The 57,671-nt window shown below is 62.0% G+C and carries 54 protein-coding genes (2 of these 54 only partly in view); 36 read left to right on the top strand and 18 right to left on the bottom strand.

Annotated elements, in window-relative coordinates:
* The 3 genes in view from mscK to ATI14_RS09370 are tightly spaced (at most 48 nt apart) and all read left to right on the top strand, a layout consistent with a single transcriptional unit that may run on beyond the window.
* Positions 1–36 carry the end of a mechanosensitive channel MscK gene (gene mscK, locus ATI14_RS09380; RefSeq protein ID WP_016972678.1) on the top strand. It extends 3,303 nt beyond the left edge of the window, so only the last 36 of its 3,339 coding nucleotides appear in the window; its start codon lies beyond the left edge, outside the window; the stop codon is at positions 34–36.
* 48 nt (positions 37–84) lie between these two features.
* Positions 85–1,548, top strand: a complete 1,464-nt coding sequence (gene selO, locus ATI14_RS09375; RefSeq protein ID WP_016972679.1) for a protein adenylyltransferase SelO — start codon at positions 85–87, stop codon at positions 1,546–1,548.
* Between the two features lie 12 nt (positions 1,549–1,560).
* Positions 1,561–1,833, top strand: a complete 273-nt coding sequence (locus tag ATI14_RS09370) for a GNAT family N-acetyltransferase (RefSeq protein ID WP_016972680.1) — start codon at positions 1,561–1,563, stop codon at positions 1,831–1,833.
* Here the strand turns inward: ATI14_RS09370 and ATI14_RS09365 are convergent.
* On the bottom strand, positions 1,813–2,214 hold the full coding sequence (locus tag ATI14_RS09365) for a helix-turn-helix domain-containing protein (RefSeq protein ID WP_016972681.1): 402 nt from the start codon (positions 2,212–2,214) through the stop codon (positions 1,813–1,815). The genes ATI14_RS09370 and ATI14_RS09365 overlap by 21 nt on opposite strands.
* Entirely contained in the window at positions 2,211–2,507 is a 297-nt protein-coding gene (locus ATI14_RS09360) for a type II toxin-antitoxin system HigB family toxin (RefSeq protein WP_016972682.1), read from the bottom strand. Before ATI14_RS09360 ends, ATI14_RS09365 begins: the two co-directional genes overlap by 4 nt.
* Positions 2,508–2,732: 225 nt before the next feature.
* Here ATI14_RS09360 and trxC point away from each other — a divergent pair, with 225 nt between their 5' ends.
* On the top strand, positions 2,733–3,167 hold the full coding sequence (gene trxC / locus ATI14_RS09355; RefSeq protein WP_016972683.1) for a thioredoxin TrxC: 435 nt from the start codon (positions 2,733–2,735) through the stop codon (positions 3,165–3,167).
* Between the two features lie 114 nt (positions 3,168–3,281).
* On the opposite strand, the gene ATI14_RS09350 is transcribed toward trxC, so the two are convergent.
* Both ATI14_RS09350 and ATI14_RS09345 read right to left on the bottom strand, forming a co-directional pair.
* Complete coding sequence (locus tag ATI14_RS09350) at positions 3,282–3,506, bottom strand: DUF6124 family protein (RefSeq protein ID WP_016972684.1); 225 nt, start codon at positions 3,504–3,506, stop codon at positions 3,282–3,284.
* A gap of 457 nt (positions 3,507–3,963) precedes the next feature.
* On the bottom strand, positions 3,964–4,734 hold the full coding sequence (locus ATI14_RS09345) for a ParA family protein (protein ID WP_016972685.1): 771 nt from the start codon (positions 4,732–4,734) through the stop codon (positions 3,964–3,966).
* Between the two features lie 348 nt (positions 4,735–5,082).
* Here ATI14_RS09345 and ATI14_RS09340 point away from each other — a divergent pair, with 348 nt between their 5' ends.
* From ATI14_RS09340 to ATI14_RS09245, 20 genes are all read left to right on the top strand, one after another.
* Positions 5,083–5,802 (top strand): beta-ketoacyl synthase chain length factor, encoded by a 720-nt coding sequence (locus tag ATI14_RS09340; RefSeq protein WP_016972686.1) that lies wholly within the window; start codon positions 5,083–5,085, stop codon positions 5,800–5,802.
* Positions 5,778–6,590 carry a lysophospholipid acyltransferase family protein gene (locus ATI14_RS09335; RefSeq protein WP_016972687.1) on the top strand — a complete coding sequence of 271 codons (813 nt, stop codon included), beginning with the start codon at positions 5,778–5,780 and terminating at the stop codon, positions 6,588–6,590. The genes ATI14_RS09340 and ATI14_RS09335 overlap by 25 nt, the downstream gene beginning before the upstream one ends.
* Entirely contained in the window at positions 6,568–6,837 is a 270-nt protein-coding gene (locus ATI14_RS09330) for a phosphopantetheine-binding protein (protein ID WP_016972688.1), read from the top strand. The genes ATI14_RS09335 and ATI14_RS09330 overlap by 23 nt, the downstream gene beginning before the upstream one ends.
* 9 nt (positions 6,838–6,846) lie before the next feature.
* On the top strand, positions 6,847–7,101 hold the full coding sequence (locus ATI14_RS09325; RefSeq protein WP_003187949.1) for an acyl carrier protein: 255 nt from the start codon (positions 6,847–6,849) through the stop codon (positions 7,099–7,101).
* Positions 7,098–7,643 carry a COG4648 family protein gene (locus ATI14_RS09320; protein WP_016972689.1) on the top strand — a complete coding sequence of 182 codons (546 nt, stop codon included), beginning with the start codon at positions 7,098–7,100 and terminating at the stop codon, positions 7,641–7,643. Before ATI14_RS09325 ends, ATI14_RS09320 begins: the two co-directional genes overlap by 4 nt.
* On the top strand, positions 7,640–9,310 hold the full coding sequence (locus ATI14_RS09315; RefSeq protein ID WP_016972690.1) for an acyl-CoA synthetase family protein: 1,671 nt from the start codon (positions 7,640–7,642) through the stop codon (positions 9,308–9,310). Before ATI14_RS09320 ends, ATI14_RS09315 begins: the two co-directional genes overlap by 4 nt.
* A 128-nt stretch (positions 9,311–9,438) precedes the next feature.
* Positions 9,439–10,173, top strand: coding sequence for a glycosyltransferase family 2 protein (locus tag ATI14_RS09310; RefSeq protein ID WP_016972691.1), 735 nt, complete (start codon positions 9,439–9,441; stop codon positions 10,171–10,173).
* Complete coding sequence (locus tag ATI14_RS09305; RefSeq protein ID WP_016972692.1) at positions 10,170–11,105, top strand: LpxL/LpxP family acyltransferase; 936 nt, start codon at positions 10,170–10,172, stop codon at positions 11,103–11,105. The genes ATI14_RS09310 and ATI14_RS09305 overlap by 4 nt, the downstream gene beginning before the upstream one ends.
* Positions 11,089–12,630: an HAL/PAL/TAL family ammonia-lyase gene (locus ATI14_RS09300; protein ID WP_016972693.1), complete on the top strand. Its 1,542-nt coding sequence runs from the start codon at positions 11,089–11,091 to the stop codon at positions 12,628–12,630. Before ATI14_RS09305 ends, ATI14_RS09300 begins: the two co-directional genes overlap by 17 nt.
* Positions 12,623–13,051: an acyl-CoA thioesterase gene (locus tag ATI14_RS09295; protein WP_016972694.1), complete on the top strand. Its 429-nt coding sequence runs from the start codon at positions 12,623–12,625 to the stop codon at positions 13,049–13,051. The genes ATI14_RS09300 and ATI14_RS09295 overlap by 8 nt, the downstream gene beginning before the upstream one ends.
* A 26-nt stretch (positions 13,052–13,077) precedes the next feature.
* Positions 13,078–13,728: an outer membrane lipoprotein carrier protein LolA gene (locus ATI14_RS09290; protein WP_016972695.1), complete on the top strand. Its 651-nt coding sequence runs from the start codon at positions 13,078–13,080 to the stop codon at positions 13,726–13,728.
* Positions 13,718–16,030 (top strand): MMPL family transporter, encoded by a 2,313-nt coding sequence (locus ATI14_RS09285; RefSeq protein WP_026083025.1) that lies wholly within the window; start codon positions 13,718–13,720, stop codon positions 16,028–16,030. Before ATI14_RS09290 ends, ATI14_RS09285 begins: the two co-directional genes overlap by 11 nt.
* Before the next feature lie 33 nt (positions 16,031–16,063).
* On the top strand, positions 16,064–17,311 hold the full coding sequence (locus ATI14_RS09280; RefSeq protein ID WP_031320128.1) for an NAD(P)/FAD-dependent oxidoreductase: 1,248 nt from the start codon (positions 16,064–16,066) through the stop codon (positions 17,309–17,311).
* Positions 17,308–18,042, top strand: a complete 735-nt coding sequence (locus ATI14_RS09275; RefSeq protein ID WP_016972698.1) for a class I SAM-dependent methyltransferase — start codon at positions 17,308–17,310, stop codon at positions 18,040–18,042. The genes ATI14_RS09280 and ATI14_RS09275 overlap by 4 nt, the downstream gene beginning before the upstream one ends.
* Complete coding sequence (locus ATI14_RS09270) at positions 18,039–18,521, top strand: hypothetical protein (protein WP_016972699.1); 483 nt, start codon at positions 18,039–18,041, stop codon at positions 18,519–18,521. The genes ATI14_RS09275 and ATI14_RS09270 overlap by 4 nt, the downstream gene beginning before the upstream one ends.
* Entirely contained in the window at positions 18,518–19,684 is a 1,167-nt protein-coding gene (locus ATI14_RS09265; RefSeq protein ID WP_016972700.1) for a beta-ketoacyl-[acyl-carrier-protein] synthase family protein, read from the top strand. The genes ATI14_RS09270 and ATI14_RS09265 overlap by 4 nt, the downstream gene beginning before the upstream one ends.
* Positions 19,681–20,142, top strand: coding sequence for a hotdog family protein (locus ATI14_RS09260; protein WP_016972701.1), 462 nt, complete (start codon positions 19,681–19,683; stop codon positions 20,140–20,142). Before ATI14_RS09265 ends, ATI14_RS09260 begins: the two co-directional genes overlap by 4 nt.
* Positions 20,139–20,867 (top strand): 3-oxoacyl-ACP reductase FabG, encoded by a 729-nt coding sequence (gene fabG / locus ATI14_RS09255; protein WP_016972702.1) that lies wholly within the window; start codon positions 20,139–20,141, stop codon positions 20,865–20,867. The genes ATI14_RS09260 and fabG overlap by 4 nt, the downstream gene beginning before the upstream one ends.
* Entirely contained in the window at positions 20,867–22,093 is a 1,227-nt protein-coding gene (locus tag ATI14_RS09250; RefSeq protein ID WP_016972703.1) for a beta-ketoacyl-ACP synthase, read from the top strand. Before fabG ends, ATI14_RS09250 begins: the two co-directional genes overlap by 1 nt.
* Positions 22,094–22,119: 26 nt before the next feature.
* Positions 22,120–22,515, top strand: coding sequence for a hypothetical protein (locus tag ATI14_RS09245; protein ID WP_016972704.1), 396 nt, complete (start codon positions 22,120–22,122; stop codon positions 22,513–22,515).
* A gap of 49 nt (positions 22,516–22,564) precedes the next feature.
* Here ATI14_RS09245 and ATI14_RS09240 read toward each other — a convergent pair whose 3' ends face one another.
* Entirely contained in the window at positions 22,565–23,494 is a 930-nt protein-coding gene (locus ATI14_RS09240; protein ID WP_016972705.1) for a LysR family transcriptional regulator, read from the bottom strand.
* Between the two features lie 123 nt (positions 23,495–23,617).
* Between ATI14_RS09240 and ATI14_RS09235 the strand changes: the two genes are divergently transcribed.
* Positions 23,618–24,892: an MFS transporter gene (locus ATI14_RS09235; protein WP_100831486.1), complete on the top strand. Its 1,275-nt coding sequence runs from the start codon at positions 23,618–23,620 to the stop codon at positions 24,890–24,892.
* Positions 24,893–24,992: 100 nt separating this feature from the next.
* On the opposite strand, the gene hemE is transcribed toward ATI14_RS09235, so the two are convergent.
* The 10 genes from hemE to pilM form a co-directional block, all read right to left on the bottom strand.
* A complete protein-coding gene (gene hemE / locus ATI14_RS09230) occupies positions 24,993–26,060 on the bottom strand; it encodes a uroporphyrinogen decarboxylase (RefSeq protein ID WP_016972707.1) in 1,068 nt (355 codons plus the stop codon).
* Between the two features lie 242 nt (positions 26,061–26,302).
* Positions 26,303–27,721 carry an FAD-dependent oxidoreductase gene (locus ATI14_RS09225; protein WP_016972708.1) on the bottom strand — a complete coding sequence of 473 codons (1,419 nt, stop codon included), beginning with the start codon at positions 27,719–27,721 and terminating at the stop codon, positions 26,303–26,305.
* A gap of 32 nt (positions 27,722–27,753) precedes the next feature.
* Entirely contained in the window at positions 27,754–32,199 is a 4,446-nt protein-coding gene (gene gltB / locus ATI14_RS09220; RefSeq protein ID WP_016972709.1) for a glutamate synthase large subunit, read from the bottom strand.
* Between the two features lie 353 nt (positions 32,200–32,552).
* Positions 32,553–34,118 carry an SPOR domain-containing protein gene (locus ATI14_RS09210; protein ID WP_016972710.1) on the bottom strand — a complete coding sequence of 522 codons (1,566 nt, stop codon included), beginning with the start codon at positions 34,116–34,118 and terminating at the stop codon, positions 32,553–32,555.
* A gap of 10 nt (positions 34,119–34,128) precedes the next feature.
* The gene (aroB, locus tag ATI14_RS09205; RefSeq protein ID WP_016972711.1) at positions 34,129–35,229 is read right to left on the bottom strand and encodes a 3-dehydroquinate synthase; all 1,101 of its coding nucleotides are present in this window, start codon (positions 35,227–35,229) and stop codon (positions 34,129–34,131) included.
* A gap of 122 nt (positions 35,230–35,351) precedes the next feature.
* On the bottom strand, positions 35,352–35,870 hold the full coding sequence (aroK, locus tag ATI14_RS09200; protein ID WP_016972712.1) for a shikimate kinase AroK: 519 nt from the start codon (positions 35,868–35,870) through the stop codon (positions 35,352–35,354).
* A gap of 4 nt (positions 35,871–35,874) precedes the next feature.
* Entirely contained in the window at positions 35,875–37,200 is a 1,326-nt protein-coding gene (locus tag ATI14_RS09195; RefSeq protein WP_016972713.1) for a type IV pilus secretin PilQ, read from the bottom strand.
* Positions 37,201–37,270: 70 nt separating this feature from the next.
* Positions 37,271–38,233 carry a pilus assembly protein PilP gene (locus ATI14_RS09190; protein WP_016972714.1) on the bottom strand — a complete coding sequence of 321 codons (963 nt, stop codon included), beginning with the start codon at positions 38,231–38,233 and terminating at the stop codon, positions 37,271–37,273.
* Positions 38,230–38,781 (bottom strand): PilN domain-containing protein, encoded by a 552-nt coding sequence (locus ATI14_RS09185; protein ID WP_016972715.1) that lies wholly within the window; start codon positions 38,779–38,781, stop codon positions 38,230–38,232. The genes ATI14_RS09190 and ATI14_RS09185 overlap by 4 nt, the downstream gene beginning before the upstream one ends.
* Positions 38,778–39,434 (bottom strand): type IV pilus biogenesis protein PilM, encoded by a 657-nt coding sequence (gene pilM / locus ATI14_RS09180; RefSeq protein ID WP_031320129.1) that lies wholly within the window; start codon positions 39,432–39,434, stop codon positions 38,778–38,780. Before pilM ends, ATI14_RS09185 begins: the two co-directional genes overlap by 4 nt.
* A gap of 220 nt (positions 39,435–39,654) precedes the next feature.
* On the opposite strand from pilM, the gene ATI14_RS09175 reads away from it, so the two are divergent.
* Positions 39,655–42,117 (top strand): penicillin-binding protein 1A, encoded by a 2,463-nt coding sequence (locus ATI14_RS09175; RefSeq protein ID WP_370590129.1) that lies wholly within the window; start codon positions 39,655–39,657, stop codon positions 42,115–42,117.
* Between the two features lie 195 nt (positions 42,118–42,312).
* On the opposite strand, the gene ATI14_RS09170 is transcribed toward ATI14_RS09175, so the two are convergent.
* Positions 42,313–43,581: a malic enzyme-like NAD(P)-binding protein gene (locus ATI14_RS09170; RefSeq protein WP_016972718.1), complete on the bottom strand. Its 1,269-nt coding sequence runs from the start codon at positions 43,579–43,581 to the stop codon at positions 42,313–42,315.
* Between the two features lie 293 nt (positions 43,582–43,874).
* Positions 43,875–44,093: a 50S ribosomal protein L31 gene (rpmE, locus tag ATI14_RS09165; RefSeq protein ID WP_010213765.1), complete on the bottom strand. Its 219-nt coding sequence runs from the start codon at positions 44,091–44,093 to the stop codon at positions 43,875–43,877.
* Between the two features lie 271 nt (positions 44,094–44,364).
* On the opposite strand from rpmE, the gene ATI14_RS09160 reads away from it, so the two are divergent.
* The 10 genes from ATI14_RS09160 to ATI14_RS09115 all read left to right on the top strand — a co-directional run bounded on the left by ATI14_RS09160 (position 44,365) and on the right by ATI14_RS09115 (position 57,337).
* Positions 44,365–46,584 (top strand): primosomal protein N', encoded by a 2,220-nt coding sequence (locus ATI14_RS09160; protein WP_016972719.1) that lies wholly within the window; start codon positions 44,365–44,367, stop codon positions 46,582–46,584.
* Between the two features lie 204 nt (positions 46,585–46,788).
* The gene (gene argS, locus ATI14_RS09155) at positions 46,789–48,525 is read left to right on the top strand and encodes an arginine--tRNA ligase (protein ID WP_016972720.1); all 1,737 of its coding nucleotides are present in this window, start codon (positions 46,789–46,791) and stop codon (positions 48,523–48,525) included.
* A gap of 1 nt (position 48,526) precedes the next feature.
* On the top strand, positions 48,527–49,228 hold the full coding sequence (locus tag ATI14_RS09150; protein ID WP_016972721.1) for an SPOR domain-containing protein: 702 nt from the start codon (positions 48,527–48,529) through the stop codon (positions 49,226–49,228).
* 296 nt (positions 49,229–49,524) lie between these two features.
* Entirely contained in the window at positions 49,525–50,055 is a 531-nt protein-coding gene (hslV, locus tag ATI14_RS09145; RefSeq protein ID WP_016972722.1) for an ATP-dependent protease subunit HslV, read from the top strand.
* Between the two features lie 36 nt (positions 50,056–50,091).
* Positions 50,092–51,429 carry an ATP-dependent protease ATPase subunit HslU gene (hslU, locus tag ATI14_RS09140; RefSeq protein ID WP_016972723.1) on the top strand — a complete coding sequence of 446 codons (1,338 nt, stop codon included), beginning with the start codon at positions 50,092–50,094 and terminating at the stop codon, positions 51,427–51,429.
* 161 nt (positions 51,430–51,590) lie between these two features.
* A complete protein-coding gene (locus ATI14_RS09135; RefSeq protein ID WP_016972724.1) occupies positions 51,591–51,968 on the top strand; it encodes a gamma-butyrobetaine hydroxylase family protein in 378 nt (125 codons plus the stop codon).
* 248 nt (positions 51,969–52,216) lie between these two features.
* The gene (gene phaC, locus ATI14_RS09130) at positions 52,217–53,896 is read left to right on the top strand and encodes a class II poly(R)-hydroxyalkanoic acid synthase (RefSeq protein WP_016972725.1); all 1,680 of its coding nucleotides are present in this window, start codon (positions 52,217–52,219) and stop codon (positions 53,894–53,896) included.
* 165 nt (positions 53,897–54,061) lie between these two features.
* Positions 54,062–54,907 (top strand): poly(3-hydroxyalkanoate) depolymerase, encoded by an 846-nt coding sequence (gene phaZ, locus ATI14_RS09125; protein ID WP_016972726.1) that lies wholly within the window; start codon positions 54,062–54,064, stop codon positions 54,905–54,907.
* Between the two features lie 100 nt (positions 54,908–55,007).
* Positions 55,008–56,690, top strand: coding sequence for a class II poly(R)-hydroxyalkanoic acid synthase (phaC, locus tag ATI14_RS09120; protein WP_031320131.1), 1,683 nt, complete (start codon positions 55,008–55,010; stop codon positions 56,688–56,690).
* A 26-nt stretch (positions 56,691–56,716) separates the two neighbouring features.
* The gene (locus ATI14_RS09115; protein ID WP_016972728.1) at positions 56,717–57,337 is read left to right on the top strand and encodes a TetR/AcrR family transcriptional regulator; all 621 of its coding nucleotides are present in this window, start codon (positions 56,717–56,719) and stop codon (positions 57,335–57,337) included.
* Between the two features lie 143 nt (positions 57,338–57,480).
* On the opposite strand, the gene ATI14_RS09105 is transcribed toward ATI14_RS09115, so the two are convergent.
* Positions 57,481–57,671 carry the 3' portion of a phasin family protein gene (locus tag ATI14_RS09105; RefSeq protein ID WP_016972729.1) on the bottom strand. 820 nt of this gene lie beyond the right edge of the window, so the window shows 191 of its 1,011 coding nt (coding positions 821–1,011); its start codon lies off the right edge, out of view; its stop codon occupies positions 57,481–57,483.

The raw sequence follows: 57,671 nt of genomic DNA, 5'->3' as shown, positions 1-57,671 counted from the left end.
GGTGTGCAGGAACCGCCACCCGGCAAACTCGACTAACGCGCCTATCCCCAGCAGAATGCTCGGACATTCTGCTGGAGATGGCCGGTGAAAGCCCTCGACGAACTGACCTTCGACAACCGCTTCGCACGCCTGGGCGACGCATTCTCGACCCACGTGTTGCCCGAGCCCCTCGACGCGCCGCGCCTGGTGGTGGCAAGCGATGCCGCCATGGCGCTGCTCGACCTCGACCCGGCAGTGGCCGAAACGCCGGTATTTGCCGAACTGTTCGGCGGGCACAAACTGTGGGCCGAAGCAGAGCCGCGGGCGATGGTTTATTCAGGCCATCAGTTCGGCGGCTATACCCCGCAACTGGGTGATGGCCGGGGTTTGTTGCTCGGCGAGGTGTACAACGCGGCCGGCGAGCACTGGGACCTGCACCTCAAAGGCGCCGGGATGACGCCTTACTCGCGCATGGGTGATGGCCGCGCGGTGCTGCGTTCTTCCATCCGTGAGTTTCTGGCTTCCGAAGCCTTGCACGCGCTGGGCATTCCCAGCAGCCGCGCGCTGTGCGTGATCGGCTCCGACACCCCCGTGTGGCGCGAGAAGCAGGAGCGCGGCGCGATGATCCTGCGCCTGGCGCCCAGCCACATCCGCTTCGGCCATTTCGAGTACTTCTACTACACCAAAAAACCCGAGCAGCAGGCGCTTTTGGCCGAGCATGTATTGAACCTGCACTACCCAGAGTGCCGCGAACAGCCCGAGCCTTACCTGGCGATGTTCCGCGAAATCGTCGAGCGCAATGCCGAGATGATCGCCAAATGGCAGGCGTACGGTTTTTGCCACGGTGTGATGAACACCGACAACATGTCGATCCTCGGCATCACGTTCGACTTCGGGCCGTTTGCGTTTCTCGATGACTTTGACGCGCACTTCATCTGCAACCACTCCGATCATGAAGGGCGTTACTCCTTCAGCAATCAGGTGCCTATTGGGCAGTGGAACCTCAGCGCGCTGGCGCAGGCGTTGACGCCGTTTATCAGCGTGGATGCGTTGAAAGAAGCGCTGGGGCTGTATCTGCCGCTGTATCAGGCGCATTACCTGGACCTGATGCGCCGCCGGTTGGGATTAACCACGGCTGAAGACGAGGACCAGAAACTGGTCGAGCGGCTGCTCAAACTGATGCAGAACAGCAGCGTGGATTACACCCTGTTCTTCCGGCGCCTGGGGGATGAATCGGCAGCGCTGGCGGTGGCGCGACTGCGTGATGATTTTGTCGACCTGGCCGGGTTTGATGCCTGGGCCGAACTGTACAAGGCCCGCGTTTCACGGGATGGCGACGACAACGAAGAACAGCGCCGCACGCGCATGCACGCGGTGAACCCGCTGTACATCCTGCGCAACTACTTGGCGCAGAACGCCATCGCCGCCGCCGAATCCGGGGATTACAGCGAAGTGCGGCGGCTGCATGAAGTGCTGTCCAAACCGTTTGCAGAGCAACCGGGGATGGAGCAATACGCACAGCGGCCGCCGGATTGGGGCAAGCATTTGGAGATCAGCTGTTCGTCGTAAGGAGACGCACCCATGAGGCTTTCTGACATCCCGGCCGGGCTATTACGCAGCTCCCGCCTGGAAAACGCCCGCACCAACATGCAAACGGCGCTGGATGACTTCAACGCCAAGCACATCGAACTCACCACCGCCAGGCGCAACACACGCAGCATCAAAGTGGCCGAACGCTGCGGTTTCATCCGCGAGGCCGTGCTTTCCAATACCCGGATCGATAAGGCCGGGGTGGTGGATGACACGGCGTGTATGTGTTCACAGGCACCGTACTTAGATAAAGGTTTCCACTGAAACCCCAAAACGCTCCGCCAGCCAACGAATTTGCCGTACGTTGAGGTGGCGCTTGCCGCTCAATATCTCAGAGACGACCGATTGAGCGCCAACGCCGGGCAGGTCGCTCTGGGTGAGGTTGTGTTCGCGCATCATATAGCGCAGCACGTCGACACCGCTGGCGACGGGCATGGGGCGATGCTCATGATCGTAAGCTTCGATCCTGTCACTGAGAATATCCACCAGGCTCATCAGCGGGCTGTCTTCATTTTCGCCGATCAGGCTCAACAACTCGTCCAGACCGCACACCAGCGCGTCGTAATCCGCCTCGTTTTCCGGCTTGCGCATGACTGGCGAAACGAATTGCCAGTGCTCAGCCGCTACTCGCATAAGCGCGCTCATCTGATTTTTTCCTTCCATTTGTCTTTCTCATAATCGCGGTGGTCAAGCAGGTGCTTGATGTAAACGCGCTGCGCTCGATACTCCACGCCCGCAATCAACCTCAGCTTGTTGCCGCCAATATCGAATACATGAAACACCCCAACTTTATCGGTGGCGGGAAACATGGTTTTCATCGCCGCGAAGTCCTTGGGATCATTTCGCTTCATGATCCGATACCACTGATCCAACGCTGAGGCTGAACGTGGCCACTTTTGCTTGGCTTCCCAGATTCTTTTTTCACTGATCACTCGCATGCAACGTCCTTATCGCATCTTGCTATGGAGGTTAGACCCGAATTCTGAATATCGCAATTTGCTATAACCGCAAACAGACCAATGGCTCAAAACAGAGCAGGCTTAGACAGCCTAGATACGCGACCCCAGATCAGCACGAGCGAAACTGTGAACGGATGAGTCGCCTTGATAAACCCTGAGTTCGGCTCCAAATAGAGTCCATTGGCCCTATCAGAGAAGCCCACCATGTCCGAACCACTCGTAATCCCCTGCCCCCACTGCAACGGCCTCAACCGCATCCCCGGCGAACGCCTGGGCGATGCGCCGAAATGCGGGCGCTGCAAGCAGCCAGTTTTGCTGAATAAGCCGTTTGAGCTTAAGCAAGGCGACTACGCCAGCCAGATCAAGGGCGATTTACCATTGCTGGTGGATGTGTGGGCGGACTGGTGCGGGCCGTGCAAGTCGTTTGCGCCGGTGTTTGAACAGGCCGCCGGGCAATTGGAGGGCAAGTGCAGGTTGGCGAAGCTGGACAGCGAGGCGAATCAGCAGTTGTCGGCGCAGTTGGGGATTCGCTCGATTCCCAGTCTGATTCTGTTCAGGAACGGCCGTGAAGTGGCGCGCCAGAGCGGGGCGTTTCCGTTGCCGCAGTTGATGAGCTGGTTGCGAAGCCAAGGCGTTTAACACGGTCAAATGTGGGAGCTGGCTTGCCTGCGATGGCATCACCTCGGTGTAACTGGCAGACCGAGTTGCTTGCATCGCAGGCAAGCCAGCTCCCACCCTGACCGCGTTTAAACCTCAGGCTAGTGGGGCTTCGCGGTCCATCATTTGGCCGACCAGCATTACGCCGAGTTCGCTGAGTTGATGGATGGCGAGGGCTACGTCACGGTGTTCACCGGAGAGGTCGTTGGACAGGTTGAGCAGCAAGGTGCGGACGGAGGAGAAGGTTTCGAAGCTGTTGAGTACGAGGGTTTCGGTGGGGAGGTTGGGTGATACGCAGAACAGTTTGGTAGCGTTTGGCATAATCGACTTTTCCCGAATTTGGCCGCCATCACACCGCTACTAAACGGAGGGGTGGCAGCTGTACGCAGGTTAGTAGACCGGTGGAAAGCCGAAGACCGGCGCACCCGAGGGTGCCCTACGCACAGCCACCATCATGCTCAGACCCGAAGGTCCGATAGGCGACGCTTGTACGTTCGGCGATCACACTCGGGCTACTAAACCCGACCACTGAGAATTCAGCGGCCCGAGAACCTTAGAGACGCCCACCCAGACGCACAAGCCGGGCGATTCTGGCTTACCTGTAGGCAACCATACAAGGCAAAACCCCGCTTGCCAGATCGTTCCTACGCTCTGCGTGGGAATGCATACCGTGACGCTCCGCGTCACCCATGCACAAATCTCAACATGTGCGGTATCCAGCGGGACGCGGAGCGTCCCAGGCGGCTTTCCCACGCAGAGCGTGGGAACGATCAGTGCCTCAGGCGTTTTCCAGCAAGTTATGCAACTCCACAAACTGCTGCGTCAGCTTGTGCCGTGGGTCGAGGTGGATCAGCGGCTTGCTCTCCTGGTGCGACTCACGCATGCGCACGGAGCTGGCCAAGTACACCGGCAGCACCGGCAACCCCTCGGCAATCAACTCATCGAGCATCTGCTGCGGCAAGCTCGCGCGAGCCTGGAACTGGTTGACCACGATGCCTTCCACTTCCAGGCCTTCGTTATGGTCTTCCTTCAACTCTTCGATTTCCGCCAGCAAGCCATACAGCGCCTGGCGCGAGAAGCTGTCGCAGTCAAACGGGATCAACACGCGATCGGCCGCAATCAGCGCCGAAACCGCGTAGAAATTCAAGGCTGGCGGCGTATCCAGGTAAATCCGGTCGTAATCTTCGCTCAGCTCATCCAGCAGCTTTCGCAGCTTGTTGATCTTGTGCTTGGCCTCGAGCTTGGGCTGCAGGTCGGCCAATTCAGGGGTGGCCGTGATGACATGCAGGTTGTCGAACGGCGTTTCATAGATATCCACCTTGTTCTTCTTCGAAAACGGACCGGAAGACAAGGTTTGTTTGAAAAAATCCGCGATCCCCATAGGGATATCGTCGCCGGTCAGCCCCGTGAGGTACTGGGTTGAGTTGGCCTGTGCATCGAGGTCCACCAACAGGGTTCGATAGCCTTCGCTGGCGCTGACCGCCGCCAGGTTGCAGGCGATGCTGGACTTGCCAACGCCGCCTTTCTGATTGAACACCACACGCCGCATGGAAAAACCTCCGTGTATCAATGAATGCCCGAGTGTAGAGGGCAAAAGCGCCTGTTAGCTACCTCGTTTATCCATGCTCGGCTGCATCGCAAGCCTTCTGTCCGCTGTCTGTCATCCGTTCCCCACGCAAGAACAGGACAAGGCCGACAATTCAATCAGCCCCTTGGTAAAGGACAATCTGTAAATCTTTCCAACCAAATTGTAATCAGCCGTGAACAATTCTTTACCAAAGTTTGCTAGAACCCCGCAGCACCGGGATAATGCGCGCCACTCGGCGATTGCTCCCTGTCCCGGTATTCGGGGCCAATGGCCGCACATGGAAGCCCGCAGGGGCGGGATAACTTCTCAGTGATCACTTTCAACATCGCCCAATGGCGCGCCTGGGCTCCCGGCCTGGAGAGCGCGGACGACTGGCACGCCTGGTGCCAGGCACCGGTGTTGCTGCCAGCCAGCGATGCATCCCCCGACGTGTCATTTCTGCCGGCCATGCAACGCCGGCGCCTCAGCCGCTTGGCGCGCATGGCCTTCAGCGTCGGCTGGCCACTGGCAGAAAGCCTTCAGGATCTGCGGCTGGTGTTTATTTCACGCCACGGCGAAACCCCGCGCACCCTCGACATCCTCAGCGACCTGGCCAATGACGAGCCGCTGTCGCCCACCCAATTCAGCCTGTCGGTGCACAACGCGGTGATTGGCCTGTGGTCGATCCTGCGTAACGAAACCAGCGAAATGACCGCCCTCGCCGCCGCCGGCGATGGCCTGGAGCACGGCATGCTCGAAGCCGCCGCGCTGCTCAACGAGGGCGCCCCGGCCGTATTGCTGGTGATCACCGAAGAACAGCCGCCCGAAGCCTATGCCGGCTGGATCCACGACGTACCGTTCCCCTACGCCCTCGGGCTGCTGCTCACACCCGGCGACGAGTGGCAATTGGAACTGAACAGCGGCGCTGTCCAACTCAGTCAAACCCAGTGGCCCCATGCCCTGAACCTGCTGCGCACCCTGCTCACCGAGCAGGCCACCTGCCAACATGCCTGGAAGAACCGTGTATGGAACTGGCAACGCAAGCCCTGACCGACAAACCACGGGACGCCTACTACTGGCGCCTGTTCGCCACCGCCGCGAGCTTTTTCATGTTCGGCGTCGGCGGGCTGTGCCTGCGCTTGCTGGTATTCCCGCTGCTCAGTTGCCTGCCCGGCAGCGCTGAAAAGCACCGTCGGCGCGTACGCCACACCATCAGCCGGCTGTTCTGGCTGTTTATCCGCATGATGCAACGCGCCGGGGTGCTGACCTACAGCGTCGAGGGCGCCGAAAAACTTGGCCGCCCGGGCCAGATGATCGTCGCCAATCACCCGTCGCTGATCGACGTGGTGTTTCTGATCGGGCTGATGCGCCAGACCAATTGCGTGGTCAAGCAGAGCCTGTTTCAAAACCCGTTCATGCGCGGGCCGGTGCGTGACGCAGGCTATATCAGCAACGATGGCAGCGCCGAGATGCTCGACGCCGCGGCCGACGCCCTGCGCGAAGGCCAAACCCTGATCATCTTTCCCGAAGGCACGCGCACCACACCTGGCGCCGCGCCCGCCTTTCATCGCGGCGGTGCGGCCATTGCCCTGCGCGGTGCCACGCTCATTACCCCGGTGGTGATTAAAGTCAGCCCCACTACCCTGACCAAGGCCGAACCCTGGTATCGCATCCCCAAACGCCGATTTCATTTTAGTTTGCGCGTGGGTGCCGATATAGAGCCACAGGCGTTCGCGGCACTCGGGCCTGCCCCCCAGGCCTCACGCAAGCTTAACGATTACCTGCACCACTATTTCATTAAGGAGCTCGCCGAAGATGAGCGACAGACACAGCCTTGAGCACGACATAAAAGCGCTGATCATCGAGGCCCTGGGCCTGGAAGACATCAGCGTTGATGACATCGGCAGCGAACAAACCCTGTTCGGCGAAGGCCTGGGCCTGGACTCGGTGGACGCCCTGGAACTGGGCCTGGCGATCCAGAAAAAGTACGGCATCAAGATCGACGCCGACGCCAAGGACACCCGCAATCACTTCACTAACGTGGCCAGCCTCGCGGCGTTCGTCACGGCCCGACAGGCAGCTTGAGACCGTACCATGCAAACTCGTGACGATATTTTCAACACCCTGCGCGATGCCTTGGTGGAACTGTTCGAACTGCCGCCGGAACGCGTCACCCTCGACGCCAACCTGTACCAGGACCTGGAAATCGACAGCATCGATGCCGTGGACCTGATCGACCATATCAAGCGCCAGACCGGCAAAAAAATCGCCGCCGAAGAGTTCAAGGCGGTGCGCACCGTGAATGACGTGGTTGAGGCGGTGTACCGTCTGGTTCAGCCCGCCGCATGAGCCGCTTGATCGGCCTTGGCCTGTTGCTGGCGGGGCTGCTGTACCCCTTTGCGGTGTATTACGGCACCGAGCACTTTGCACCGTGGCAATTCGGTTTGCTGCTGGGCAGCCTGTGGCTGTTGCGTGCACTCATCGGCGCACGGCGCCCCGGCAGCCGCGGGATGGCCGGGGCGGTCATCGTGTTCTGCCTGTTGCTGGCCTGGTTCGACAACCCGAACCTGTTGCGCTGGTACCCGAGCCTGGTCAACGCCTTCATGCTCGCGCTGTTCGGTTCGAGCCTGAAATACGGTCTGCCGATAATCGAGCGCCTGGCGCGCATGACCGACCCCGACCTGCCGCCCAAGGCGATTGTGTATACCCGCCAGGTCACCGTGGTGTGGAGCGTGTTTTTTCTGTGTAATGGCCTGCTCGCCGCCGCCCTCACGCTGTGGGCGCCACTGAGCTGGTGGACGTTGTACAACGGCCTGATCGCCTACGGGCTGATGGGGCTGTTGTTTGCCGTGGAATGGCTGGTACGACAAAGGGTTCGAGGCCGCATATGAAAGGGTTGAAACTTGAGCACGTGCTGCTTGAGCCGCTGCAACAGCGCTGGGTAACCACCGAGCCTGCGATGAACCACGCGCAACTGTGCGAGCAGTCCCTGAGCCTCGCGGCCGGGCTGCGTGCGCGTGGCATCCAGCGCTTGGCGGTGCATCTGGAAGACGCCGGGTTGCTGGCGATCGCCGTACTCGGCGCTTGGCGCGCCGGGGTCAGCGTGTTGCTGCCCGCCGACCTGCAGCCGCAAACCCGTCAGCGTTGGGACGACTCGGTAGACGCCTGGCTGGTCGAAACGGCGGATCTTGAGGCGCTGTACCAAACGCCACTGGAGCCTGCCGCGTTGAATCTGGACAGCTGCCAGCTCAGCCTGTGCACTTCCGGCTCCAGCGGCGAACCCAAGCGCATCGACAAGACCCTGCGCCAGCTGGCCAACGAGGTTCAAGCGCTGGAAGCCTTGTGGGGCGCAGACCTCAAAGACGCCTGCATCATCGGCAGCGTGGCCACGCAACACATCTATGGCCTGCTGTTTCGCGTGTTGTGGCCGCTGTGCGCCGGTCGCACCTTTGTGCGCAAGCAACTGGCGTTTCCCGAAGACCTGCAGCGCGCCAGCCGCGAACACCCGCAATTTGCCTGGGTCGCCAGCCCCGCGCTGCTCAAACGCATGGGCGACAACCTCGACTGGCCCGCGCTGAGCCGGGTGTCGCGGGTATTTTCGTCGGGCGGCGCGCTGCCCCTTGAGGCCGCGGGCGAGCTGTACGACCGCTTGCAGCAATGGCCGACGGAAATCCTCGGCAGCTCGGAAACTGGCGGCATCGCCTGGCGACAGGGCGCGCAGCCCTGGCAGCCGTTTGCCGATGTGCAACTGAGCCAGGACGCCGACGGCGCCCTGCGCATCGCATCGCCGTACTTGCCGCAGGGGCATATCGAACAGACTGCCGATGCGGCGCGCATCCACTCCGATGGCCGTTTCGAGCTGCTCGGGCGCCTGGACCGTATCGTCAAACTGGAAGAGAAACGCATCTCCCTGCCCATGCTCGAACAGGCACTGGTAAGCCACGCCTGGGTCGCGGAGACCCGACTGGGCGTGGTGCAGGAAAACCGCGCCTCCCTCGGCGCGTTGGTAGTGCTGAGTGCCGATGGCCTGCATGCCTTGCGCAATCAGGGCCGCCGTGTGGTCACGCAAACCCTGCGCGAACACTTGAGCGCACATTGCGAAGCCCTGGCCCTGCCCCGTCGCTGGCGATTCCTGAGGCAACTGCCGTTTAACAGCCAGGGCAAACTGGCCCAGGCCGAGGTCGAGGCCTTGTTGCTGGCCCCACGGCCAAAATCACCGCATGTACTGGAACAGGTCGAAACCGAAGGTGAGTGGACCCTGCAACTGAGCATCCCGCCGGACCTGGCCTATTTCAGCGGCCACTTTCCGGCCACACCGATACTGCCGGGCGTGGTGCAGGTGGAGTGGGCGTTCAAACTGGGCCAGCAATTGCTCGACCTTCCGCCCTCCTTTGCCGGAATGGAAGTGCTCAAGTTTCAGCAACTGGTGCGGCCGGGCGACACCATAGAACTGCATCTGCGCTTCGACGCTGAACGCAGCAAGCTGTACTTCGCCTACCGCAACGGCGTCGCCGCGTGCTCCAGTGGCCGGATTCAGTTGGTGACTGCGCATGCATAGGTCAGATGAGTGCTGCGCACTTAATCGCGGGCAAGCCCGCTCCCACACTTTGATTTGTGAACACGCTCAAATGTGGGAGCTGGCTTGCCTGCGATGCAGGCAACTCGGTCTCTCAGGAGATCAGCGCCATGCATAACCCCTGCGCCCTGATTCCGGTCTACAACCATGAGGCCGCCGTGCCCGCTGTGGTTCGCAGCCTGCTGAACAGCGGCCTGCCATGCTTGCTGGTGGACGACGGCAGCAGTCCGGCCTGCGCGGCAGTACTCGCACAACTGGCCACCCTGGGAAACGTCACCCTGCTGACCTTGCCTTCCAACCAGGGCAAAGGCGGCGCGGTCATGGCGGGCTTTCGCGAAGCCGCGCGCCTGGGCTATAGCCACGCGCTGCAAGTCGACGCCGACGGCCAGCACGACCTGCGCGAAGTCGACGCCTTCCTCGACGCCTCCCGCGCACACCCCACGGCGGTGATCTGCGGCTACCCCGAATACGACGACAGCGTGCCCAAAGGCCGCCTCTACGCCCGCTACCTGACCCACGTGTGGGTGTGGATCAACACCCTGTCGCTGCAAATCCGCGACTCGATGTGCGGTTTTCGCGTGTACCCGCTGGTGCCGACCCTGGCCCTGATGGACTCGGCCTACATCGGCACGCGCATGGATTTCGACTCCGACATTCTGGTGCGCCTGGCCTGGCGCAACCAACCGATGCGCTGGCTGCCGACCCAGGTGCATTACCCCACCGACGGCCTGTCGCACTTTCGCCTGTTCCACGACAACGTGCGCATTTCGGCCATGCACACCCGGCTGTTTTTCGGCATGTTGGTGCGCGCGCCGATGATCCTGTGGCGGCGGTGGCAGGCATGAACGACAGCAGCAAACACTGGGCCGACCGCGAGGAGCGCGGCAGTTTCCGGCTGATGAAACTCACCGCCTTCGCCGCCAAAGTGCTGGGGCGTCGCCTGCTGAGCCCGGTGCTGTACGGCATCGTCCTGTACTTTTTCCTGTTCGGCCGCACCGCCCGCCAGAGCGCTTGGGAATACCAGCGGCGCCTGGCCGTCTGGAGCGGGCGCAATGAATTGCGCCCCACCCATAAAAGCGTCTTTGGCCAGTTCATGGCCTTCGCCGACTCCTTGCTCGACAAGCTCGACGTATGGAACGGCAAGTTGCGCATCGAACAGATCGAAATCAACGACCCCGCACAACTGCGCGGCCAACTGCGCGGCGAGCGCGGGCAGATGCTGGTGGGCGCGCACCTGGGCAACCTCGAAGTGTGCCGCGCCCTCGCCGAGCTGGGCGAACAGGTCACCATGAACGTGCTGGTGCACACCAAGCACGCCGAGCAATTCAACCGCCTGCTGGGCGAAGCCGGGGCCACGCATTTGCGCCTCATTCAGGTCAGCGAGCTGGACCCGGCCACCATGCTGCTGCTCAGCCAGCGCCTGGACGAAGGCGAGTGGCTGGCCATCGCCGGCGACCGCGTGCCGCTGCACGGCGGGCGCAAGGTTCGCGTGGATTTTCTCGGCGTTGACGCGGCGTTTCCCCAAGGCCCATGGCTGCTGGCGGGCCTGCTGAAATGCCCGGTAAACCTGCTGATGTGCCTCAAACACAACGGCCGTTATCGCCTGACCATCGAGCCGTTCGCCGACGTGATCGAATGGAAGCGCAGCACCCGCGAGCAGGTGATCGCCCAGTGGACCGCGCGCTATGCCGCGCGCCTGGGTCAGTTTTGCCTGGCAGCGCCCCAACAATGGTTCAACTTTTACCCTTTCTGGAAGACCGATGACCACGCATCTTGAGCCGGTAACCTTTGGCGAACGCCCTTTGCGCATTGAAGACGTGCTGGCCCTGGCCAACCGTCAGGCGCCCACGCAGTTGCAAAACGACGCCGCGTACCGCCAGCGCATTGCCAAAGGCGCGCAGTTCCTCGACTCGCTGCTGGACAAGGAAGGCGTGATCTACGGCGTGACCACCGGTTACGGCGACTCCTGCGTGGTGGCGGTGCCGTTGCAGCACGTTGAAGCGTTGCCGCGCCACCTCTACACCTTCCACGGCTGCGGCCTGGGCAAGTTGCTCGACGCGCAGGCCACCCGCGCGGTGTTGGCCGCGCGGTTGCAGTCGCTGTGCCACGGCGTGTCCGGTGTGCGCGTGGAGCTGCTGGAACGTCTGCAGGCGTTCCTCGAACACGACGTGCTGCCGCTGATTCCGGAAGAGGGCTCGGTGGGTGCCAGCGGTGATTTGACGCCGCTGTCTTACGTGGCCGCGACCCTGTCCGGCGAGCGCGAAGTGATGTTCCGTGGCGAACGCCGCCAGGCCGCCGAGGTGCACCGTGAACTGGGCTGGGACCCACTGGTGCTGCGCCCCAAGGAAGCCCTGGCGCTGATGAACGGCACCGCCGTGATGACCGGCCTGGCCTGCCTGGCCTTCGCCCGCGCCGACTACCTGCTGCAACTGGCCACGCGCATCACCGCGCTGAACGTGGTGGCGTTGCAAGGCAACCCGGAACACTTCGACGAGCGCCTGTTCGCCGCCAAACCACACCCCGGCCAGATGCAAGTCGCCGCCTGGCTGCGTAAAGACCTGGCGATTGATGCGCCCACCGCGCCGCTGCATCGCCTGCAGGACCGTTACTCGCTGCGCTGCGCGCCCCACGTGCTGGGCGTGTTGGCCGATAGCCTGAACTGGCTGCGTTCGTTTACCGAAATCGAGCTGAACAGCGCCAATGACAACCCGATCATCGACGCCGAAGAGGAGCGCGTGCTGCACGGCGGGCACTTCTACGGCGGGCACATCGCCTTTGCCATGGACAGCCTCAAGACACTGGTGGCCAACGTCGCCGACCTGCTCGACCGCCAGCTCGCGCTGTTGGTGGACGTGCGTTACAACCATGGTTTGCCGAGCAACCTGTCCGGCGCTCCGGCGGATCGCGCCATGATCAACCACGGCTTCAAGGCCGTGCAGATCGGCACCAGCGCCTGGACCGCCGAAGCACTGAAGAACACCATGCCGGCCAGCGTGTTCTCACGCTCCACCGAGTGCCACAACCAGGACAAAGTGAGCATGGGCACCATCGCCGCCCGCGATGCGATCCGCGTGCTGGAGCTGACCGAACAGGTTGCCGCCGCCACCTTGCTCGCCGCCAACCAAGGCGTGTGGCTGCGCGCCCAAGCGGAGGACGCGCGCGCCTTGCCACCGGCCCTGGCCGCCATGCATGCAGAACTCGCCAAAGACTTCCCGCCGGTCATCGAAGACCGCGCCCTGGAAGGCGAACTGCGCCTGTGCCTGAAACGTATCGCCGAGCAACACTGGAGGCTGCATGCGTAGCCAGGGCGTGCTGCACTGCGACACTGAAATCCTCGTGCCGTTTTTCGACGTCGACACCATGAACGTCGTGTGGCACGGGCATTACGTGAAGTACCTGGAAGTGGCGCGCTGCGCGCTGCTGGACAAGCTCGGCCACAACTACACGGCGATGCTTGAATCCGGCTACGCGTGGCCGGTGATCGACCTGCAACTGCGCTATGTGCGCGGCGCCGTGTTTGGCCAAACCATCAATGTGCGCGCCAGCCTGGTGGAGTGGGAAAACCGTTTGAAGGTGAACTACCTGATCACCGACCTTGCCAGCGGCGAACGCCTGACCCGGGCCAGCACCGTGCAAGTCGCCGTGGAAATCGCCAGCCGCGAGATGCAACTGGCCTCCCCTAAAGTATTCACAGACGCCGTAGAGAGAGCCCTGAAATGCTGACTTCTGTGGGAGCGGGCTTGCCCGCGATGGTCGTCAACGATAATGCAATCCGCCTGGCACTCCGCAGCGTCCTCAGGTTCATCGCGGGCAAGCCCGCTCCCACCTTGATCGGGTTGCTCTTGAGTTTCAGTGCTCAGGCTTTCGATTTACAACAACTCAGCGATCAACTCGCCAAACCCACCGTCATCCACGGCCAGTTCACCCAGGAAAAACACCTGCGCGCCCTGCCCCAGCCCCTGGTCAGCAAAGGCACCTTCGTGCTGGCCAAAGACCACGGCCTGCTCTGGCTGTTGAAGACCCCGCTGCAACAGGACTACCGCATCAGCGCCCAGGGCATTGCCCGCCGCGACGCCAGTGGCTGGCAATTGCTGCCCAACAAGAGCGCCGGCGCCGAGCAGAATCGTTTGTTCCTCGCCGTGCTTCAGGGCGACAGCAGCGGCTTGCAGCGTGACTTCGAATTGCAGCTGCAGGGCGATGCGCAGCAATGGAAACTCACGTTGGTCCCCCGCTCGCTGTTGCTCAAGCAGGTGTTCACCCGGATCAATATCGACGGCGGCGAGCTGGTGCAAACAATCGAGCTGCTGGAAACCCAGGGCGACAGCACCGTTTTGCGCATGCAGGACAGCACCGCCAACCAGCCGCTGAGCGAATCGGAGCAGCATGATTTTGCCCAGTGAGCGCCTGTTGCCACGCCTGTTCCTGATCCTGCTGGTGGCCGTATTGGCCCTGGCCGGCTGGCAGTGGCGGCATGGCGCACCGCTGTCGGCGAACCTGATGGAGCTGGTGCCGGGCAACACCCCCGATGTGCTGGAGCAGCAAGCCGAACAGCGCATGCAGGAACCGCTGAACCGCGAAATGCTGGTGCTGGTCGGGCATGCCGACCGCCAGCAAGCCGTGGCGTTGGCGCAGCAATTGGGCGAGCGCTGGCAGGCCAGCGGGCTGTTTGAAAAGGTGCAGTGGAACCTGCAGGCCGACCTGCCCGCACTGCGTGAACAGCTGCTGCGCGGGCGGCTGGCAATGCTCTCGGCCAAAGACCGCGAGCAACTGATCGACCACCCCGACGCCTTCATCCAGCAGCGCGTGCAATCCTTGTTTGACCCCTTCACCGGGTTCAGCCTGGTGCCCAGTCAGGACGACTGGCTGGGCCTCACCGGGCGCATCCAGAACAGCCAGCCGCAGCACGGCTCGGTGCAGCTGGATATCGGTAGCGGCTCGTTGATCGCCGACGCCGACGGCAAAAGCTGGGTGCTGCTGCGTGCGCGCACCACCGGCAATGCCTTCGACATGAAACTGCCGCTGCAAGTGGCGGATTTGCTCAAGGCCAGCCGCGAGCAGGCCGCCGGGCAGGGCGCGCAATTGCTCGCCGCCAGCGGCTTGCTGTACGCCGCCAATGGTCAGCAGCAGGCCACGCGGGAAATCACCTGGGTGGGCGGCGGCGCGACCTTGGGCATTCTTTTATTGCTGTTGCTCGCATTCCGTCGCTGGCGTGTCTTGCTGGCCTTTGTACCGGTGCTGGTGGGCATGCTGTTTGGCGCAGTAGCCTGTGTGGCGCTGTTCGGCCACATGCATGTGATGACGCTGGTCTTGGGTTCGAGCTTGATTGGCGTGGCGGTGGATTACCCGCTGCACTACCTGTCCAAAAGCTGGAGCCTGCAACCGTGGCGCAGCTGGCCGGCCTTGCGCATCACCCTGCCGGGGCTGAGCCTGAGCCTGGCGACCAGTTGCATCGGCTACCTGGCGCTGGCATGGACGCCGTTCCCGGCGCTGACGCAAATCGCGGTGTTCTCCGCTGCGGGCCTGGTTGGCGCTTACTTGTCGGCCGTGTGCCTGCTGCCCGCACTGCTCAAGGGCGTTGAACTGCGCCCGGCGCAATGGCCGCTGCGCATCGCCGAGTGCCTGTGGTTGGCACGCACTGCATTGCTCAAGCGCGTGCCAAGCCCGGTGCTGCTGGCGTTGCTGCTGCTGTTCTGCGCCGGTGGCCTGTGGCACTTGAGCAGCAAAAACGACATTCGCCAGTGGATCGGCGCCCCGCCGCAACTGCTGCAAGAAGCCCAGGCCGTGGCGCGTATCACAGGGTTCCAGCCCACCAGCCAATTCTTTCTGGTACGCGCCGACAACCAGCAGCAATTGCTGGAACGTCAGGCCGCGCTGGGCCAGCGTCTGGATCAACTGGTGAACATGAACAAGTTGCAGGGCTACCTGGCACTCAACCAATTGGTCAGCCTGCCAGCCGAGCAACAGCAACTGCGCGATGCGCTCAATGCATTGCCGCAACACTGGCAGCCGCTGCTGGACCTCGGCGTGCCCGTCAGTGCCTTGCAGGCTGAAGTCGCGCAGCTGCAAGCCTTGCCCACCGAGGACATCGACGCGGCACTGGTCGGCCCGCTCGCCGAGCCCTGGCGCACGCTGTGGCTGGGCCCGGTGGACGGCGGCGTGGCGGCGATGGTCAGCCTGCAAGGCTTGAACAACCCGGCGCTGCTGCGGGTGCAGGCGCTGGACTTGCCCGGCGTGCAACTGGTGGATCGCCTTGGCGACTTGAACCGGGTGTTCGCCGACACACAGATCAGCGCGGCAGAATTGAAGTTGATGTCTTGCGTGCTGATCGTGTTGCTGCTGATCTTGCCGTTCGGCTTTGGCGGCGCGTTGCGCATCGTCGCCCTGCCGCTGCTCGCCGCACTGTGCAGCCTGGCGAGCCTTGGCTGGCTGGGTCAGCCGCTCACACTGTTCAGCCTGTTCGGCCTGTTGCTGGTCACGGCGATCAGCGTGGATTACGCGATCCTGATGCGCGAGCAAATCGGCGGCCCGGCCGTCAGCCTGTTGGGTACGCTGCTGGCGGCACTGACGACCTGGTTGTCGTTTGGCCTGCTGGCGGTGTCGAGTACACCGGCCGTGAGCAATTTCGGCCTGTCGGTCAGCCTGGGCCTGGCTTTCAGCTTTATGCTGGCGCCCTGGGCGGGCCATCAGCGGCACGCCTCATGAATGTGATTATCGCCAAAGTGGCAAGGAGCCCTCGTGCCCACAGTTGAAATGGAACGTCGCCAGGTAGTGGTGATCGGTGCCGGGCCATCCGGCGCCATCGCCGCCGCGCTGTTAAAGCGCAACGGGCATGATGTATTGATCATCGAGCGCGAGCATTTTCCGCGTTTTTCCGTCGGCGAAAGCCTGCTGTCGCACTGCATCGACTTCATTGAAGAAGCCGGCATGCTCGACGCGGTTAACGCCGCCGGTTTCCAGGTGAAAACCGGCGCCGCGTTCGCCTGGGGCGAGCGCTACAGCGCATTTGATTTCAGCGACACCTTCAGCAACGGCAAGCCCACCACCTTCCAGGTGCAGCGCGGCGAGTTCGACCAATTGCTGGCCGACCAGGCCCACTTGCAGGGCGTGAATATTCGTTACGGCGAAACCGTCGTCGGCGTGGATTTCAGCGGCGAGTGCCGCTACCTGCACGTGCGTCGCGAGAATGGCAGCGAATACCACCTCAAGACCAAATTCGTGCTCGATGCCAGCGGCTACGGCCGGGTGCTGCCGCGCTTGCTGAACCTGGACGTGCCGTCAAACTTCCCGGTGCGCCAGGCGGTGTTCACCCACGTTGAAGATCACATCGAACACCCAGGCTTTGACCGCAGCAAAATCCTCGTCACCACCCACCCGACCCGGCGCGATATCTGGTTCTGGACCATCCCCTTCAGCAACGGCCGCTGTTCGGTGGGCGTGGTGGCGGCGAAAGAACATTTCGACGGCCGCGACGCAGACCTCGACGCCTGCCTGCGCGGTTTTATCGCTGAAACCCCAAGCCTGTCCCGCGTGCTGCAAAACGCCGTGTGGGATACCCCGGCGCGGGCCATCGGTGGCTATGCGGCCAACGTCAAAACCCTGCACGGCCCGGGGTTTGCGCTGCTGGGCAACGCGGCGGAATTCCTCGACCCGGTATTTTCTTCCGGCGTGACCATTGCCATGCGCTCGGCAAGCATGGCGGCCGGGGTGTTGCATCGCCAGCTCAAAGGCGAAAGCGTGGACTGGCAAACCGAGTTCGCCGAGCCGCTTAAACGTGGCGTCGACACCTTCCGCTGCTATGTCGAGGGCTGGTACGCCGGTACCTTTCAGGAGGTAATTTTCCACGCGGGCAGCTCGCCGGAGATTCGTCGGATGATCAGCTCGATCCTCGCCGGTTATGCCTGGGACGAGCGCAACCCGTTTGTCAGCGAGCCCAAGCGGCGGTTGCGGATGTTGTCGGAAATTTGTGCAGGTGAGCCAGTATGAGCAGTCAGTACCTGAGTAAAAATTACGTCGAAGAGACCCGATTCGGCTTCTGGTTCCTGCGCAGCCACACCTGGCAGCACCATGTATTGCGCGTGGCGATCAACGACCTGCGCAGCCTGTTTACCGAGCCGTTGCCGGTGGCGCCCGTTTTGCTGGACGCCGGCTGCGGCCAGGGCAAGTCGTTCCGGTATTTGCAGCAGGTATTTGCCCCCGCGCGCCTGATCGGCCTGGACGCCGACCCTCACAGCCTGGCACTGAGCCAGGCCGAAGCCACGCGTCAGGACCTGACCATCGAGCTGATCGGCAGCGACTGCGCCACCCTTGATGTGCCGGACGACAGCGTCGATATCCTGTTCTGCCACCAGACCTTCCACCATCTGGTCGAACAGCATCGCGCGCTCAAGGAGTTTTACCGCGTGCTCAAGCCGGGCGGCTATTTGCTGTTTGCCGAGTCCACCGAGGCCTATATCGACACCTGGGTGATTCGCTGGCTGTTCCGCCACCCGATGCACGTGCAGAAAAGCGCCGAGCAATACCTGCAGATGCTTCGCGAACAGGGCTTTGAGTTCGACCCGCAGAACGTTTCTTACCCGTATTTGTGGTGGAGCCGTTCCAGCGATTTCGGCCTGCTGGAGCGCTGGGGCCTGCGCAACCCGCCGCCGGTGGGCCAGCGCGAAGAAACCCTGGTGAACTGCGTGGCCCGTAAACCTTTGACGAGTGCCGCCCCATGATCCGCCTGCTGCTGATGGGTTGCCTGTTGCTGCTGAGCGCCTGCGCCAGCCAGCCGCCGCTGCCCGAGAAAACCCCGAACCTGGCCCTGCCGATGCAACTGCATGTGCAGCGCCGGGCAGATGGCCAGCGCCAGGATTGGCTGCTGGTGATCCAGCGCGAAGGCGGTGCGATTCGTTGGTCGATGATGGACCCGCTGGGCATTCCCCAGGCCCGGCAAAAGCTGGTCAATGGCCAGTGGCAGGCCGATGGTTTGTTGCCGCCCAATCCCCAGGCGAGGGAATTGTTTGCAGCGCTGCTGTTTGCCCTGACCTCCGCCGATGACGTGCCGGCGTTGTATCCCAGCGCCCAGGCCATGGACCTGACGCGCACGCTGCCGGGGCATTGGCAGATCGTGTATCAGTCCTCGGAGGTGTTCAGCGTGAATATGGCGGGGCAGCCTTTGAGCTACCGCATTACCCCGTTGGGAGTCGGCCGATGACTGCTTATCTCAACGCGCTCGGCGTAATTTGCGCGCTCGGCCGCGGCCAGGCAGACGTCAGCCGCAGCCTGTTTGCCGGTGACTGCTCGGGCATGCGCGCGGAAAGTGGCTGGGTGCCGGAGCGCGTGTTGCCGGTGGCCGGTGTGCACGGCGAACTGGCCGCCATTCCTCAGGCGCTGAACCAGCAAAGCAGCCGCAACAACCAGCTGTTGCTGGAAGCCGCACTGCAGATTGAAGGTGAACTGCGCCAGGCGATCCAGGCCTACGGCGCGTCGCGGGTCGGCGTTGTGCTGGGCACCAGTACCTCGGGCATCGATGAAGCCAGCCGGGGCATCGCGCATTACCTGCGCGACCAGCAGTTCCCCGGCGATTACGACTACCAACAGCAGGAGCTCAGCGCCCCGGCGAATTTCCTCGCCGACTGGCTGCAATTGAGCGGCCCGGCCTATGTGATTTCCACCGCCTGCACCTCCAGTGCCCGCGCGTTGATGAGTGCCCAGCGCCTGCTGGATCTGGGTGTGTGCGACGCGGTGATCTGCGGCGGTGTGGACAGCCTGTGCAAGCTGACCCTCAATGGCTTTACGTCGCTGGAGGCCGTGTCGGGCGAGCGTTGCAACCCCTTCTCGGTCAACCGCAGCGGCATCAATATCGGCGAAGCCGCCGTGCTGTTTCTGATGACGCGACAGCCTGCGCCGATTGCCTTGCTCGGCAGCGGCGCCAGCTGTGATGCGCACCATATTTCCGCGCCCGAGCCCACCGGCAAAGGTGCGCTGCTGGCGATGCGCAAGGCTTTGGCCAGTGCAAAACTCACACCTGAGCAAATCGGTTATCTGAACCTGCACGGCACCGCCACGCAGCACAACGACGCCATGGAAAGCCTGGCCGTCGCCAGCCTGTTTCCCGAAGGCGTGGCGTGCTCGTCAACCAAGCCCATGAGCGGCCACACCCTCGGCGCTGCAGGCGCACTGGAAGCCGCGTTCTGCTGGCTGAGCCTGACCCACGGCGTGCTGCCGCCCCATGTGTGGGACGGCCAGGCCGACCCGGCGCTGCCCGCCCTGCAGTGGGCCAACTGCGGCGATACCTTGAAAAAAACCTGCCTGATGAGCAACTCGTTTGCCTTCGGCGGCAACAACGTCAGCCTGATTATTGGAGAGGCCCCATGATCCCTTGGCCACTCGCCGAACTGCTGCCCCACGCGGGCGACATGATCCTGATCGACCAGGTGCTGTCGTTCGATGAAGAGCAGGTCCACACCCGCCTGACCGTCAAACCCGGCGGCCTGTTCAACCGCGACGACGGCAGCCTGCCCGCCTGGGTCGGCATCGAGCTGATGGCGCAAAGCGTGGCCGCCTACGCCGGTTGCCGCGCGCGCCAGAAAGGCGAAGCGGTGGAACTGGGGTTCCTGTTGGGCACACGCAAGTTCGAGTGCAACGTGGAGCACTTTCCGGCAGGCGCCGAACTGACCATCCACGGCCTGCGCTCACTGGAAGACGACAACGGAATGGGGGTGTTCGAATGCCACCTCACCGGCGACGGCATCCAGGCCAGCGCGCGCTTGAACGTATTTCGACCGCCCCAGGCGGCCAATTATTTAGATGAATCGAAGGACGAAACGCCATGACTGAATCCGTACTGGTCACCGGCTCCAGCCGTGGCATCGGCCGCGCCATCGCGTTGCGCCTGGCCCAGGCCGGGCATGACATCGTGCTGCATTGCCGCAGTGGTCGCACTGAAGCCGACGCGGTGCAGGTCGAGATCGAAGCCCTGGGCCGCAAGGCGCGGGTGCTGCAATTCGACGTGGCGGATCGCGCAGCGTGCAAGGACATTCTGGAAGCCGACGTAGAACAACATGGCGCTTATTACGGCGTGGTGCTCAACGCCGGTTTGACTCGCGATGGAGCCTTCCCGGCCTTGTCGGAAGACGACTGGGACGTGGTGATGCGCACCAACCTCGACGGTTTCTACAACGTGCTGCACCCGGTGATGATGCCGATGATTCGTCGTCGCGCAGCCGGGCGCATCGTGTGCATCACCTCGGTGTCCGGGCTGATCGGCAACCGTGGGCAGGTCAATTACAGTGCGTCCAAAGCCGGCTTGATCGGCGCCGCCAAGGCGCTGGCCATTGAGCTGGGCAAGCGCAAGATCACCGTCAACTGTGTTGCGCCGGGCTTGATCGACACAGCCATGCTCGATGAGAACGTACCGGTGGAAGAGCTGATGAAGATGATCCCCGCGCAGCGCATGGGCACACCGGAGGAAGTCGCAGGTGCGGTGAATTTCCTGATGTCGGCTGAAGCCGGCTACATCACCCGCCAGGTGCTGGCCGTGAACGGGGGCCTGTGCTGATGAAACGCGTTGTCGTCACCGGCATGGCCGGCATGACATCCCTGGGCAGCGATTGGGAGACCATCGCCGCCAACTTCCGCGCCAACCGCAGTGGCATCCGGCGTATGGATGAGTGGGACCGCTTTACCGAATTGAACACGCGCCTGGCCGGGCCGATCGACGATTTCGCTGTGCCCGCGCACTGGACGCGCAAACAGCTGCGCAGCATGGGCCGGGTTTCGCGTCTGGCGGTGTGGGCGGCAGAGCGCGCGTTGCAGGACGCCGGACTGCTCGGCGACGAGTCGATCAAGGACGGGCGCATGGGCGTGGCCTGCGGTTCGTCCACCGGCAGCACCGACGAGATCAAGGCCTTCGGCAACATGCTGCTGAACTCGGTGGCCGAGGGGCTGAATGCCAACTCCTATGTGCGCATGATGCCGCACACCACGGCGGCGAATATCAGCATCTTTTTTGGCCTGACCGGCCGTTTGATTCCCACGTCCAGCGCCTGCACCAGCGGCAGCCAGGGCATCGGTTATGCCTACGAGGCCATCAAGTTCGGGCGCTTGCCGTTGATGCTCGCCGGTGGCGCCGAAGAACTGTGCCCCACCGAAGCCATGGTGTTCGACGCGCTGTACGCCACCAGCCTGAAAAACGATGCACCGCAAACCAGCCCGCGCCCCTACGACAGCGGCCGTGATGGCCTGGTGATCGGCGAAGGCGGCGGCATGCTGGTGCTGGAAGAGCTGGAACATGCGCTGGCGCGCGGTGCACATATCCACGCTGAAATCGTCGGCTTTGGCAGCAACGCCGACGGCCAGCACACCACCCGCCCGGAGCAGAAAACCATGCGCCGCGCGATGGAACTGGCCCTGGAAGATGCCGGGCTTGAGCCGTCGGCCATCGGCTACGTGAACGGCCACGGCACCGCCACCGACCAAGGCGACATCGCCGAAACCCTGGCCACCAGTAGCCTGTTCGGCAGCCGCATGCCCATCAGCTCGCAGAAAAGCTTCCTCGGCCACACCCTCGGCGCGTGCGGCGCGCTGGAGTCGTGGTTCAGCATCGAAATGATGAACCGCGACCAGTACGTGCATACCTTCAACCTCGATTCAGTCGACCCGCAATGCGGCGAGCTGGATTACCTGCAAGGCGAGTTCCGCGAGATGCACCACGACTACGTGATGAACAACAACTTTGCATTCGGCGGCGTCAACACCTCGCTGATCTTTCGCCGCTGGGCCTGAATTTTTAATCAATTGGAGAAAACGGAATGTCTTCCCTGCTACGCGCCACCCTGATCACCCTGGCCTTGCTGACCACCGCCGGTTGTACCAGCAAACCGGTGCTCAACACCCAGCATGAGCTGGCGGCCAACCCGCAAGCCAGCGAAGAGAAAATGAAACAGGTGATCGTCACCGCGCTGCAAAAACGCGAATGGTCCGTGCAGCGCCTGAGCCCGCAACTGGTGCAGGCCGAAATCACCGTGCGCGGCCAGTTCTATGCGGCCATCGACATCCGCTACACCCGCAACAGCTACGCCATCACCTACCGCGACAGCCGCGACCTGGGCTACAAGGACGGCAAGATCCATCGCAACTACAACCGTTGGGTGAGCATGCTGGATCGGGATATTTTGGCGGCACTGCGCAGTAATGGCATGAATTGATCGGCCCCTGTGGGAGCTGGCTTGCCTGCGATGCGGGCGCCTCGGTGGATCAGGTGAACCGAGGTGATGCGATCGCAGGCAAGCCAGCTCCCACATGGATTCGCGTCAATAACTCCACAAACGCCTCTGCCATCGGCATTTGCGCGCCCTTGCGTTGCACCAGCCACACCGCCGTCACCGCCTCTTGATCGAGCAAGGTGCGGTACACCACGCCATCAATACGAATGCGCTGGTACGACGCCGGCAGCACCGACACGCCGAGCCCCGCCGCCACCAAGCCGATGATGGTCATCGCTTCCCCGGCTTCCTGGGCGAAGCGCGGGCTGAAGCCGGCGTCGCGGGCCAGGTTGATCAATTGCGCGTAGAGGCCGCTGCCATAGCTGCGCGGAAAGAATACAAACGGCTCCTCCGATAACTGCTCCAGGTGCAAGCCACGCTCGCTGCCTTCGACCAGCGGGTGACCCGCGTTCAATACGGCCACCAACGGTTCGCGCATCAGCTCGATGACACTCAACGAATCCGGCAACGGCAGCGGACGCATCAAGCCGACCTGGATCGACTCATCCACCAGCGACTCTGCGACTTCGGTGCTGCTCATTTCCTGCAAATTCAGGTGCACCGCCGGGTAGGCCTGGCGAAAGGCAAAAATCGCCTGGGGAATGCTCGCATTGAACGGCGCTGACGACGTGAAGCCAATCTTCAGTTCCCCCAACTCACCCAATTGCGCACGGCGTGCCACATCGGAGGCCTTGTCGACCTGGGCCAGCACCAACCGCGCCTCGTGCAGGAACAGCCGCCCCGCCTCGCTCAACTCGACCCGACGATTGGTCCGCTCGAATAACCGCGCGCCCACCTCCTGCTCCAGGGCCTGAATCTGCTGGCTCAGGGGCGGCTGGGAAATGCCCAGCACCTGCGCGGCGCGGCCGAAGTGCAGTTCTTCGGCGACCGCGATGAAGTACCGCAAATGACGTAATTCCATTGAAGCCTCATTAGGTCGCAAAACCTATCAAACAGGTCGAACAATATATTGGAAAGAATCATTAGCCAGCTATATTCTTTTTGCAGTGCCAGTCCTGGCAGGCTTTTCCTCCCCGAGGTCCCCGTGAAATCTGCTGTCGCGCCATTCACTCAAGAAGTCCCGCCCACCGCTTTGAATGAGGTGGTGGCCCAGCTCAATGACGAGTACATCGAAAAAGGCACGCCGATGTTCATGCGCACGGTGCTGGCGCTGTTCTCTGGCGGTTTTGCCACGTTTGCCCTGCTGTATTGCGTGCAGCCGATGATGCCGGCGCTCTCTCATGAATTCTCGATCAATGCGGCGCAGAGCAGTCTGATCCTGTCGGTTGCCACCGCCATGCTGGCGCTGGGTTTGCTGATTACCGGGCCGATTTCCGACCGGCTGGGGCGCAAACCGGTGATGGTCGCCGCGCTGTTCTGCGCAGCGCTGGCCACCATCGCCAGCGGCTTGATGCCGACCTGGGAAGGCATTTTGCTGATGCGTGCACTGGTGGGCCTGTCGTTGAGCGGGCTGGCCGCGGTGGCGATGACTTACTTGAGCGAAGAAATCCACCCGCAGCATATCGGCCTGGCCATGGGGCTCTATATCGGCGGCAACGCGATTGGCGGCATGAGCGGGCGCCTGATCATCGGCGTGCTGATCGACTTCGTCAGCTGGCACACCGCGATGCTGATCATCGGCGCCCTGGCGCTGATCGCGGCGACAGTGTTCTGGAAAGTCCTCCCCGAATCGCGCAACTTCCGCACCAGCAGCCTCAAACCGCGCAACCTGCTGAACGGGTTTGTCATGCACTTCAAGGATGCGGGCCTGCCCTGGTTGTTCCTTGAAGGTTTCCTGCTGATGGGCGCCTTTGTCACGATGTTCAACTACATCGGTTATCGCCTGCTGGCGCAACCCTACGGGATGAGCCAGGCCGTGGTCGGCCTGCTCTCGCTGGTGTACCTGACCGGCATCTACAGTTCGGCGAAGATCGGCTCCCTGGCCGACCGCCTCGGCCGCCGTCGCGTGTTGTGGGGCACCATTGTGCTGATGCTTGCCGGTATGGCGCTGACCCTGTTCACGCCGCTGTGGCTGGTGGTGCCGGGCATGCTGATCTTCACCTTCGGTTTCTTCGGCGCCCATTCGGTGGCCAGCAGCTGGATCGGCCGGCGCGCGGTGAAGGCCAAGGGCCAAGCGTCGTCGCTGTATCTGTTCTGCTATTACGTGGGATCGAGCATTGCAGGCACGGCGGGCGGGTTCTTCTGGCACTTTGCCGGGTGGAACGGGATTGGCGGGTTCATTATCGCGCTGCTGATCGGCGCGTTACTGGTGGCGTTGAAGCTGGCGAAGCTGGCGCCGCTGGGAGAAGTGAAGGCCTGAAGCAGCCCTGCTTTAATGTGGGAGCTGGCTTGCCTGCGATAGCAATGGTGAATTCACCATCGCCATCGCAGGCAAGCCAGCTCCCACATTGTTTTGCGTGTTATTCGTGGTATTGCGCGGACAGTTCGTGCACGGCTCGCAGGAACGCGCCCGCATGCTCCGGGTTCACTTCCGGTGTAATGCCGTGGCCGAGGTTGAACACGTGCCCGGTGCCCTTGCCGTAGCTGGCCAGGATGCGCCCGACTTCGCTGCGGATCGCTTCCGGCTTGGCGTAGAGCACAGTCGGGTCCATGTTGCCTTGCAGCGCCACGCGGTTGCCCACGCGCTGGCGGGCTTCGCCCAAATCACACGTCCAGTCCAGACCCAGTGCATCGGCACCGGCGTCGGCGATGCTTTCCAGCCACAGGCCGCCGTTCTTGGTGAACAGGATGACCGGCACTTTGCGGCCTTCGTGCTCGCGGATCAGGCCGCTGACGATTTTGCGCATGTAAGCCAGGGAGAATTCCTGATACGCCGCCGCCGACAGGTTGCCGCCCCACGTATCGAAGATCTGCACCGCTTGCGCACCCGCCATGATCTGGCCATTGAGGTAGCTGGTGACCGACTGCGCCAGCTTGTCGAGCAGCAAGTGCATGGCTTGCGGGTTGTCGTAGAGCATGGCCTTGGTCTTGCGGAAGTCTTTCGACGAGCCGCCTTCGACCATGTAGGTGGCCAGGGTCCATGGGCTGCCGGAGAAACCGATCAGCGGCACGCGGCCGTTGAGTTCGCGGCGGATGGTGCTGACGGCGTCCATCACGTAACCGAGGTCTTTGTGCGGATCCGGGATCGGCAAGGCTTCGATGTCGGCCAGGGTGCTGACGACTTTCTTGAAACGCGGGCCTTCGCCGGTTTCGAAGTACAGGCCCTGGCCCATGGCGTCAGGGATGGTGAGGATGTCGGAAAAAAGGATGGCCGCGTCCAGTTGCGGGTAGCGGTCCAGCGGCTGCATGGTGACTTCGCAGGCGAACGCCGGGTTCATGCACAGGCTCATGAAATCGCCGGCGTTGGCGCGGCTGGCGCGGTATTCCGGCAGGTAGCGACCGGCCTGGCGCATCATCCACACAGGGGTGACGTCCACGGGTTGCTTGAGCAGGGCACGAAGGAAACGGTCGTTCTTGAGGGCAGTCATGTCGGCATCCGCAAAAAAAGTGCGGGCATTTTCTCAGAGCGCGACGCAAAAGGCACGGAATGCGCCGTGCCTTTTATCTATCGGGTCAATTTGTCGCGGACATAAAAACGCTGCAAAACAAATGTGGGAGCGGGCTTGCCCGCGATTGCGGTGCTTCAGTCGATACATCCGGTGACTGTTACATCGCTATCGCAGGCAAGCCAGCTCCCACATTTTGATCCCATTTCAAGTTGGGATCGGGGTCAGACCTGCAGGTAATCCAGGATGCCTTCGGCGGCGTTGCGGCCTTCGAAGATCGCGGTGACCACCAGGTCAGAACCGCGCACCATGTCGCCACCGGCGAAGATTTTCGGGTTGCTGGTCTGGTGCTTGTACTGACCTTGCTCCGGGGCGACGACGCGGCCCTGGCTGTCGGTCTGGATGTCGAACTGCTCGAACCACGGCGCCGGGCTTGGGCGGAAACCGAAGGCGATGACCACGGCGTCGGCCGGGATGATTTCTTCGGAACCCGGAATCGGCTCGGGGCTGCGACGGCCACGGGCGTCCGGCTCGCCGAGACGGGTCTCGACCACCTTCACACCCTCAACGCGGTCTTCACCGACAATGGCGATCGGCTGGCGGTTGTAGAGGAATTTCACGCCTTCTTCCTTGGCGTTCTTCACCTCTTTGCGCGAACCGGGCATGTTGGCTTCGTCACGGCGATAGGCACAGGTCACCGACTTGGCGCCCTGGCGGATCGAAGTGCGGTTGCAGTCCATCGCGGTGTCACCACCGCCGAGGACCACGACCTTTTTACCCTTCATGTCGACGAAATCTTCCGGCGACTTTTCAAAGCCCAGGTTGCGGTTGACGTTGGCGATCAGGAAATCCAGAGCATCGTAGACGCCCGGCAGGTCCTCACCGGCAAAGCCGCCCTTCATGTAGGTGTAGGTGCCCATGCCCATGAACACGGCATCGTATTCGGCGAGCAGTTGCTCCATGGTGATGTCCTTGCCGATTTCGGTATTGAGACGGAACTCAATACCCATGCCGGTGAAGACTTCACGACGGTTGCTCAGCACGGTTTTTTCCAGCTTGAACTCGGGAATGCCGAAGGTCAGCAGGCCGCCGATTTCCGGGTTCTTGTCGAACACCACCGGGGTTACGCCGCCGCGTACCAGCACGTCGGCACAGCCCAGGCCAGCAGGGCCGGCGCCGATGATGGCAACGCGCTTGCCGGTCGGCTTGACCTTGGACATGTCCGGGCGCCAGCCCATGGCGAACGCGGTGTCGGTGATGTACTTCTCCACCGAACCGATGGTCACCGCGCCGAAGCCGTCGTTCAGGGTGCACGCACCCTCGCACAGACGGTCTTGCGGGCACACCCGGCCGCACACTTCCGGCAGGGTGTTGGTCTGGTGCGACAGCTCGGCGGCGGCGAGGATGTTGCCCTCGGCCACCAGCTTGAGCCAGTTGGGAATGAAGTTGTGCACCGGGCACTTCCATTCGCAATACGGGTTACCGCAACCCAGGCAGCGATGGGCCTGGTCGGCCGAGTGCTGGGGTTTGAAGGGCTCGTAGATTTCCACGAACTCTTTCTTGCGTTGACGCAACAGTTTCTTCTTCGGATCTTTGCGCCCGACATCGATGAACTGGAAGTCGTTATTCAGACGTTCAGCCATGTTAAAACCTCATCAAACTCTTCAGGCGCATATCACTGCGGGTTGGCACGGATGCTGGAAAGCAACGATTTCAGGTTGGCAGCCTTGGGCTTGACCAGCCAGAAACGACGCAGGTAATCATCGAGGTTTTCGGCGAGGTTGCGACCCCATTCGCTGCCGGTCTCCTCGACATACTCGTCCAGCACGTGCTGCAAGTGGTTCCGGTAGGATTCCATGGCTTCGCCGCTGATCCGCTGGATCTCGACCAACTCGTGGTTGACCTTGTCGACGAAAGTGTTGTCCTGGTCGAGCACGTAGGCGAAACCGCCGGTCATGCCCGAACCGAAGTTGTAACCGGTCTTGCCCAGTACCGCGACAAAACCCCCGGTCATGTACTCGCAGCAGTGATCGCCGGTGCCTTCCACCACGGTGTGGGCACCGGAGTTACGCACGGCGAAACGCTCACCGGCGGTGCCTGCGGCAAACAGCTTGCCGCCGGTGGCGCCGTACAGGCAGGTGTTACCGATGATGGCACTGTCCTGAGTCTTGTAAACGCTGCCGGTTGGCGGAACGATCACCAGCTTGCCGCCGGTCATGCCCTTGCCCACGTAGTCGTTGGCGTCGCCTTCCAGGTACATGTTCAGGCCGCCGGCGTTCCACACGCCAAAGCTCTGGCCCGCAGTGCCCTTGAAGCGGAAGGTGATCGGCGCTTTCGCCATGCCCTGGTTACCGTGCTTGCGCGCGATTTCGCCGGAGATGCGTGCGCCAATGGAGCGGTCGCAGTTGCAGATATCCAAAGCGAACTCACCACCGCTGGCGTCGTTGATCGACGAAGCGGCCATTTCGACCATCTTCTCGGCCAGCAGGCCTTTGTCGAACGGCGGGTTGCGGTCCACGCCGCAGAACTGCGGTTTGTCAGCCGGGATGTGATCGCTGCCGAGCAGCGGGGTCAGGTCCAAATGGTGTTGCTTGGCAGTCTGGCCTTCGAGGATTTCCAGCAGATCAGTACGGCCGATCAACTCTTCCAGCGAACGCACGCCCAGCTTGGCCAGCCACTCACGGGTCTCTTCGGCGACGTAGGTGAAGAAATTCACCACCATGTCGACGGTGCCGATGTAGTGATCCTTGCGCAGCTTCTCGTTCTGGGTCGCGACGCCAGTGGCGCAGTTGTTCAGGTGGCAGATGCGCAGGTATTTGCAGCCCAGGGCGATCATCGGCGCGGTACCGAAACCGAAGCTTTCGGCGCCGAGGATCGCGGCCTTGATCACGTCGAGGCCGGTTTTCAGGCCGCCGTCGGTTTGCACCCGCACCTTGCCGCGCAGGTCGTTGCCGCGCAGGGTCTGGTGGGTTTCGGCCAGGCCGAGTTCCCACGGTGCACCGGCGTACTTGATGGAGGTCAGCGGCGAAGCGCCGGTGCCGCCGTCGTAGCCGGAGATGGTGATCAGGTCGGCATAGGCTTTGGCCACACCGGCGGCGATGGTGCCCACGCCGGCTTCCGCCACCAGCTTCACCGAGACCAGCGCCTGCGGGTTGACTTGTTTCAAGTCGAAAATCAGCTGCGAAAGGTCTTCAATCGAGTAGATGTCGTGGTGCGGCGGTGGCGAAATCAGGGTCACGCCCGGCACTGCGTAACGCAGCTTGGCGATCAGACCGTTGACCTTGCCGCCAGGCAGTTGCCCGCCTTCACCGGGCTTGGCGCCCTGGGCCACCTTGATCTGCAGCACTTCGGCGTTGACCAGGTATTCCGGGGTTACACCAAAGCGGCCAGTCGCGACCTGCTTGATTTTCGAGCTCTTGATGGTGCCGTAGCGCGCCGGGTCTTCACCGCCTTCGCCGGAGTTGGAACGCGCACCCAGGCGGTTCATGGCTTCGGCCAGGGCTTCGTGAGCCTCAGGCGACAAGGCGCCCAGGGAAATACCGGCAGAGTCGAAGCGCTTGAGGATCGACTCCAGCGGCTCGACTTCGTTGATATCCATCGCGGTGTCCAGGGTCTTCACCTTGAACAGGTCACGGATCATCGACACCGGGCGGTTATCCACCAGCGAGGTGTATTCCTTGAACTTGGCGTAGTCGCCCTGCTGCACCGCGGCTTGCAGGGTATTGACCACATCCGGGTTGTACGCGTGGTATTCGCCACCGTGCACGAATTTGAGCAGGCCGCCTTGCTGGATCGGCTTGCGCGCGCTCCAGGCTTCGGCTGCCAGGGCTTTCTGCTCGGCTTCGATGTCGACGAAACGCGCGCCCTTGATGCGGCTTGGCACACCACGGAAGCTCAGGTCGCACACCTCTTCGGACAGGCCGATGGCTTCGAACAATTGCGCGCCACGGTAGGACGTGACCGTGGAGATGCCCATCTTCGACAGGATCTTCAGCAGGCCCTTGGTGATGCCCTTGCGGTAGTTCTTGAACACCTCATAGAGGTCGCCCAGTACTTCGCCGGTACGGATCAGGTCGCCCAGCACTTCGTAGGCCAGGAACGGGTACACCGCCGAGGCGCCGAAACCGATCAGCACCGCAAAGTGGTGCGGGTCGCGGGCGGTGGCGGTTTCGACGAGGATGTTGGAGTCGCAGCGCAGGCCTTTTTCGGTCAGGCGGTGGTGCACCGCGCCGGTGGCCAGGGAGGCGTGGATCGGCAGCTTTCCGGGCGCGATGTGGCGGTCGGTCAGCACGATCTGGGTACGACCGGCGCGCACGGCTTCTTCGGCCTGGTCGGCGACGTTGCGCACCGCGGCTTCAAGGCCGAGGCTCTCGTCGTAGTTCAGGTCGATGATCTGGCGGTCGAAGCCCGGGCGGTCCAGGGTCATCAGCGAGCGCCACTTGGCCGGGGAAACCACAGGCGAGCTGAGGATGACGCGGGATGCATGCTCAGGCGATTCCTGGAAGATGTTGCGCTCGGCACCGAGGCACACTTCCAGGGACATCACGATGGCTTCGCGCAGCGGGTCGATCGGCGGGTTGGTCACCTGGGCGAACTGCTGGCGGAAGTAGTCGTACGGCGTGCGCACGCGCTGGGACAGCACGGCCATCGGCGTGTCATCGCCCATGGAACCGACGGCCTCGTAGCCTTGTTCGCCAAGCGGACGCAGCACCTGGTCACGCTCTTCGAACGTGACCTGATACATCTTCATGTACTGCTTGAGCTGGTCGACATCGTAGAACGCCGAGCCGTGGTCGTTGTCTTCCATGGTCGCCTGGATGCGCAGGGCGTTCTTGCGCAGCCATTGCTTGTACGGATGACGCGACTTCAAGCGGTTGTCGATGGCGTCGGTGTCGAGGATCTGCCCGGTTTCGGTGTCCACGGCCAGGATCTGGCCAGGGCCTACGCGGCCTTTGGCGATCACGTCTTCGGGCTTGTAGTCCCACACGCCGATTTCCGACGCCAGGGTGATGAAACCGTTGGTGGTCGTGACCCAACGCGCCGGGCGCAGGCCGTTACGGTCGAGCAGGCACACGGCGTAGCGGCCGTCTGTCATTACGACGCCGGCCGGGCCATCCCACGGCTCCATGTGCATCGAGTTGTACTCGTAGAACGCACGCAGGTCCGGGTCCATGGTTTCGACGTTCTGCCACGCAGGCGGAATGATCATGCGCACGCCACGGAACAGGTCGATGCCGCCGGTGACCATCAGCTCGAGCATGTTGTCCATGCTGGAAGAGTCGGAACCCACGCGGTTGACGAGCGGGCCGAGTTCTTCCAAATCCATCAAATCGTTGGCGAACTTGGTGCGACGGGCCACGGCCCAGTTGCGGTTGCCGGTGATGGTGTTGATCTCGCCGTTGTGGGCGAGGAAGCGGAATGGCTGGGCCAGCGGCCATTTCGGCAGGGTGTTGGTGGAGAAGCGCTGGTGGAACACGCAGATTGCGGTTTGCAGGCGCTCATCGCTCAGGTCCGGATAGAAGGCGGTGAGGTCCGCCGGCATCATCAGGCCCTTATAAATGATGGTCTTGTGGGAAAAGCTGCAGATGTAGTGGTCGGTGTCGGCGGCATTGGATACTGACGAACGACGACGGGAGGTGAACAGCTTGATCGCCATGTCCTGGTCGCTCAGGCCGTCGCCCGCGATGAACACTTGTTCGATCTGCGGCAGGCGCTCCAGGGCCAGGCGGCCGAGTACGCTGGTGTCGATCGGCACTTTGCGCCAGCCGACGAGCTGCAGGCCGGCAGCCAGAATTTCGCGGTTCATGTTCTCGCGAGCGGCTTCGGCCTTGACCGGGTCCTGGTTGAAAAACACCATGCCCACGGCGTATTGCTTGGGCAGGTCGACTGCAAATTGTTCTTTTGCGACAGCGCGCAGGAACAGGTCGGGCTTTTGAATCAGCAAGCCACAACCGTCACCGGTCTTGCCGTCGGCGTTGATCCCACCGCGGTGGGTCATGCAGGTCAGGGCCTCGATGGCCGTTTGCAAAAGGGTATGACTGGGCTCGCCCTGCATATGGGCTATCAGGCCGAAACCGCAGTTATCCTTGAATTCATCGGGTTGGTACAGACCTGCTTTCATAGACACTTTCTCACCAGGCTGCCTCTTATATCGAGGCAAATTTCTTTTCAATTCAACCGGTTACCTTCCACGCCGAACGTACGCCGGCTTAGCGGGGGCAAAAGGGAGGTCATTGTACACACCGACACAGACGCTCACAAATTTAGCGACGAAATGTCGCAAATCTATGTCGCATTTATGAAAGGTTTAAATCGATATGCTGTGCTAGTCAAAACTTTTTTAGTTCGGACCGCTACGACTCAAAAGCTACTGTGACGCAGACACCACAAAGCGCGCGGCCTGTAGGGGCAGCACGCACTTGCGGATTTTTTTGAGGTGCCGGGAGAGGCGGCCTGGGTAAGGCCGCCGAATCTTCAGCGAGTTGTTGCGAGTTCTTGTTGAACGCTGGCAACAGTGCGAGGCCAAGGTTTACCAGCCTGGACCTTCGCTGGCAAGGCTTTGATGGCAGAATCAGCTGCTGCACGGCTTGGGAAGTTGCCGTAGGTGATCACGTAGAGAGGCTTGCCGTTGAGCACTTTCTTGAAATAACGGTACTCGCCGCCCTGCTCTTTCACGAACGCCTGGGCATTGGCTTCGGAGCTGGTGCCAAGGATCTGCACCACGAAGTGGCCAGCCGGCTGGCTGGTGTACCAGCTGCTGCCAGCGGCGGCGGGCGCAGCGGCCTTGGCGACAGTGGCAGGTTTTTCAGCAGGTTTGGCCGCTGGCGCCGGTTTGGCGGCTGGAGCAGGCGCAACTGGCTTGGCGACAGGTGCTGGCTTGGCAGTGGCAACGGTCGGCGCCGGGGTCGGCTTGGCAACCGGAGCCGGTTGACCGGCCGGCACGCCCGCAGGCGGCGCGGTGGTGGTCACGGTCGGCGGTGTGGCGCTGGAGCCCTCCACCGGCACGCCGTCGTCGCCTTCGGAGATGCCGCCAGCTTCTTCGGCGAGCGGGCCGCGCATCACAGGCTGGCCGACCATCGGCAGGTTGGTCGGCTGGCCGGAGTTGGCGAACTCGACATTTGGCGTGGGTTTGCCCAGTGGCAACTGCGCCTGTTCGGTTGGCGCGCCGGCGGTGGCGGGTGCCTTGCTGCGGCCCGGGATCAACCAGGCAGCGGCGACAGCGACCACGACAACGGCGGAAATCGCCAATACGTGCTTCTTAGGCATAGTGAACCCCATCTTTGGACGCTTTACCGCAGAACGGCTGGCGATCATGGCTTCGATCAAGGCATCGCGGGCAACCTGGTTGATGGTGCCAGGCCAGCCGCCTGCGCTTTCGTGAATATCAGAGATCTGATTTGCGGTGAAAAGTTCGATACCCGCGCCCGCACCCTCAAGGCGTTGAGCCAGGTATTCGCGGGTTTCTTCCTCTTCGTACGGCTGCAATTCGATGACGTGAAACAGCTCCTGCTCCCCGCTGATCTGCTCCAGATCGGCGATCAGCGAAGACTCACCAAACAGGAACACGTGCGGGCGGCCTTCGGGCGTACCCGCCGCCAGCGCCAGCAGGGCTTCCAGGGCGGATTCGTCGAGCTGCTCGGCGTCATCCACCAGCAGGTAGACTTCCTGGCCGGTCAAGCCCAGCTGTACCACTTGCTTGAGGATCGCATTCGGCTCGGCGGTGGCCACGTTCAGTGCCTGGGCAACCTGGCGCAAAACGCCTGCCGCATCACCGGCGCCACGAGCCGACACCACCACGCTCTGCACCGACTGCTTGTTGGTGCTGGCGACGAGCGCCTGGCGCAGCAAAGTCTTGCCGCTGCCCAACGGGCCGGTCACCACCAGCAGCAACTGGCTGTAGCGCGCCAAATGGTGCAGTTGGCCCAGCACCGGCTTGCGCTGGGCGGGGAAAAATTTGAAGCCGGGCACCCGAGGCGCAAACGGGTCGTGGCTTAACTGGTAATGGCCGAGGAACGCCTCGTCGGCATGCAAACTAGTCATCGGGATCTTATTAACCTTTAAGCTGGGCCAGGGCGCGGTAATCCGCTCCCAGCGTGGCCTGTAAAATCTCTTTCGGATAATCGTCGGTCACTACCGCTTCGCCGATGTGGCGCAGCAGCACCAGTCGCAGGCGACCGTCGATCACTTTCTTGTCTATTGCCATATGTTCGAGGAAATCCGCCTCGGTCATCTCCGCAGGCGGAACGACCGGCAAGCCGGCGCGCTGGAACAGGCGGATACCGCGATCCCGCTCTTGGGCGCTGATCCAGCCCAGGCGCTGCGACATGTCCAATGCCATCACAGTGCCAGCCGCCACGGCTTCCCCGTGCAACCACACACCATAGCCCATGTGCGTTTCGATCGCATGGCCGAAGGTGTGGCCCAGGTTCAGCGTGGCCCGCACGCCGGACTCGCGCTCGTCGGCGTTCACCACCAGCGCCTTGGCGGCGCAGGAACGGGAAATTGCCTCGGTGAGCGCTGCCTGGTCCAGATTGCGCAAGGCATCCACATGCTCTTCAAGCCAGGCCAGGAAAGGTTCGTCGCAGATCAGCCCGTACTTGATGACTTCCGCCAGCCCTGCCGACAGCTCACGCGGCGGCAGGGTGTTGAGGGTCGCGGTGTCGATCAGCACGGCTTGAGGCTGATAAAACGCGCCCACCATGTTCTTGCCCAGCGGGTGATTGATACCGGTCTTGCCGCCTACCGACGAGTCGACCTGGGACAACAGGGTGGTCGGCACCTGGATAAAGTCCACGCCACGCTGGTAGCAGGCGGCCGCGAAACCGGCCATGTCGCCGATCACACCGCCGCCCAGGGCAATCACGGTGGTGCGGCGGTCATGGCGAGCGGTCAGCAGGCCATCAAAAATCAGTTGCAAGGTTTCCCAGTTCTTGTGGGCCTCGCCATCGGGCAGGATCACCGAAATCACCGAGTAGGCCGCGAGGCTGCGGCTCAGACGCTCAAGATACAGCGGCGCGACCGTTTCATTGGAAATGATCGCCACTTGCCGGCCGGCAATGTGCGGCGCGAGCAAATCGGGCTGGTCCAGCAGACCTTCGCCAATATGGATTGGGTAGCTGCGCTCGCCTAGATCGACCTTAAGTGTCTGCATGTGTCCCCGCGTGAAGATGTATTGACGATCGGCAACTCGGATCTGACGTCGCCTGATGGCTCTACGCCACACTCGGCAGAGTAATGGCGCGCCGCCGAGAATAGCGCATTTCGCGCCGGGCTTTAACGGGGTGGCAACTGCTGCAAGCGTTCAAGAATGTCGAGAACGACCATTCGTGGCGGCCGCTCATCGGTTTCCACCACCAGATCGGCAATTTCCCGATACAGCGGGTCGCGCAGCGTCAGCAAGTCCCGCAAGGTTTTTGCCGGGTCTGCCGTGCGCAGCAACGGGCGGTTGCGGTCGCGCGCGGTGCGCCCCACTTGTTGCTCGACCGACGCATGCAGATACACCACACGCCCGCCGGCGTACAAGGCCCGGCGGTTTTCTTCGCGCATCACCGCACCGCCGCCGGTGGCCAATACCACGCCGTCGCAGCCGCACAGCTCGGCAATCATCGCCTGCTCGCGGTCGCGAAAGCCCAGCTCGCCTTCCTTATCGAAGATCCATGGGATATTGGCACCCGTGCGCAATTCAATTTCCTTGTCGGAATCTTTGAATGGCAGGCGCAGCTCTTTGGCCAGCAAACGGCCGATGGTGCTTTTTCCAGCCCCCATCGGTCCTACAAGAATCAAATTTCGCACAGAATCAACGACTCACAGCAATCGCCTGGTTATTCATAATACGCGGAGTGAGGAACACCAGCAGCTCGGATTTTCGCTCCGCCAGCACATCACGCCGGAAAAGGCGGCCAAGATACGGCACATCGCCCAAAAATGGCACTTTATCTACCACTTTGCTCTGGGTGTTGGAGAAAACCCCGCCGATGACGATGGTCTCGCCATCCTTGACCAATACCTTGGCGTTGACCTCGTTTTTCTTGATCGGCGGCACATCGTTGAGCTTGTTCAGGTAATCGGGTTCGTCCTTGGTCACGCGCACGTCCATGATTACCCGGTCATCCGGCGTAATTTGCGGCGTAACTTCCAATGACAGCGAAGCTTCCTTGAACGATACCGACGTGGCGCCCTGGGAGGTGGATTCCTGATACGGAATCTCGGTGCCCTTGAGAATGCGCGCGGTTTCCTTGTCGGACGTGACCACTTTGGGCTGTGAGACGATTTCGCCGTTGCCGGACTTCTCCATGGCGGTCAGTTCCAGATCCAGCAAAAGGTTGTCGGTGATAAAGGCGAGGCCCAGTCCGGAAGTGCCGGTGAGTGAGCCAAGGTCAACAAACGGCGAGCCGGACGGAATTTCCGGTGGTTCGACACCCTCAGCCAAGGGTTTGCCAATTCCTCTAGCGCCCCAGTTGCCACGGCTGAGGCGCCCGCCCCAGCGCACGCCCAGGCTTTTGTCATAGTCCACGTTCGCTTCCACAATTCGCGCCTCGATCATCACCTGGCGCACCGGGACGTCCAGCTGAGCCACGATCCGCCGCAGCTCTTCAAGCCGCTCACCGGTCTGGTAGGCAATGATGTTGTTGGTCCGGTCGTCCACCGCCACCGAACCTCGCTCATCGGTGACGCCTTCAAGGCCCGTCACCGACTGGAACAACTTGGCGAGGTCAGAGGCTTTGGCGTAATTGACCTGCAACAGCTCACGACGCAAGGGCGCAAGCTCGGCCATCTGCTTGTTTGCCTCCAGTGTCAACAACTCGCGGGCCGCCAGCTCTTCAGCCGGCGCCACCAGTAAAACCCCCGCCTTCACACGCTTATCCAGCCCCTTGGTCTGTAACACCAGGTCCAGCGCCTGATCCCAAGGCACATCCTTGAGCCGCAGGGTGATCGAACCCTGCACCTCGTCGCTGGCCACCAGGTTGAGGCCGGCCACGTCGGCAATCTGCTGCAGCACTGTGCGCAGCTCAACGTTCTGGAAGTTGAGGGTAAGTGTGTCGCCGGTAGACGCGCCCGCCTTGGTATTACCAGGAGGCGGCAGCTGGATCAGGTCGACGCGATTGGGCACAGCAAACGCCATCGGTGCCGTGAACGCTATCCATAGCGCCACACCGAAGGACGAGAAAGTCCTTTTCATTGATTTGATTCCGTTAAGAGTTGACGTTCAGCACGAGGGTTCGTGAGCGCTCCAGCCATGCGCCCTGTTCATCGGGAAACAATTCGGCCAGTTCGACACGGTTGTCATGAATGGCCGTGATCCGGCCATGGTTCGGGCCCAGATAATCACCGACCGCAAGGCGATGCACGCTTGAAGCCGCGCGCAAAAGTGCAAAGTTCTGCACACCACGGGACAAGGTACCGACCATTTCGAACTGATCGACTGCCACGCTTTCAAGGGCGCTTCGTTCTCGAGAAAAATCCGGCGCCGAAGCAGGCCGACCGATCACTGGGCCGGGCTGCAGCGCGGGCGGACGAAACGGGTCTCGCAACACAGCCGAGGCGTCTACAAGCCGACCGACTGGCCCGACATTGTCTGCGCCCTGCGCTGCATTTCGATAAATTTTCGCCAACAGCTCAAGACGCAGCGCCGCGCCATCGGTTCGAAGCGAGACATCGTGAACAGTGACCATTCGCGGCAATTGCCCCAATGCCTTCACGAATGCCGCCATGTCATGGAAAGCACCGCTGACGGCAACCTGCAGGGGCTGCTCGACAAAAAACGGCTGAGGCCGTTCATCCAGCACGGTGACGCTTGCGACCGCCAGGCCATTGGCAATCGCCAGACGTGAAAGGTCTTCCAGCAAACCTGGCACCTGCCCCTCATCCGCCAGCTGTAGCGACAATTGTGCAGCCTTTGCCTGAGCCAGCTCGAATTGCCGAACACGCGCCTCAAGGCGGGCAGATAAGCTGGTTTTTTCCGATAAGTGCTGTTGCAGCGCCGCGCCCTGCACCTCCAGCGCGTGTAACCGCTCCCGCGACGGGCTCAAGAGCACACTGTCGCCCACGACCCACACGAAGCCCGCCAGTGCACACCCCAGCAGGGCCTTGCCCGGCAGGGGCCATTTTGCAGCGTTGTGAGAGAGCGTGGAGAAGTTGAGCCTGGGCAGGCTCATGGCTGCGCCTCGGTAGATTCCCCTTGGCGCACCATCAATTGAAATTCGTTACCGCCCTGCTCGGCGTCTGCCCGCACATGTTGAAGCTGCGTGGCATGGGTGCCTTGCGTGGCTTCCAGACGGCGCATGAGCTGGGCAATGTCCTGGCTCGATTGCGCACTGCCACTGACGCTGATGGTATTGCCCTTCGCCACCACTTCATGCAAATGGACACCTTCCGGAACCGCGCGCGCCAGTTGATCAAACATTTTGGTGCTGTCGGAGCGGGCATCATGCAGGTCTTGCACAACTTTCATACGCTCGGCCAGTTGCTGGCTTTGCTCTTGAATGTCGTCGAATGTCTTGATGCGTGAATCCTGGACGGCGATGCCGTTGCCCACATGGCTGTTGCGCGTGACTTGCCGGTCGATCGCCCGGTCGATCACCTGATCAGCCAGCCAAACCGCCGCGAGCGCCACACAGCCGAACGCCAGCAAAAACATCAGGAAGTATTTGCGTCGTCTTTCCGCCTGGGCCTGGCGCCAGGGCAAAAGATTGATTCGTGTCATTGAGCGAAACTCCTCAGGGCCAACCCGCAAGCAATTCCCATCCCTTGGGCATCCACGGCCCACTGTGCGCCATCGACTCGATGACCCGGCGTGAAGCTGGCGAAATCCTGACTGCATGCGCGCTCCAATGCAAACCCTTCGACATCCACCGCACTCGCAACCAGCCCCGCCAGGGCCAAAACCGCCTGACGCGACTCGACCTGCGCCTTCAGGCATGCCGCGAACACGACCTCAACGCGCGCCGAATCCTGGGGCGAGGGGCCGCGCACCTGAAAGTCGATGGCGACATCATCCAGTGGATACGGAATGTATTGGTCAGCCTCCATCTGGATCATCCAGGCCATCTCTTCGTCGCCAAGGCCTGCCTGCATCTCGATCACCCGCGTGATGACCGAAGGGCCCGCCACGGCGATTGCCGCCTGCCGGGCCGATGTGCGCAAACGCGACAACGCCTGAAGCAGCGCCTGGCCCGTGCTTTCCAGATCCAGCAGCGTGCCATCAACCACTGCGTGGGCGGGAAGCGCCTGCGTGGCATAGCGTTCGACGGTATACCTGCCGGCTGAACGCCCCAGTTCGACCAGCTTGACGCCGGTGTCATTGATATCGACGCCCAGAACGGTGTCGTTTTTTCGCCTGAAAAATCCCTTTCCCATAAAACTCCCCAAAACTTTGCCTGTCATACCGCCTGATTGCCGCCGGGCGAGGTGCATTCGGTCGACTTGTTTGAGCCCTGCGAATGACGCCTCAGGCCGAAAATGCTTTAATGCCCAGCGTTTTTTCCCGCTTTTTATCTGCAGCTCGGGTCGATCCATCGTTTGCCATGCATGCCCCGACGCCTAACTCATTCTTTTCTCTGGAAATCCAAAAGCCTTGATTCGTCTGCTGAAGTTTTTCGGGTACTCCATTGTCGCGATCGTTTGCGGGCTGCTGCTCGTGCTCAGCGGTGCATACCTCTACCTTAGTCCGGGTTTGCCCTCCGTAGAGGCGCTCAGAAGTATCCAGTTGCAGATTCCTTTGCGGGTCTACAGCAGCGATGAAAAACTGATCGCGGAGTTCGGCGAAATGCGCCGCACACCGATCCGTTTCGCCGACATTCCGCCCAATTTCATCAATGCCCTGCTGTCGGCAGAAGACGATAATTTCGCCAACCACTATGGCGTCGACCCCAGCAGCCTGGTGCGCGCAGCGACCCAACTGGTAAAAAGCGGACACATTCAATCCGGCGGCAGCACCATCACCATGCAGGTGGCGAAGAACTTTTTCCTCACCAGCGAGCGCAGCTTTTCGCGCAAAGCCACCGAGATTTTGCTGGCGCTGCAAATCGAACGTCAGCTGACCAAGGACGAAATCCTTGAGCTGTACGTGAACAAAATCTACCTGGGCAACCGCGCCTACGGGATCGAGGCGGCGTCGCAGGTTTACTACGGCAAGTCGATTCGTGACGCGAGCCTGGCGCAGATGGCAATGATTGCCGGCCTGCCGAAAGCACCGTCGCGCTTCAACCCGCTGGCCAACCCGGCGCGCAGCAAAGAGCGTCGCGACTGGATCCTGGGCCGTATGTACAAGCTGGGCAAAATCGATCAGGCCGCTTACGAGAGCGCCGTGGCCGAGCCGTTGAACGCCAGCTACCACGTACCGACGCCGGAAGTGAACGCACCGTACATCGCCGAAATGGCCCGTGCCGAGATGGTCGGCCGCTATGGCAGCGAGGCCTACACCGAAGGCTACCGCGTGACCACGACGGTACCGAGCGACTTGCAGGAGATCGCCAACAACTCCGTACATTCAGGCTTGATCACCTACGACCAGCGCCACGGCTACCGCGGTCCGGAATCGCGCCTGCCGGGCAAGACCATGAGCGCCTGGACCACCGAGTTGGGCAAACAACGCCCGATCAGCGGCCTGGAGCCGGCCATCGTCACCCAGGTGAAGAAAGATGGCGTGCAGGTGCTGACCCGCTCCGGCGAAGGCCATGTGAGCTGGGACAGCATGAAATGGGCCCGTCCGTTCCTGAACACCAACAGCATGGGCCCGATGCCCAAGCAGCCGTCGGACGTGGCGCAGGTGGGTGATCTGATCCGCGTGCAACGCCAGAAGGACGACAGCCTGAAATTCAGCCAGGTGCCATTGGCCCAGGGCGCGCTCGTGTCCCTCGACCCGCAGAACGGCGCCATTCGCGCGCTGGTCGGCGGTTTCGCCTTCGAGCAGAGCAACTACAACCGCGCCACCCAGGCCAAGCGCCAGCCGGGTTCGAGCTTCAAGCCATTCGTTTACAGTGCCGCGCTGGATAACGGCTACACCGCCGCCAGCCTGGTCAACGATGCGCCAATCGTGTTCGTCGACGAGTACCTGGACAAGGTCTGGCGCCCGAAGAACGACACCAATACCTTCCTTGGCCCGATCCGCATCCGCGAGGCGTTGTACAAGTCGCGCAACCTGGTGTCGATCCGCTTGCTGCAGGCGATGGGTGTGGGCAAGACCATCGACTACATGACGCGCTTTGGCTTTAACAAGTCGGACCTCCCGCCGAACCTGTCCCTGGCCTTGGGTACCGCAACGCTCACGCCGATGGAAATCGCCACCGGCTGGAGCACCTTCGCCAACGGCGGTTACAAAATTGCGCCCTACCTGATCGACAAGGTTGAGAGCCGCAACGGCGAGACCCTGTTCACCGCCAACCCGCCACGCGTGCCGGGCGACGTGGTCAACGGCATCGCCGCGCCGGACGGCATTGCGGCACCAGCCAACGGCGGCATCACCATCAACCCGGCGCCAGGCACCACGCCTGCCGCCAACGCTGCCGCGCCAGCCGAGCCACAGGCGCCCGCTGTCGCTGAACGTGTTGTGGATGGCCGCACCACTTACATCCTCAACAGCATTCTGGAAGACGTGATCAAGAAAGGGACCGGCCGTCGCGCACTGGCGCTGGGCCGTGCGGATATCGCGGGCAAGACCGGTACCACCAACGACTCCAAGGACGCCTGGTTCTCCGGCTACAACGGCGATTACGTGACGACCGTGTGGACCGGCTACGACCAGCCGGAAAGCCTGGGCCGTCGCGAGTTCGGTGGCACCGTCGCACTGCCGATCTGGATGAGCTACATGGGTGCCGCCCTGAAGGACAAGCCGCTGCATACCCAGGCTGAACCGGAAGGCATCCTGAGCCTGCGCATCGACCCGGTAAGCGGCCGTGCGGCCTCGCCAAGCACGCCAAACGCGTACTTCGAGCTGTTCAAGAGCGAAGACACGCCGCCGTCGGTCAACGAACTGGGCAACGGCGTAGCACCCGGCAGCCCGTTGCCGGCGGACGAGGCGGCACCGATCGACTTGTTCTAACCCGATCTGCGGGAAAACGCAGATCCAATGTAGGAGCTGGCTGGCCTGCGATAGCGGTCTACCTGACACACCGCCATCGCGGGCAAGCCCGGCTCCCACAGGGTTTATCCGGCGCGCTATGGCCGTGGTCATCCAGCCACAAAAAAAGCCCCGACTCGCAAGAGCCGGGGCTTTTTGTTGGTGCGCTACAACGGCTTAGCCGTTGAACACATCATCCACGCTTTTGAGCGGGTAGTGCTTCGGATACGGCAGGGTGGCCACGCCGGTCTCGATGGCGGCTTTGGCCACGGCATCGGAGATCAGGGTGATCAGGCGCTTATCCATTGGTTTCGGAATGATGTACTCACGGCCGAATTCCAGCTTGATACCGCCGTAGGCGTCGCACACTTCCTGAGGTACCGGCAGCTTGGCCAGTTCACGCAGGGCGTTGGCGGCAGCGACTTTCATCTCTTCGTTGATGCGCTTGGCGCGAACGTCCAGGGCACCACGGAAGATGAACGGGAAGCCCAGCACGTTGTTGACCTGGTTCGGGTAGTCCGAACGGCCGGTGGCCATGATCACGTCGCTGCGTGTGGCGTGAGCCAGCTCTGGCGAGATTTCCGGGTCCGGGTTGGAGCACGCGAACACGATCGGGTTGGCCGCCATGGACTTCAGGCCTTCGGCGCTCAGCAGGTTCGGGCCGGACAGGCCGACGAACACGTCTGCACCGTCGAGAGCATCAGCCAGGCTGCGCTTGTCGGTGGCGTGGGCAAACATCGCCTTGTACTGGTTCAGGTCGGTACGCTCGGACTGAACAACGCCCTTGCTGTCGACCATGAAGATGTTTTCCAGCTTGGCACCCATGCTCACCAGCAACTTCATGCAGGAGATGGCAGCCGCACCGGCGCCCAGGCAAACGATCTTGGCGTCAGCCAGGGTCTTGCCGGCGATTTCCAGGGCGTTGATCATGCCGGCCGCGGTGACAATCGCGGTGCCGTGCTGGTCATCGTGGAATACCGGAATGTCGCACTGCTCGATCAGGGCCTTTTCGATCTCGAAGCACTCAGGTGCCTTGATGTCTTCCAGGTTGATGCCACCGAAGGTGATGGAGATGCGCTTGACGGTGTCGATGAAAGCCTGCGGGCTTTCGGAATCGACTTCGATGTCGAAAACGTCGATGCCGGCAAAGCGCTTGAACAGCACGCCTTTACCTTCCATGACTGGTTTGGAAGCCAATGGGCCGAGGTTACCCAGGCCGAGGATCGCGGTGCCATCGGAAATCACTGCAACCAGGTTGCCTTTGCCGGTGTACTTGTACGCCAGTTCAGGGTCGCGGGCGATTTCACGTACGGGCTCGGCAACACCAGGGCTGTAGGCCAGCGACAGGTCGCGGGCAGTGGCAGTGGCTTTGGTGAGCTCTACACTCAGCTTTCCTGGACGAGGATTGGCATGATATTCGAGAGCGGCAGTTTTCAAATCAGACATATCGGCATTCCGCTTTTACTGTTGGTCGACGGACCGCCGAGGATACGCGTGTCGTAAAGTCCCTACAAGACTGGGCAGTCACAGGTGTCAAGGGCCCTGCGCTACGACTTTTGGCCAAGAGCCACGGGATACAAGGGCTCAACTGTTCACAATCAACTCAAAAAATGTCTACAATTTTTTCTTCAAAGACGGCTTGTTGGGTGCATGGTCAAATTTCGGGTACAAAAAAGGCGTCCATCAGGGACGCCTTTTTCATCAGCATGGAAAGCCGCAGCTTTCCAGGTTGATCGGCCTTAGGCCTTTTTGGCACCGAAAGCACCGAAACGGTCAGCAAAGCGCTGTACACGGCCGCCGGTGTCCAGAGTTTTCTGCTTACCGGTGTAGAACGGGTGGCACTCGTTGCATACGTCAGTACCCAGTGGCTTGCACAGGTTCGAACGGGTTTCGAACTTGTTGCCGCAGCTGCAGGTAACTTCGATGGTTTCGTACGCTGGATGGATATCGGCTTTCATGGTGTCTTCCTCGGGCTAGCGTGCCGCCACTCGACACTATTGTCGAATACCGCACGTAATTAGGCCGCGGATTCTACCAGACCTTTTTAATCGCGCAAGCGGCGGTGCCAGCCGAATCCACACATATAAGCCCCTTTCATCAGAAAAACCCCCTGATTCACCATGGTCAGTGTGGGGGCCTTCCTGCACCCGACACGGGACACCCCCACCGCAGGTCTGCTAGGCTCCCGCCCCTGCACCATCGCCTGCCTATATAGATGAGACCCCCCGCGTGCCCGACGCCATTTTGCGCCTAGCCCTGCCCTCACCCCTGCGCCGCCTGTTCGATTATCGAGCGCCGGCCGGCGTGCTGCGGGCCCAGTTGCAGCCGGGCATGCGCGTGCGCGTGCCGTTCGGGCGCCGGGAAATGATCGGCATTCTGGTGGAAGTGGCCGACCACAGCGAAGTCCCGGCGGAAAAGCTCAAGCCTGCGCTGGCCATTCTCGACACCACACCGCCGCTGCCGCCCGCCCTGTTCAAGCTGTGCCTGTGGACCGCCCAGTATTACCAGCACAGCCTGGGCGACACCTTGAGCTGGGCGCTGCCGGTGCTGTTGCGCCAGGGCGAACTGGCCGAAGCGCGCCAGGAACGTTTCTGGTCGATGGCGCCCGACGCGCGCCTCGACGACCCGCGCATCGCCCGCGCCCCGCGCCAGCGTGAGGCCCTGGCAACCCTGGCCCAGCACCCTCACGGCGTGGCCCATCAGCTGTTAAGCAAGCTGATGCTGAGCAAAGACAGCCTTGACCTGCTGCTCGCCAAAGGCCTGGTGCAAGTGGAGATCCGCAAGCACGCCCCCGACCCGCGCCACGAACACTGGCTGGCTCAGCCGGAATTGCCGCTGAACCCCGAGCAACGCGCAGCCTACGAAGCCATTCGCGCCGGTTTCGACAGTTTCCACGCGTTCCTGCTGGCCGGCGTCACCGGCAGCGGCAAGACCGAAGTCTATTTGCAACTGATTCGCGAAACCCTGCAGGCCGGCAAGCAGGCGTTGGTGCTGATCCCCGAGATCAACCTCGGCCCGCAAACCCTTGCGCGCTTCGAACAACGCTTCAATGCACGCATCGCCCTGGTGCACTCGGCAGTCAATGACCGTGAACGCCTGGAATCCTGGCTGGCGGCGCGCGATGGTGAGGCCGACATTATTATCGGCACCCGTTCGGCACTGTTCACCCCGATGAAAAACCCCGGGCTGATCATCATCGACGAGGAGCACGACGGCTCCTATAAACAGCAGGAAGGCCTGCGGTACCACGCCCGCGACCTGGCATTGGTACGCGCACGCCAGGAAGACATCCCGATTGTGCTGGGCTCGGCCACGCCCTCCCTGGAAAGCCTGCACAACGCCTACACCGGCCGGTATGGCCTCCTGCGCCTGAACGAGCGTGCCGGCGGCGCCAGGCAGCCGCGCTTCCTGCGCCTGGACGTAAAAAGTCGCCCGCTGGACAGCGGCATTTCCGGCCCCATGCAGCAAGCCATCGGCCAGACCCTCGCCGCCGGCCAGCAAGTCCTGGTGTTTCTCAACCGCCGAGGCTTTGCGCCGACGCTGCTGTGCCACGACTGCGGCTGGATGTCCGAGTGCGAACGCTGCGACGCGCGCATGACCGTGCACCAGCGCCATGGCGAGTTGCGCTGCCACCATTGCGGCCATGTAGAGCGCACGCCGCGCCACTGCCCGCAGTGCGGAAAAGTCGACTTGCGCCCCGTGGGCGCGGGCACCGAGCGCGCCGAAGAACGCCTGGGCATTCTGTTCCCGGATTACCCGGTATTGCGGGTCGACCGCGACAGCACCTCGCGCAAAGACGCAATGAACCAACTGTTCGCCACGATTCAGAAAGGCCAGCCGTGCATCCTCATCGGCACACAGATGCTTGCCAAAGGGCACCACTTTCCACGGGTGACGCTGGTGTCGATTCTGGATGCCGACGGCGGCCTGTTTTCCGGTGATTTCCGCGCCAGCGAGCGCATGGCGCAACTGATCGTGCAGGTCGCAGGCCGCGCCGGGCGTGCCGAAGAGCCGGGCAAAGTGATTATCCAGACGCACCTGGCCGACCATCCGCTGCTGATTCAACTGACAGAACAAGGCTACTTTGCCTTCGCCGAACAAGCGTTGAGCGAACGTCGTTCCGCCGGTTTGCCACCCTTCTCGCACCTGGCCCTGCTGCGTGCCGAAGCTCACAAACCGGGGCAGGCCGAAGGGTTTCTGGATGAGGCCTGCAGCGCCGCCGAGGGTTTGCTGGGCGAACTGGGCCTTAACGGCATCGAATTGCTCGGACCGGTGCCCGCGCCCATGGAACGCCGCGCCGGGCGTTATCGCGCTCAGCTACTCTTGCAGGCAACCTCCCGCGCGCCGCTGCATCGGCTGTTAAGTAGCTGGTTGCTTGCGCTGGAGCAAATGCCCAGTGGCCGGCAGGTGCGATGGTCGCTGGATGTGGACCCGGTGGACTTGTATTGATAGAAATTGCCTTATCGCAGGCAAGCCAGCTCCCACATGTAAAAGTATTCACCCAGCAAAATGTGGGAGCGGGCTTGCCCGCGATGAGGCCCGCAGGTCTGCCATCTGGTCTGAACGGTTGGCAAGCCCGCCCTCGCCACGGATAATGCCCAGTTTTTCCACCTGCGCATCGCGCGCCGCCGCTTGCGGTCGAAAGAGAACACCATGAAAGACACCATTCGCCAGCTGATCCAACAAGCCATCACCCAACTCGTCAACGAAGGTGTGTTGCCTGAAGGCCTGACGCCGGCGATCCAGGTGGAAAACACCCGCGATAAAACCCACGGCGACTTCGCCAGCAACATCGCCATGATGCTGGCCAAGCCTGCGGGCATGAAACCGCGCGACCTCGCGGAAAAAATCATCGCCGCGCTGCCGGCCGACGACAGCGTGACCAAGGCCGAAATCGCCGGCCCAGGCTTCATCAACTTTTTCCAGAACACGCAGGCTCTGGCCTCGCGCCTGGACGCGGCCCTGGCAGACGCCAAAATCGGCGTGCGCAAGGCCGGCCCGCTCGAGCGCGTAGCCATTGACCTGTCGGCACCGAACCTGGCCAAAGAGATGCACGTGGGCCACCTGCGCTCCACCATCATCGGCGACGGTGTGGCGCGGGTGCTGGAATTCCTCGGCGACACCGTGATCCGTCAGAACCACGTGGGCGACTGGGGCACCCAGTTCGGCATGTTGATGGCCTACCTGCAGGAAAATCCGATCACCAGCAACGAGCTGTCGGACCTGGAAAACTTCTACCGCGCCGCGAAGAAGCGCTTCGACGAATCCGAAGAGTTCGCCGATCGCGCCCGTGGCCTGGTGGTCAAGTTGCAGGCCGGCGACGAAGAATGCCTGGCGCTGTGGAACCGCTTCCGTGAGATCTCCCTGTCCCACTGCCAGGAAATCTATGAGCTGCTCAACGTCAAGCTGACCATGGCCGACGTGATGGGCGAAAGTGCCTACAACGACGACCTGATCAACGTGGTCAACGACCTCAAGGCCAAGGGCCTGCTGGTTGAAAGCAACGGCGCGCAGTGCGTGTTCCTCGAAGAATTCAAGACCGCCGACGGCGAGCCGCTGCCGGTGATCATCGTCAAGGCCGATGGCGGCTACCTCTACGCCACCACTGACCTCGCGGCCGTGCGCTACCGCAGCGGCGTACTGAAAGCCGACCGCGCCCTGTACTTCGTTGACCAGCGCCAGGCCCTGCACTTCCAGCAAGTGTTCGAAGTGGCGCGTCGCGCGGGTTTCATCACCCACCCGATGCACATGGAACACATGGGCTTCGGCACCATGAACGGCGCCGATGGCCGCCCGTTCAAGACCCGCGACGGCGGCACCGTGAAGCTGATCGACCTGCTGACCGAAGCCCAGGAACGCGCCTACAACCTGGTGAAGGAAAAGAACCCGGAGCTGGCCGAGGCCGACCTGCGTAACATTGCCCGCGTAGTGGGCATTGGCGCGGTGAAATACGCCGACCTGTCCAAACACCGCACCAGCGACTACAGCTTCAACTTCGAGCTGATGCTCAACTTCGAAGGCAACACCGCGCCGTACCTGCTGTACGCCTACACCCGAGTGGCCGGCGTATTCCGCAAACTGGGCAAGGACTTCAGCGAAGTCGAAGGCCAAATCAACCTTGAAGCGCCCCATGAGCAGGAACTGGCCGCCAAGCTCGCGCAATTCGGCGAAGTACTGAACAGCGTTGGCGAAAAAGGCACGCCGCACATCCTGTGCACCTATCTGTATGAAGTCGCGGGGCTGTTCTCCAGCTTCTACGAGAATTGCCCGATCCTCACTGCCGACGACGAAGCCCAAAAGCAAAGTCGCCTGCGCCTCGCCGCACTGGCTGGACGGACCCTCAAGCAAGGCCTGGAACTGTTAGGCCTGGAAACTCTGGAGCGTATGTAAGTTGGCTGCCAAGAAAAAACCTGCACCCAAGCGCGGCGCCAGCCGCTACCAGGCCCCGGCGAAGAAGCCGATTCCGGGCTGGCTGTGGATGGCCATCGGCTTGGCGGTCGGTGCGTTCGTCGTGATTCTGATGAAGCTGGAGCCGGGCAAGGGCGATGACGTCAAGCGCGTCAAGCAGGAGCAGCAGAAGGCCACCAAAATCGCCGAAGCCAACAAGACGGCGCCGAGCCCGACGGCACCCGTGAAGCCGAAATATGACTTCTACACGCTGCTGCCGGAATCGGAAGTGATCGTGCCGCCTGACGCGGTGCCGGAGAAAACCCTGCCGACGCCACAAGTGCCGACCACCCCGGTCACGCCTGCGGAAGCGGCGAAGATCGACACGGCGCGGGCGCAAGCCGCGCTGGCCGGGATCACCCCGCCGCCACCGCCGCCGGTGGCCACCACCAAGGCTGCGCCGGTGACCAAGTTCTTCCTGCAGGCGGGCTCGTTCCCGAAACAGGCGGATGCGGACCGTGTGCGAGCGCAGATCATTCTGCTGGGCCAGGCCGTGACGGTTGAGTCCGGCACGGTGAAGGATGCCACCTGGTATCGCGTGCTGGTGGGGCCATTCAGCAACCGCGAACAACTGACTGTGGCGCAGAAGCAATTGGCCGGTGCAGGGTTTAGCAACCTGTTGTTACAACAACGCCAGAGCCGCTGACTTACAGTCAACACAGATCAACTGTGGGAGCTGGCTTGCTGTGGCGAGCAAGCTTGCTTGCGCTGGGGTGCGAAGCGCCCCCAAAAAGCCGGCTCCAGCTGCGCTGTCGAACGGGAGCAAGCTCCCTCGCCACAGCAAGCCAGCTCCCACATTTGGTTTTGAGGTGTTCTCAAAAATGTGTCAGACAGGTGAACACCACTCGTCCGCACACCCGTCCTACGGTTGAAATCCCCCCCGCCACCCCCATATGAGTTTCCATCAGGGCATTTTCGCCCCGCTGCGTGGAGACTCTCCCCTTGACCACCATCGTTTCAGTACGTCGCCACGGCAAAGTCGTCATGGGCGGCGACGGCCAGGTTTCCCTTGGCAACACCGTGATGAAAGGCAACGCCAAGAAAGTGCGTCGCCTGTACCACGGCCAAGTGCTTGCAGGCTTCGCCGGCGCTACCGCCGACGCCTTCACCCTGTTCGAGCGTTTCGAAGGCCAGCTGGAAAAACACCAGGGCCACCTCGTGCGCGCCGCCGTCGAACTCGCCAAAGAATGGCGCACCGACCGCTCCCTCAGCCGCCTGGAAGCCATGCTGGCTGTGGCCAACAAAGACGCGTCCCTGATCATCACCGGCAACGGCGATGTGGTTGAGCCGGAACACGGTTTGATCGCCATGGGATCCGGCGGTGGCTACGCACAGGCAGCCGCCAGCGCACTGCTGAAGAAAACCGACCTGTCGGCCCGTGAAATCGTCGAAACCGCCCTGGGTATTGCCGGCGATATCTGCGTGTTCACCAACCACAACCTGACCATTGAGGAGCAGGACCTCGCCGAGTAAGCCGTAGGCTTATTCCGCTTGAGGCCGCCAAACACTATGTCCATGACTCCCCGCGAAATCGTCCATGAACTTAACCGCCATATCATCGGCCAGGACGATGCCAAGCGCGCCGTAGCCATTGCGTTGCGTAACCGCTGGCGCCGGATGCAACTGCCCGAAGAACTGCGCGTTGAAGTGACGCCCAAGAACATCCTGATGATCGGCCCGACCGGCGTCGGTAAAACCGAAATCGCCCGTCGTCTGGCCAAGCTGGCCAACGCGCCGTTCATCAAGGTCGAAGCCACCAAGTTCACCGAAGTGGGCTACGTGGGCCGCGACGTCGAATCGATCATCCGTGACCTGGCCGACGCCGCCCTGAAAATGCTGCGCGAACAGGAAGTGACCAAAGTCAGCCACCGCGCCGAAGACGCCGCCGAAGAGCGCATCCTTGACGCCCTGCTGCCACCGGCACGCATGGGGTTTAACGAAGACGCCGCGCCGGCCTCGGATTCCAACACTCGCCAGCTGTTCCGCAAGCGCCTGCGTGAAGGCCAGCTGGACGACAAGGAAATCGAGATCGAAGTCGCCGAAGCCGCAAGCGTCGACATTTCTGCACCGCCTGGCATGGAAGAAATGACCAGCCAGTTGCAGAACCTGTTCAGCAACATGGGCAAAGGCAAAAAGAAAAGTCGCAAGCTCAAGGTGAAGGACGCGCTGAAGCTGGTGCGCGACGAAGAAGCCGGGCGCCTGGTCAATGAGGAAGAACTCAAGGCCAAGGCTCTGGAAGCCGTTGAGCAACACGGCATCGTGTTTATCGACGAAATCGACAAGGTGGCCAAGCGCGGCAACTCCGGTGGCGTGGACGTGTCCCGCGAAGGCGTACAGCGCGACCTGCTGCCGCTGATCGAAGGCTGCACCGTGAACACCAAGCTCGGCATGGTCAAGACCGACCACATCCTGTTTATCGCCTCCGGTGCGTTCCACCTGAGCAAGCCAAGCGACCTGGTGCCGGAGCTGCAAGGCCGCCTGCCGATTCGCGTGGAACTCAAGGCGCTGACCCCGGGCGACTTCGAGCGCATCCTCAGCGAGCCGCACGCTTCGCTGACCGAGCAATACCGTGAGTTGCTGAAAACCGAAGGTCTGGGCATCGAGTTCCAGCCGGACGGCATCAAGCGCCTGGCGGAAATTGCCTGGCAGGTGAACGAGAAGACCGAGAACATCGGTGCACGCCGCCTGCATACGCTGCTTGAGCGCTTGCTGGAGGAAGTGTCCTTCAGCGCCGGCGACATGGCCGGTGCGCAGAATGGCGAGGCGATCAAGATCGACGCCGATTACGTCAACAGCCACCTGGGCGAATTGGCGCAGAACGAAGATCTGTCTCGTTATATCCTGTAAGCCATCTGCCTGTGACAGCGGGCTTGTGTGGGAGCTGGCTTGCCTGCGATAGCATCACCGCGGTGTGACTGACACACCGCAGTGCCTGCATCGCGGGCAAGCCCGGCTTCCACACAAGCAAGCTCCCACATTGTTGAGCCGGTTTCTTCAGGATTATCGCCATGACCAAATTTCCCACTGCCGTAAACCTGCACAAAACCTCCAACACTCTCGGCCTCACCTACGGCCCCGACGAGGTCTACCAGCTCCCCGCCGAGCTGCTGCGCACCCACTCGCCTTCCGCCGAGGTCCAGGGCCACGGCAAACCCATCCTGCAATTCGGCAAGCTCAACGTGCGCTTGACCAAAATCGAACCGGCCGGTCAGTACGCACTGAAATTGACCTTCGACGACGGGCATGACAGCGGCTTGTTCACCTGGGACTACCTCTACCAACTGGCCGTGCGTCAGGACGCGCTGTGGGCCGACTACCTGGCCGAACTCAAAGCGGCTGGAAAAACCCGCGACCCGAGCGAGTCGGTCGTGCGGCTGATGCTCTAACCCGGCGGTCTTGCTCTTTAGAGAGCATTTTCTAATTTCATCTGCTTGAATGCCCTCTCTTGTGGCCAACGATTGGCCTGCTTGCGAAAAAAATTAAACTCGGGTAACCAATGGAACTGGCAAGTTCCCTGCATTTGACGATGCGGTATTAACGGTCACCCGAGTCGCGTACCTGGCTTGTGCTGTGTATCGAAACCTGGTGCACAGCGGTACCCGGTACTCGTCTTTCGGACAATGGAGCGTCGTAGATGAGTAACAAGAACAACGATGACTTGAAACGCCAGGCCTCGGAAAACACCCTGGGGCTGAACCCGATCATCGCGTTACGAAAAAAGGATTTACTCGCCTCGGCGAAGATGGTGCTGACCCAAGCCATCAAACAACCGCTGCACAGCGTCAAGCATGTCGCCCACTTTGGCGTCGAACTCAAAAACGTGATGTTCGGCAAATCTGCACTCGCGCCCGAAAGCGACGACCGCCGCTTCAACGACCCGGCGTGGAGCCAGAACCCGCTCTACCGGCGCTACCTGCAAACCTACCTGGCGTGGCGCAAGGAACTGCACGACTGGATCGGCGACAGCAACCTGTCGGAACAGGACATCAGCCGTGGCCACTTCGTGATCAACCTGCTGACCGAGGCCATGGCCCCCACCAACACCACGGCCAACCCGGCGGCGGTCAAACGTTTCTTTGAAACCGGCGGCAAAAGCTTGCTCGACGGTTTGTCCCATCTGGCCAAAGACCTGGTGCACAACGGCGGCATGCCGAGCCAGGTGAACATGGGCGCGTTTGAAGTCGGCAAGACCCTGGGCACCACCGAAGGCGCGGTGGTATTTCGCAATGACGTGCTGGAGCTGATCCAGTACAAGCCGATCACCGAACAAGTGCACGAGCGCCCGCTGTTGGTGGTGCCGCCGCAGATCAACAAGTTCTATGTATTTGACCTGAGCCCGGACAAGAGCCTGGCGCGCTTCTGCCTGCGCAACGGCCAGCAGACCTTTATCGTCAGCTGGCGCAACCCGACCAAGGCTCAGCGCGAGTGGGGCCTGTCGACCTACATCGAGGCGCTCAAGGAAGCGGTGGATGTGGTCACGGCGATCACCGGCAGCAAGGACGTCAACATGCTCGGCGCCTGCTCCGGCGGCATCACCTGCACCGCGCTGCTGGGCCACTATGCGGCGCTGGGCGAGAAGAAGGTCAACGCCCTGACCTTGCTGGTGAGCGTGCTGGACACCACGCTCGACACCCAGGTGGCGCTGTTCGTCGACGAACAGACCCTGGAAGCCGCCAAGCGCCACTCTTACCAGGCCGGCGTACTGGAAGGCCGTGACATGGCCAAAGTGTTCGCCTGGATGCGCCCCAACGATTTGATCTGGAACTACTGGGTCAACAACTACCTGCTCGGCAACGAGCCGCCGGTGTTCGACATCCTGTTCTGGAACAACGACACCACACGTTTGCCGGCTGCCTTCCATGGCGACCTGATCGAGCTGTTCAAGAACAACCCGCTGGTGCGCGCCAATGCCCTGGAAGTGTGCGGCACGCCGATCGACCTCAAGCAAGTCACCGCCGACATCTACTCACTGGCCGGCACCAACGACCACATCACGCCGTGGCAGTCCTGCTACAAGTCGGCGCAGTTGTTTGGCGGCAAGGTGGAGTTTGTGCTGTCGAGCAGCGGGCATATCCAGAGCATCCTCAACCCGCCGGGCAACCCCAAGGCGCGCTACCAGACCAGCGACAGCCTGGCGTCAAAGCCGCTGGACTGGCAGGAAAACGCCACCAAGCACACTGACTCCTGGTGGCTGCACTGGCAGGCGTGGCAGGCGGATCGGGCGGGCAAGTTGAAGAAAGCGCCTACGAGTCTGGGTAATAAAACCTATACCGCAGCCGAAGCGGCGCCGGGTACTTATGTGCACGAACGATAAGCAGATGTTTGGTTGAAATGTAGCCCCTGTGGGAGCTGGCTTGCCTGCGATAGCGGTGGGCCAGCTGTTGATGGGCTGGCAGCAAAAATGCCATCGCAGGCAAACCAGCTCCCACAGGGACCGCATCGCCCATAAGACTTTCGCACCACCTGACAGGGCTTGAGCATGCCGCAACCGTTCATCTTCCGTACCATCGACCTGGATGGCCAGACCATCCGCACGGCGGTACGCCCGGGCAAGCCTCACTTGACGCCGCTGCTGATTTTCAACGGCATCGGCGCCAACCTTGAGCTGGTATTTCCGTTCGTCCAGGCACTGGACCCGGACCTGGAAGTGATCGCCTTCGACGTGCCGGGCGTGGGCGGTTCATCTACGCCCAGCGTGCCCTATCGCTTTCCCGGCCTGGCCAAGCTCACCGCGCGCATGCTCGATTACCTGGACTACGGCCAGGTGAATGCGGTGGGTGTGTCCTGGGGCGGTGCGCTGGCGCAGCAGTTTGCCTATGACTACCCGGAGCGCTGCAAGAAGTTGATCCTGGCGGCCACGGCGGCGGGAGCGGTGATGGTGCCCGGCAAGCCGAAAGTGCTGTGGCTGATGGCCAGCCCGCGCCGTTATATCCAACCATCCCACGTGGTGCGCATTGCACCGATGATTTATGGCGGCTCGTTCCGCCGCGACTCGAAACTCGCCGCCGAACACGCCAGCAAAGTGCGCTCCGCCGGCAAGCTCGGGTACTACTGGCAACTGTTCGCCGGGCTGGGCTGGACCAGCATTCACTGGCTGCACAAGATCCGCCAGCCGACGCTGGTACTGGCTGGCGACGACGACCCGCTGATTCCGTTGATCAACATGCGCATGCTGGCCTGGCGCATTCCCAACGCGCAGTTGCACATTATCGATGACGGGCACCTGTTCCTGATCACCCGGGCCGAGGCCGTGGCGCCGATCATCATGAAGTTTCTCGAAGAGGAGCGCCTGCGCGCCGTGATTCACCCGCGACCCGCGATTTAGAGGTTCAAGGTCAGGACGACCTGCCGCGCAACTCCGGCAAAACCGACTATGGTTCTGAACTGGCGTGCCTGTTGATGGCTTGACGAAGGAGTGTTGGCTCATGCGAGAAAGACCCGTGACGAACCCGGCGCCCACCCCTGCCGCGTTCATCAACGCGCAAAACGCGATCACCGGCCTGCGTGGCCGCGATTTGCTGTCGACCCTGCGCAGTGTCGCCGCCCACGGCTTGCGCAACCCTGTGCACACTGCCCGGCACGCCCTGGCACTCGGCGGCCAGTTGGGCCGCGTGTTGCTGGGGGAAACCGTGCATGAGCCCAACCCCGGCGACAGCCGCTTTGTTGACCCGACCTGGACACTCAACCCGCTGTACCGTCGCAGCCTGCAAGCCTACCTGGCCTGGCAGAAGCAGACGCGCCACTGGATCGACGACAGCACGCTGAGTGCCGACGACCGTGCCCGCGCGCACTTTGCCTTCTCCTTGCTCAATGACGCGGTGTCGCCGTCCAACACCCTGCTCAACCCGCTGGCCGTCAAGGAACTGCTCAACTCCGGCGGCAACAGCGTGGTGCGCGGCGTGAGCAACCTGTTCGAAGACCTGCTGCACAACAATGGCCTGCCACGCCAGGTGAGCAAGCACGCGTTCGAGGTCGGCAAGACGGTGGCGACCACTCCCGGCTCGGTGGTGTTTCGCAATGAGCTGCTGGAGCTGATCCAGTACAAGCCCATGAGCGAAAAGCAGTACGCCAAGCCGCTGCTGATCGTGCCGCCGCAAATCAACAAGTACTACATTTTCGACCTGAGCCCGGCCAACAGCTTCGTGCAGTACGCGCTCAAAAACGGCCTGCAGACGTTCATGATCAGTTGGCGCAACCCGGATGTGCGCCATCGCGAATGGGGCCTGTCCACCTACGTGGCAGCGCTGGAAGAAGCGCTCAACGTATGCCGGGCCATCACGGGTGCGCGCGAGGTCAACCTGATGGGCGCTTGCGCCGGCGGGCTGACCATCGCCGCGCTGCAAGGCCATTTGCAGGCCAAGCGCCAGTTGCGCCGCGTCTCCAGCGCCAGCTACCTGGTGAGCCTGCTGGACAGCCAGATCGACAGCCCCGCCATGCTGTTTGCCGATGAGCAGACCCTGGAGGCCGCCAAGCGCCGCTCCTATCAACAAGGCGTGCTCGACGGCCGTGACATGGCCAAGGTGTTCGCCTGGATGCGTCCCAACGACCTGATCTGGAATTACTGGGTCAATAACTACCTGCTCGGCAAGGAACCGCCGGCCTTCGACATCCTGTACTGGAACAACGACAACACGCGCCTGCCCGCCGCACTGCATGGCGACCTGCTGGACTTCTTCAAGCACAACCCGTTGAGCCACGCGGGCGGGCTGGAGGTGTGCGGCACGCCCATCGACTTGCAGAAGGTCACGGTCGACAGCTTCAGCGTGGCCGGCATCAACGACCACATCACGCCGTGGGACGCGGTGTATCGCTCCACCCAATTGCTGGGCGGCGACAAGCGCTTTGTGCTGTCGAACAGCGGGCATGTGCAGAGCATCCTCAACCCGCCCGGTAACCCCAAGGCCAACTACGTTGAAAATCCCAAGCTGAGCAGCGACCCGCGCGCCTGGTACTACGACGCCAACCACGTCGAAGGCAGTTGGTGGCCGCAGTGGCTGGAGTGGATTCAACAACGCTCGGGCGTGCAACGCGAAACCCTCACTGCCCTGGGCAACCAGAATTACCCACCGATGGAAGCAGCGCCGGGCACTTACGTGCGGGTGCGCTGACTCAACGATCACATTAAGAAGACTGGATGAAGACCCGCGACCGTATCCTTGAATGTGCCCTGCAGTTGTTCAACCACAAGGGCGAACCGAACGTGTCGACCATGGAGGTGGCCAACGAAATGGGGATCAGCCCCGGCAACCTCTACTATCACTTTCATGGCAAGGAGCCGCTGGTGCTCGGGCTGTTCGAGCGCTTCCAGTGCGAGCTGGCGCCGCTGTTGGACCCGCCTTCCGACGCGCAGCTGGAGCCTGAGGATTACTGGCTGTTCCTGCACTTGATCGTCGAGCGCATGGCCCATTACCGGTTTCTGTTTCAGGACCTGTCCAACCTGGCCGGGCGCTTGCCGAAGCTGGCCAAGGGCGTTCGCAACCTGCTCACGGCGCTCAAGCGCACACTGGCCTCGTTGCTCGCGCGATTGAAGGCGGCAGGGCAATTGGTCAGCGGTACCCAGGCGTTGGGGCAACTGGTGGAACAGATCACCCTGACCCTGCTGTTTTCGCTGGACTATCAGCGGATTCTGGATCGCGAAGGTGAGGTACGGGTGGTGGTTTACCAGATCATGATGCTGGTGGCGCCGCATCTGCTGCTGCCGGCACGGCAGGCAACCGAGAAGTTTGCCCTGAAATATCTGGATGACATCGATTAAACCTGTGGGAGCGGGCTTGCCCGCGATAGCGGTGGATCAGCCAATATCCATGTGACTGAGACTCCGTCATCGCGGGCAAGCCCGCTCCCACAAAAAAATGCCCGACCTTCGCAGGCCGGGCATTTTGTTGTGCCCTGAAAAAATCAGGACTGACTGGAGGGCGTCGGGGTTACCGGCGTTGCAGTCGGGGCGGTAGCAGCGTGAGTCGGTGCGGACACCGAGTTGGCTGTCGAAGCCGCTGGCGCAGGTGTTGCGGGCTTGGCCGCAGCAGCTGGCTTTGGAGCGGCCGGCTTTTTGGCTGCTGCAGGCTTCTTCGCGGCAGCTGGTTTGGCCG

The sequence above is a fragment of the Pseudomonas tolaasii NCPPB 2192 genome, from assembly GCF_002813445.1.
GTDB lineage: Bacteria > Pseudomonadota > Gammaproteobacteria > Pseudomonadales > Pseudomonadaceae > Aquipseudomonas > Aquipseudomonas tolaasii.
This window is presented reverse-complemented; position numbering and strand designations above follow the sequence as displayed.

Coding starts and splice junctions, on each gene's coding strand:
- ATI14_RS09115 (WP_016972728.1), top strand. CDS start 56,717: ATGAAGACCCGCGACCGTATCCTTGAATGTGCCCTGCAGTTGTTCAAC.
- hslU (WP_016972723.1), top strand. CDS start 50,092: ATGTCCATGACTCCCCGCGAAATCGTCCATGAACTTAACCGCCATATC.
- ATI14_RS09225 (WP_016972708.1), bottom strand. CDS start 27,721: ATGGCTGAACGTCTGAATAACGACTTCCAGTTCATCGATGTCGGGCGC.
- ATI14_RS09360 (WP_016972682.1), bottom strand. CDS start 2,507: ATGCGAGTGATCAGTGAAAAAAGAATCTGGGAAGCCAAGCAAAAGTGG.
- ATI14_RS09310 (WP_016972691.1), top strand. CDS start 9,439: ATGCATAACCCCTGCGCCCTGATTCCGGTCTACAACCATGAGGCCGCC.
- ATI14_RS09335 (WP_016972687.1), top strand. CDS start 5,778: ATGGAACTGGCAACGCAAGCCCTGACCGACAAACCACGGGACGCCTAC.
- fabG (WP_016972702.1), top strand. CDS start 20,139: ATGACTGAATCCGTACTGGTCACCGGCTCCAGCCGTGGCATCGGCCGC.
- ATI14_RS09245 (WP_016972704.1), top strand. CDS start 22,120: ATGTCTTCCCTGCTACGCGCCACCCTGATCACCCTGGCCTTGCTGACC.
- ATI14_RS09315 (WP_016972690.1), top strand. CDS start 7,640: ATGAAAGGGTTGAAACTTGAGCACGTGCTGCTTGAGCCGCTGCAACAG.
- rpmE (WP_010213765.1), bottom strand. CDS start 44,093: ATGAAAGCCGATATCCATCCAGCGTACGAAACCATCGAAGTTACCTGC.
- ATI14_RS09260 (WP_016972701.1), top strand. CDS start 19,681: ATGATCCCTTGGCCACTCGCCGAACTGCTGCCCCACGCGGGCGACATG.
- aroB (WP_016972711.1), bottom strand. CDS start 35,229: ATGCAGACACTTAAGGTCGATCTAGGCGAGCGCAGCTACCCAATCCAT.
- ATI14_RS09330 (WP_016972688.1), top strand. CDS start 6,568: ATGAGCGACAGACACAGCCTTGAGCACGACATAAAAGCGCTGATCATC.
- ATI14_RS09370 (WP_016972680.1), top strand. CDS start 1,561: ATGAGGCTTTCTGACATCCCGGCCGGGCTATTACGCAGCTCCCGCCTG.
- ATI14_RS09275 (WP_016972698.1), top strand. CDS start 17,308: ATGAGCAGTCAGTACCTGAGTAAAAATTACGTCGAAGAGACCCGATTC.
- pilM (WP_031320129.1), bottom strand. CDS start 39,434: ATGGGAAAGGGATTTTTCAGGCGAAAAAACGACACCGTTCTGGGCGTC.
- ATI14_RS09185 (WP_016972715.1), bottom strand. CDS start 38,781: ATGACACGAATCAATCTTTTGCCCTGGCGCCAGGCCCAGGCGGAAAGA.
- ATI14_RS09300 (WP_016972693.1), top strand. CDS start 11,089: ATGACCACGCATCTTGAGCCGGTAACCTTTGGCGAACGCCCTTTGCGC.
- ATI14_RS09295 (WP_016972694.1), top strand. CDS start 12,623: ATGCGTAGCCAGGGCGTGCTGCACTGCGACACTGAAATCCTCGTGCCG.
- ATI14_RS09345 (WP_016972685.1), bottom strand. CDS start 4,734: ATGCGGCGTGTGGTGTTCAATCAGAAAGGCGGCGTTGGCAAGTCCAGC.
- ATI14_RS09365 (WP_016972681.1), bottom strand. CDS start 2,214: ATGAGCGCGCTTATGCGAGTAGCGGCTGAGCACTGGCAATTCGTTTCG.
- phaC (WP_016972725.1), top strand. CDS start 52,217: ATGAGTAACAAGAACAACGATGACTTGAAACGCCAGGCCTCGGAAAAC.
- ATI14_RS09195 (WP_016972713.1), bottom strand. CDS start 37,200: ATGGCGTTTGCTGTGCCCAATCGCGTCGACCTGATCCAGCTGCCGCCT.
- ATI14_RS09250 (WP_016972703.1), top strand. CDS start 20,867: ATGAAACGCGTTGTCGTCACCGGCATGGCCGGCATGACATCCCTGGGC.
- ATI14_RS09190 (WP_016972714.1), bottom strand. CDS start 38,233: ATGAGCCTGCCCAGGCTCAACTTCTCCACGCTCTCTCACAACGCTGCA.
- hemE (WP_016972707.1), bottom strand. CDS start 26,060: ATGACTGCCCTCAAGAACGACCGTTTCCTTCGTGCCCTGCTCAAGCAA.
- ATI14_RS09210 (WP_016972710.1), bottom strand. CDS start 34,118: ATGACTAGTTTGCATGCCGACGAGGCGTTCCTCGGCCATTACCAGTTA.
- ATI14_RS09240 (WP_016972705.1), bottom strand. CDS start 23,494: ATGGAATTACGTCATTTGCGGTACTTCATCGCGGTCGCCGAAGAACTG.
- ATI14_RS09135 (WP_016972724.1), top strand. CDS start 51,591: ATGACCAAATTTCCCACTGCCGTAAACCTGCACAAAACCTCCAACACT.
- ATI14_RS09350 (WP_016972684.1), bottom strand. CDS start 3,506: ATGCCAAACGCTACCAAACTGTTCTGCGTATCACCCAACCTCCCCACC.
- gltB (WP_016972709.1), bottom strand. CDS start 32,199: ATGAAAGCAGGTCTGTACCAACCCGATGAATTCAAGGATAACTGCGGT.
- trxC (WP_016972683.1), top strand. CDS start 2,733: ATGTCCGAACCACTCGTAATCCCCTGCCCCCACTGCAACGGCCTCAAC.
- ATI14_RS09170 (WP_016972718.1), bottom strand. CDS start 43,581: ATGTCTGATTTGAAAACTGCCGCTCTCGAATATCATGCCAATCCTCGT.
- ATI14_RS09290 (WP_016972695.1), top strand. CDS start 13,078: ATGGTCGTCAACGATAATGCAATCCGCCTGGCACTCCGCAGCGTCCTC.
- ATI14_RS09265 (WP_016972700.1), top strand. CDS start 18,518: ATGACTGCTTATCTCAACGCGCTCGGCGTAATTTGCGCGCTCGGCCGC.
- ATI14_RS09320 (WP_016972689.1), top strand. CDS start 7,098: ATGAGCCGCTTGATCGGCCTTGGCCTGTTGCTGGCGGGGCTGCTGTAC.
- ATI14_RS09325 (WP_003187949.1), top strand. CDS start 6,847: ATGCAAACTCGTGACGATATTTTCAACACCCTGCGCGATGCCTTGGTG.
- phaZ (WP_016972726.1), top strand. CDS start 54,062: ATGCCGCAACCGTTCATCTTCCGTACCATCGACCTGGATGGCCAGACC.
- phaC (WP_031320131.1), top strand. CDS start 55,008: ATGCGAGAAAGACCCGTGACGAACCCGGCGCCCACCCCTGCCGCGTTC.
- ATI14_RS09270 (WP_016972699.1), top strand. CDS start 18,039: ATGATCCGCCTGCTGCTGATGGGTTGCCTGTTGCTGCTGAGCGCCTGC.
- ATI14_RS09305 (WP_016972692.1), top strand. CDS start 10,170: ATGAACGACAGCAGCAAACACTGGGCCGACCGCGAGGAGCGCGGCAGT.
- argS (WP_016972720.1), top strand. CDS start 46,789: ATGAAAGACACCATTCGCCAGCTGATCCAACAAGCCATCACCCAACTC.